The organism is Planotetraspora phitsanulokensis, assembly GCF_016863295.1.
Classification (GTDB): Bacteria; Actinomycetota; Actinomycetes; order Streptosporangiales; family Streptosporangiaceae; genus Planotetraspora; species Planotetraspora phitsanulokensis.
Window position 1 is genome coordinate 1 of record NZ_BOOP01000026.1, and the last position, 57,430, is coordinate 57,430.

Genomic DNA, 57,430 nt, shown 5'->3' on the forward strand with positions numbered 1-57,430 from the left:
AGTGGTCAACGTTCATCGCTCACTCCCCCGTGTACGCGATCGCCTCAGACGTGAGAGCCGTGGCGGGCAGGCGCGAGACGAGGGTCGCGGCCACCTCGCGGGCCGAGCGGATGAGAAGCGTGCGGTCGAGCCGTCCGCCCCACTCCCCACGCAGGAGGTCGGCGCCCTTGACGTCGAAGGCCAGGCCGCCCAGGACCACGTCGGGCAGCCCCGCCGCCTGCATGACGCGGCGCACCTCGGCGATCGACTTGCCGTACTCCCGCTGCTCGGCGATGACCACGACACCGATCTGGGGCAGCCTGTGGCTGCGCTCGCGGAGCACACGCTGGAGCGCGACCACGCGCTCCCGCAGGTGGGCGACCTGCTCCAGGGTCGGCCGGGCGAACAGCACGACGAGGTCCGCCTGCGCGGCGAGGCCCAGCGTCTCGGAGTTCGATCCGATGCGGCCGCAGTCGGCCAGGACGTCGGCGGGCATCGCGCCCAGAGCCTGGCCGAGGGGTTCCCACAACCAGGCGAGACCGCTGCCCTGCTCGCTCGTCTGAACGCCGACCAACACTTCGAGGCCGCCGACGAGGTACTGCGTGTGCTCCTGGATCTGCCGCGGCTGAAGGCCGCGACGAGCGGTGGCACCCAGGCTGAGCAGGCCGCGGGCCGGGTCGAGCGCGGACCCGTCCTGCGCGGGCAGCCGGTAGACGAGGTCGCCGCCCGCCGCGTCGCACTCCGCCACGAGGACGGGACGCGGCCACACGGCGCCGAGGGCGGTGACGGCGGTCGTGACGCCCGGCGAGCCCTTGTCCGCGGCCAGTGCGATGAGCGCCATGGTCAGCCCTGTCCGTTCGCCGGCGCCGTGCTGCGCGGCGTCTGCGACTGCTGGTTGTTCTGCGTGCCCTGCTGGGTGCCTTGCTGTGTGCCCTGCTGGGTGCCCTGGCCTGACTGCCCGGTCCCGGTCCCGGTCCCCGTTCCGCTGGTCTTTGCGGTCGGCGTGGCCCGGGGGGTGGTGGACTGCGGAGGCGTCGCCGGGTCGGGCTGCGACGAGGCCTTGGCCCCGGGCAGGTAGGCGAGCGCGATCCGCCCGCTCGCGGCGTAGCCCACGATCTGCGGGGAGAGGCTGTCGCTCACCACGATGGCGACCGTGACGTTGCTCGCCCCCGCCCCGGCGTCCCCGCCGCGCACCGAGTTGACCAGCGCGCTGCGCGCGAGAAGCCTGGCCGCCCCTTCTCCGTTCTCGCCGGGCACGTAGACGACCTGGACCCGCTGGCCGGCCTGGAGGTTGGGCGGCATCTGGCTCGCCTTGAGCGAAAGGCCGACGACGGCCTTGCCGGGGACCAGCTCCGCCGAGTCCTCACTGAGCATGTTCTGGTTCAGGAGGGTGCCCGGCATGAGGTCGACCGCGGCGTAGTACCGGGTCATCTGCTCCGCGGCCTCCCAGTAGACGAAGGCCGGGCCGTCCTGCGCGATCTGCACCTCTTTCATGGCGCTGATCGGGATCGGCTGCCCCGCGCCCACCCGCTGGCTGATCTCGATCGCGGCCACCCGGTCCCCGCTGCGCAGGACCAGTGTCACGGTCAGCAGCGCACCGCCCACAATCAGCAGGACGGCCAGGGCGGCGAGGCCGGGCTTTCGATCCCGTGGCGCCACGGGAAGCCCCCGTCCGGACCTGGCGGGCTTGGACGGCGCCTGGTCGGCCAGACGTTGTGCCTCAGGACTGCGCGACGGCGCTTGTTCCGTGACCCTCATCAGCAAGACTCCACAGCCGGGGACGCTGGTGCCGAAAACAGACAATAGCGAGACAAGAGCGTGTGCGTATCTCTAGCCCCGTCAGACGATATTTCCACATGACGCATAAAAGTACTTGCCCCCACAATCCCGCCGTCGGCAGCACTTAAATTGACAAATCGGACAAACAGCTCAACTCGCCTCCTCTACCCCAGTGGAGGTGGCTATGCTGCGGCTGTGGCGGAAGTAACGAATCCCCTGTATAGCCATTTGACGCAACTTCTAACCCGAGTCCACAAAGTACAGGATGAACTCCGGACGAAGCTGGATAATCCCACTAAGAACATGGCCGGGGGCGGGGTGTGGACGAGTCCCACAGCTCAACAGTGGGGCGGCCGACTTTCTGACCAGCGCAATAAGTACAACAGCGCTGTCGACCGCCTGGATGACGAGCTGGTCGCGATGATCGCGACGACGCCGGAGAAGTGCTCGCCCGAGGAGGCGAAACTCTGGCGCATGGAGCTGGGAGGTTGAGCACGTGACCGAGTTCGTCGGCCTGCGCCCCGACGGAGCCCGCGAGCTGTGCACCACCATGGGCGACGTCCTCCAGCAGATCTCCCCCCTCAAGTCGGCACTGTCCAGCGGGATCAGCGAGGCCGGGGACGACTGTCCGTCCACGGCCAGGGGCACCGCCGTACTCGACCGTTACGGCACGTTCCTGACCGATGCGCGGCGCGACCTCGCCTGGCGCGTCACGGACGCCGATGTCGCGGGGGTCGCCGCGTACCTGATGGACGAAGGAGAGCGGAAGCCCGGCGAGCCCTAGAACCTCCCGAACCCGCGAGCGACCCCCGACTATCAGAGATTTCAGGAAAACGACGTTGCGTATCTCTCTTACGGCGCTCACCCCCGACGGCCCGCGGGACGTCGTGGCCAGCGCCGACGACCAGGCCACGGTGAGCGGGCTCGCCGAGGCGCTCGCGCGGACGCTCGACGTGCGCGGGGAGCGCCTCGCCGAGGTGGTCAGGCATCCCCGTTGGGGCGGCGACGAGCACATCCCCGCCCGGGTGGACCTGTGGGCCAACGGGCTGCGGCTCGACCCTCAGGCGCTCGCGGGCCAGGCTCTTCGCGATGGCGACATGGTCACGCTCGACTCCCGCGCGGCCGCGGCGACCCGGCTGGACGAGCCGCGGGGCGTCGTCGAGATCAGGATCTCCGGGGGGCCTTCAGCCGGACGGGTCCACCGGCTCGGATTCGGCACGTCCGCCCTGGGCGGCGCGGGCGCGATCGCCGTCGACGATCCGCTGATCCCGCACACGGTGGCCCACCTGCACGTGTCCGCCGGTGAGACGGTGGTCGAGCCTGTGGCGGGAGCCGTACTCACCCTGGACGCCCGGCCGCTGACGGAGGCCGCCCCCTGGCCCGACGGCGGGGTGCTCCGCGCGGGCGCGTCGACCTTTACTCTCCGCACCCCCGAGAACCCCGACGCCCATCTGACGCCGCTCCCCGACGGAGGGCTGGCCTACAACCGGCCGCCCCGGCTGGTCGGACCGGCGCGGACGCGGAGCATCGAGGTGCCCGTTGAGCCCCGGCGTGCCGACCACCACCGGCTGCAACTGCTCTCCACCATGATCTTCGCCGTCGGCGGCATCGTCATGGCGACCGTGTTCCACAACGCACTGTTCCTGCTCATGGCCCTGCTGACCCCGCTGGGCATGGTGGGGCAATGGTGGAGCGACCGCCGATACGGCAGGAAGCGGCACCGGCTGGCGCTCAAGGAGTACCGCGAGAAGAGGGCCGCCTTCGCCGCCGAACTCGACCGCCTCACCGGCGTCGACCAGGCCGAGCGCAGGGCGGAGTGCCCCGACCCCGCCGAGGTGCTGCTCACGGCGACCGGCCCGCGCAGGAGGTTGTGGGAGCGGCGGATCCACGACGTCGACGCGCTGAGCCTGCGCGTCGGGTTGGCGGACCAGCCCGCCAACATCGAGCTCGTCCCCGAGCGCGGCTTCGGCGACGACAAGGACCTGCCCGAGGTGCCCGTCTCGCACGCCGTGCCGGTCACCGTCCCCCTGTCCAGGCTCGGCGTGATGGGCGTCACCGGAGCGCGGCCGGCCTCCAGGGCCCTGGCACGCTGGCTCGTCGCCCAGGCGGCGGCGCTGCACAGCCCCCGCGACCTCGCCATCGTCGTGTTGTCCGCCGACCCCGAGGCGGAGCGCAGCTGGAGCTGGGTCCGGTGGCTGCCGCACTGCGCTCCGCACGACGGGGAGGACTGCGTCGCGCTGGTCGGGACCGACCAGGAGTCGGCGGCGCGCCGGATCACCGAACTCGTCAACAAGATCAACGAGCGCCGGGCGGCCGCCACCTCGGCCACCGGGTTCTCGGACGCGCCCCAGGGATACGCGAGCGCCCGGCCGTACAACATCCTGGTGGTGCTCGACGGCGCCCGCGTGCTCCGGGGCCTCCCGGGCATGCCCCAGGTGCTCCAGCTCGGCCCGACCGTCGGCGTCCACGCGATCTGCGTGGACGACGACCAACGGTTGCTGCCGGAGGAGTGCGCCGTCGTCGCGGCCTGCGACATCGAGCGTCCCTGGCTCGTACGGCTGCGCGGCGGCGGGCTCGACCTGCCGCAGGAGATCCTCGGCGACCAGGTCACCCTCGGCTGGTGCGACCGCACGGCCCGCGCGATGGCCGCCGTGCGCGACGTCAGCCGGGAGGACGCCGACTCGGCCATCCCGAGCTCCGCCCGGCTCCTCGACCTGCTCGGCATGCCCGACCCCCGCCCCGAGCAGATCGAGTCGTTCTGGCGGCACGGGCGCACGACGAGCGTGCCCATCGGGCTGGGCGCCGACGGGCCCTTCTTCGTCGACCTCCGCCTGGACGGACCGCACGGCCTGGTCGCCGGCACCACCGGCGCCGGAAAGTCCGAGCTCCTTCAGTCGATCATCGCCTCGCTCGCCGTGGCCAACCGGCCGGACGACATGACGTTCGTCCTGATCGACTACAAGGGCGGCAGCGCGTTCAAGGACTGCGCCAAGCTGCCCCACACGGTCGGCATGGTCAGCGACCTCGACGGCCACCTGACGATCCGTGCGCTCGAATCGCTGGCCGCCGAACTCAAACGGCGCGAGCACCTCCTGCTCGACGCCGACGCCAAGGACATCGAGGACTACAACGACCTGCGCGACCGCGCCCTGTCCGACCCCAGGTACAGCCAAGCTGCCGGGCTGGAGCCGATGCCGAGACTCCTGCTGATCATCGACGAGTTCGCCGCGATGGTTCAGGAGCTGCCCGACTTCGTGGTGGGCCTGGTCGACATCGCCCGCCGGGGACGCTCGCTGGGCGTGCACCTCATCCTGGCCACGCAGCGGCCCGCGGGCGTCGTCACCCCGGACATCGCGGCCAACACGAACCTGCGCATCGCGCTGCGCGTGACCAGCGGCGCCGAGTCGAGCGATGTGATCAACTCGCCGAACGCGGCGGCGATCTCCAAGTCGACGCCCGGCCGCTGCTACGTGAGGTCGGGGGCGTCGTCGCTGCACGCCGTGCAGTCCGCGCGGATCGGTGGCAGGCGCCCGGGGAGCGGGCCGGCCAAGGCCGAGCCGATCGACGTGGTCGCGCTCGGCTGGCCCCGCCTCGGTCTCCCCCTCCCCATGAGAAAGGACGACGACGGCGACGAGTCGATGGTGACCGACCTCGCCGTCCTCGTGGAGACGATCGGCCAGGCCGCGAGGGCGGCGGGCGTGCCCGTCCAGCGCAGCCCCTGGCTTCCGCCGCTGCCCGACGCGCTCACGCTCGGCTCGCTGCCGCTGGAGCACTGGAGCCGGCTGCCGTTCGGCCTCGCCGACATCCCCTCTAAGCAGAACCGCGCGCCGGAGTGCTATGACCTGGCGGCCTCGGGCCACCTGCTCGTCAGCGGCGCGAGCCGCAGCGGCCGTTCGACGGTCCTCAGGGCGCTCGCCGGTGCGGTCGGCGTGCACACCGACCCGCGTGACGTGCACCTCTACGCGGTCGACTGCGGGAACAACGCCCTGCTGCCCCTCGTCGGCCTGCCCCACACCGGGGCGGTGGTCGGCCGCGACTCCCCCGAGCGGCTCAGCCGCCTCACCGACCGGTTGCTCGCCGAGATCTCCCAGCGCCAGCAACTCCTCGCCGCACAGGGATTCGCCGACGTGTCCGAGCAGCGCGCCGCCTCCGACGTGCCGCTGCCGTACGTGCTGGTGCTGTTCGACCGGTGGGAGGGCTTCATGGCGGCCTTCGAGTCCTACGACAACGGCACCCTGGTCGACAAGTGGCTGCAGATCCTGCAGGAGGGCGCGGGGGCGGGCATCAAGATCATCATGTCGGGCGACCGCTCGACGCTGGTGGGCCGGATCTCCACGCAGTTCGACGACCGGCTGGTGCTCAAGCTGACTGATCCCATCGACTACTCCTACGTCGGCATCAAGGCGAAGGACGTGCCCGAGCACCTTCCCCCGGGGCGTGGCTTCCGGGCCGCGACCGGCATCAGGGAGGTGCAGGTCGCGTTGCTCGCCGAAGATCCCGCGGGCACCGCGCAGGTCGCCGCCCTGCACGAGATCGCCCGTACGGCACGGGCGCGCGCGGACCACCTGCCCCGCGCCGCGCGGCCGTTCCGGGTCGACGCGCTGCCTGCCGTCATCGACCTGCCGGAGGCGCTCACGCTCGCGGAGGGCCCGGTGCCGCAGGACGCGGTCGTGTTCGGTGTGGGAGGCGACACGCTCGGTCTGCGCTACTTCCGCGCGGAGGAGCACGGCCCCGGCGTCGTGGTCGCCGGACCGCCCAAGACGGGCCGCAGCACGGCTCTGTGCACCATGTTGTGCGGGCTGCTCGACCAGTCGTACGAGGCCGTGCTCATCACACCCCGGCGCAGTCCGCTGCGCGACTACGCGGACCGTCCGGGTGTGCGGGGCTCATTCACGGCCGAGGCGTCCGTGGACGAGGTCCGGCAGGCGCTCGGATCAGGCCGGCACGTGCTGATGATCGACGATCTGGAGCTCCTGGGCAGCGACAGCGAGTTGGCCGAGTGGATCACCGAGTACGTCGGGGAGCTGCGCGACACGGGTTCGCTGGTGATCGGCGCGGGCAGCGCCGACGACCTCGACTCGATGTACCGGGGGCCCGTCGTCGCGATGAAGAAGTCCCGCACCGGGCTGCTCCTGCGCCCCAGCTCGACCGGCCAGGGCGACCTCCTCGGCGTGCGGCTGCCGCGCAGTCTGGCGAGCGGCGCCGGCCCGGCGGGTCGCGGGCTTCTCGTGATCGGCGGCGCCTGGGAGCAGATCCAGGTGGCCGCGCCGCCGGCGACGTGAGCGGGCCCTCCCGGGGACGGCCCGCCGGGTGAACCGTCCGCCGCCCTCCGGGAGGGCGCCTCGCAGCTCTCCCGGAAGGCCTTCCCCAGCGCCCGGGGCGGGGTCGCCTGGCGCCGGAAAATGAGAAAGGGGCCGCGGCCTGATCGGCCGGGCCCCCCTTCCGTCCCGAGATTCAGGAACCGGTCGCGGCGGCGATCGCCTCGCGGTTCTTCTTGATTCCGTCCTGCGCCTCGATCAGGGTCTGCTGAACGTTCTCGAAAGTCTTCTTGTAGCTCTCCCACGCGTCGAGGAACTTCTGCGCGTTCGGGCCGGCCCAGGAGACCGGAATCTTCTTGGCCTCGGCGTCGAGCGCCTTCTGCACCGAGATCACGGCGTCGCTCTGCGTGCGGAAAACCTGAGCCATCTTGTCCATGTCCGGCAGGACGCCGCCGACCTTGTCGCCCATCAGATTTACCCCCTTTTATCCCATTTGTCTCATGGTCAATCTGGACCCACAATAACGAGTTAGATCGACTTGGGAGGCTTTTCCGGAAATCTGAGCAGACGCGCTATATCGGGGCCGGGGATCTCGGGCCGGGGGCAGCCGCTTACACTCCATGGAGGCTCGCCAGGCCGAGAAGGAAGGTAAGACACCGGTGCAGAAGGTCCTGATCGCCAACCGTGGCGAGATCGCCGTACGGATCGCCCGTGCCTGCAAGGACGCGGGGTTCGCCAGCGTCGCGGTGTACGCCGACCAGGACCTCGACGCCCTGCACGCGCGGGTCGCCGACGAGGCGCACGCGCTCGGCGGCCAGACCCCCGCGGAGACCTACCTCAACGTCGGCAAGCTCCTCGCCGTCGCGAAGCAGACGGGCGCGGACGCCGTCCACCCCGGCTACGGCTTCCTGGCCGAGAACGCCGACTTCGCCCAGGCCGTCCTCGACGCGGGCCTGATCTGGATCGGCCCGCCGCCTGCCGCGATCACCGCGCTCGGCGACAAGGTGCAGGCCCGCCACATCGCGCAACGTGTGGGCGCGCCGCTCGTCGCCGGGACGCCCGACCCCGTCTCCGGGGTCGAGGAGGTCGTCGCCTTCGCCGAGCAGCACGGCCTGCCCGTCGCCATCAAGGCGGCGTTCGGCGGCGGAGGCCGCGGGCTGAAGGTCGCGCGGACGATGGAGGAGATCCCCGACCTCTACGAATCGGCGGTCCGGGAGGCCGTGACCGCCTTCGGCCGCGGAGAGTGCTTCGTCGAGCGTTACCTCGACCGCCCGCGGCACGTCGAAACCCAGTGCCTCGCCGACACGCACGGCGGCGTGGTCGTGGTGAGCACCCGCGACTGCTCGCTGCAGCGCCGCCACCAGAAGCTCGTCGAGGAGGCGCCTGCCCCCTTCCTCACGGACGAGCAACGCGAACTCCTCTACTCGTCGTCGAAGGCGATCCTCCGCGAGGCCGGGTACGTCGGGGCCGGCACCTGCGAGTTCCTCGTCGGCCAGGACGGCACGGTCTCCTTCCTCGAGGTCAACACCCGCCTGCAGGTCGAACACCCGGTCACCGAGGAGGTGTCGGGGATCGACCTGGTCAGGGAGATGTTCCGCATCGCCGACGGCGAGGCCCTCGGCTACGGCGACCCCGTGCTGCGCGGCCACTCCATCGAGTTCCGGATCAACGCGGAGGACCCCGGCCGCGGATTCCTCCCCGCTCCCGGCACACTGACGGCGATGCGCACCCCGTCGGGCCCGGGCGTGCGGCTCGACTCCGGCTACGAGACCGGGATGACGGTTCCGCAGTCGTTCGACTCCCTCGTGGCCAAGCTCGTCGTCACCGGCTCCTCCCGCCGCCAGGCCCTGGAGCGGTCGCGGCGGGCGCTGGCCGAGTTCGAGATCGAGGGCATGCCCACCGTCCTGCCGTTCCACCGCGCCGTGGTCGACGACCCCGCCTTCACCTCCGAGCCCTTCTCAGTCCACACCCGCTGGATCGAGACGGAGTTCGCCAACGACATCCCGCCCTTCGACGGGCCTGTGCTGGACGGCGAGCCCGCGGCACGCGAGCGCATCACGGTCGAGGTCGGCGGAAAGCGCCTGGAGGTCGTGCTCCCCGCCGGCCTCGGTTCCGCCCGCCGTACCGAGACGAAGGCGTCACCGCGGCGAAGCGCCCACAGCGGCGGCACCCAGTCCGCGGCGGGCGGCGACGCGCTGGTGAGCCCGATGCAGGGCACGATCGTCAAGGTCGTCGTGTCCGACGGGGACACCGTGGCCGCCGGCGACACGATCGTCGTGCTCGAGGCCATGAAGATGGAGCAGCCGCTGAAGGCGCACAAGCCCGGCACGGTCACCGGCCTGGCCGCCTCGGTCGGGCAGGCCGTCTCCGCCGGCGCCGTGATCTGCGAGATCAAGGACGTGTGAGTCCCCCGTCCGCCCAGGCCGTACGGCACAGCCCACGGACAACGGTAGGAAAAAGTCAGCTATGCCGCTTTAATGTGCATTTTTCATTAATCGCCGTTCATGGGCGCCTGTGGGTTGAACGCGTTGCCTGCGATACGCATGATGCCGACGCGCGCCACCGCCGCCATCGGAACATCGAGGCGCCCCCGCCACGAGAGCCGATAGCGTTTTCCCGAGGAACTATCGCGCCCTGTCGTTCGTCCAGTAGGGCGAAGGAGGCTTGAAGCCGTGACGATCAATCATCCGCTGAGCCGCGTGGGGGCCACGCTAGCGGCGCTAGCCGTCGGTCTCTTGGCGTTGTTCGCGTTCTCCCCGGCCGCCCTGGCCGCGGCCCCACCCGATCCCGCCACCGTGCTCGCGGGATGGCGAGGCGGAGACCCGCTCTTCGTGCAGAGCGGCGCGCCTTTGTCGTCTGGCCAGCAGGGCGACATCCGCAAGGCGCTGGAGGAATCCAAGTCCAAGATCTACGCGGTCGCGCTGCCCGACGGCACGGTGACCACGGCCCAGGCCGGGCAGTTCATCACCACATTGGGCACGGAGCTCGACAAGGCCGGCCGGTCGAGCGCCACGGTGATCGTTCTGGACGGCACCAGCCTCTTCGCCGGCTCGAGCGCCCTGCGCGGCGTCTCGGCGGGCCAGCTGGCCAGGCTCTCCACGGGCAACAACGACGACCTGGTCACCGGCATCCAGGACTTCGTCAACCGGGTGAACAAGGCCGTTGAGGGCGACGTCAGAGGCGCCTCCGAAAGCGGCAGCGCGGCCGGCGGCGGCGGTGGCGGCACCGGCATCCTGGTGGGCATTCTCGGAATCGCCGTCGTCGGAGGTGCCGGTTTGTGGGTCGTGTCCCGTCGCATGAAGCGCAAGCGCGAGGAGCGGGAGGCCGCCGAGCTCGCCGCCGTGAAGCAGACCGTCGAGGAGGACGTCACCAAGTTCGGTGAGGAGATCACCGCCCTCGACGTCGACGTCAAGATGTTGCCGCAGGCCGAGACCTCGGCCGACTGGCAGCGGGCACTCGACTCCTACGAGCGCTCGAAGGTCGAGCTGGACGCGGTCAAGCGCTCGGAGGACCTGCGGACGGTGACCTCCACCCTGGAGGACGGCCGCTACGCCCTCGCGTGCGTCAAGGCCCGCGTGAACAACCAGCCGCTGCCCGAGCGGCTCCCGCCGTGCTTCTTCAATCCCCAGCACGGCCCGTCGGTCCGCAACGTGCGCTGGGCGCCGCCCGGCGGCGCCGTCCGCGAGGTCCCGGCCTGCGCCGCGGACGCCGAGGCGGTCGAGCGCGGCTTCGACCCGCAGATGCGCGAGGTCGTCGTCAACGGTCAGCGGCGGCCGTACTGGGACGCGGGCCCGGCCTACCAGCCCTACGCCTACGGCTACTACGGCGGCTTCGGCGGCGACCTCCTGACCGGAATGCTGGTCGGCACCATGCTGGGCGGCGCCTTCGGCGGATGGGGCGGCGGATACGGCTACGGCGGCGGATACGAGGCCGGCTACCAGGACGGCGTCGACGCGGGCGGAGGCGACTTCGGAGGCGGCGGCGACTGGGGCGGCGGCGGAGGCGACTGGGGTGGCGGCGACTTCGGCGGAGGCGACTTCGGCGGCGGCGGCGACTGGTAACCCCAAAAACCCTCACGCGTGATCATGCACGGATTCGAGTTCATGGGCCGCCACCAGCGGATTCACGACTTGTGATCATGCGGAAGCTCCTAATCGGCGGGCGATGACCCACCGCACCAACCGTGTGGCCTTGCACTCCGTTCGAGAGTGCAAGGCCACACGCATGATCCCCGAACCTGTGCATGATCACGGCGAGAGGTGGTGGGGGTTACGATCAGGGTGAGACACTCGGGGGGTTGGCTCAGGAGGCCCCCTTGCGTCGCGTCACCCCCCTTGTTCTCGCCGCATTCCTCGCAATCGCCCCGGCGACGGCCGTACTCGCGGCTTCCCAGGCTGCCGAAGCCTCCGCGGCGCCGTGCAAGAAGGGCAGCGGACCCCACCTGCGCGGCAAGGACTTCACCGACGGCACACCCCTCCCCTCCGACCTGCGGTGCGCGGACCTCACCAAGGCCAAGCTCGACGAGGTGGACCTGGGGCAGAAGGACCTCACCGGGGCCATCCTGCGCGACGCCTCCCTCAAGGAGGCGGACCTGACGCAGGCCCACGTCGAGTTCGCCGATCTGCGCGGCGCCGATCTCAGCGAGGCGGACCTCGGCCAGTTGCGGGCCAAGCAGGCCGACCTCCGCGGGGCCGTCCTCATCGACGCGGAGGCCGGCCAGGCCGAGTTCCCGCACGCGGACCTGACCGAGGCCGTCCTCACCAGGACCGTGCTGACCCAGGCCGATCTCACCGACACCTCACTCAAGGCGGCCGACCTCCGGGGCGCCGAGCTCGGCCAGGTCAAGGCGCGTACGGCGGACTTCACGGGTGCCCGTCTTCGGGACGCCACCTTCGACCAGGCGGAGCTGCAGTACGCCGTGTTCAAGGACGCCGACCTCACGAAGGCCTCGTTCACCCAGGCCAACCTCCAGGGGGCCGACCTGCGGGGGGCCGACGTCGAGGACGCGAGCTTCGTCCAAGCCGACGACCTCAACCTCACGGGGGCACGGGGCTCGGCCGAGGACGTCCCCGACGACGCGATCGTGCCCGCCGGCGCCGGCAACCCGATCACCGGCGTTCTCAGCGGGTCAAGCCAGGGCCCGTCCACCGCCGTGGTGCTGATCGTCCTCAGCACGCTCGGGCTGGGCGCGACGCTCATGATCTGGGGAGCGGCCCACCGGCACCGGCGGCGCTCCGCGGCGGCCTACGCATCCGCCCGTAAGGCGGCGGAGGAGGACGTCACCCGGTTCGGCGAGGAGATCGACGCACTGGACTTCGACATGAAGATCAACCAGCTCAGCGGCCCCAGCGCCGAATGGCAGGCGGCTCTGGACGCCTACGAGGCCGCCAAGCGGTCGCTGCTCATCGCTCAGACGCAGCTGGAGCTCGACGGCGCCGCCGCGGCCGTACGGCACGGGCGGCACGCGCTGGAGGCGGTCAGAAGGCGCCTGTCAGATGTCCACCGCCAGGGGTGACGTGAGACGCCGGGCCGCCTCGGGGATCGAGCCGGACAGCGAGGGATACACCGCGAAGGTGTGAGCGAGTTGGTCGACGGTCAGCCGGTGCTGAACGGCGACGGAGACGGCGAAGATCAGTTCGGACGCCCTGGGCGCGACGACGACGCCGCCGAGGACGATGCCCGTGTTGGGCCGGCAGAACAGCTTGACGAAGCCGTCGTTGAAGCCCTGCATCTTGGCCCTGGCATTGGTGGCGAGCGGCATTTTGACGACGTTGGCCTCGATGTCGCCGCACTCGATCTGGTTCTGCGACACGCCGACGGCGGCGATCTCGGGGTCGGTGAAGATGTTGGAGGCGACCGTGGCGAGCCTGATGGGCTGGACGGCCTCGCCGAGGGCGTGCCAGACGGCGATCCTGCCCTGCATGGCCGCCACGGAGGCGAGCATCTGCACGCCGGTGCAGTCGCCGGCCGCGTAGACGCCCGGCGCCGAGGTCCGGGAGACCTTGTCGACCTCGATGAAGCCGTTCCTGTCCAGCCGGACGCCGTTGTCCTCGAGGCCCAGCCCCGCGGTGTTGGGGATCATGCCGACGGTCATCAGGCAGTGGGTGCCCTCGGCGGTCCTGCCGTCCTCGAGGGTGACGACCACGCCGTGCTCGGTCCGCTTGACCGAGGCGGCCCGGGAGCGGCCCATGACGTTCATGCCGCGGCGGCGGTAGACCTCTTCGAGGACCTCGGCCGCGTCGGCGTCCTCGTTCGGCATCATGCGGTCGCGGGAGGAGACCAGGGTCACCTCGGAGCCGAGGGACCGGTAGGCGCCGGCGAACTCGGCGCCGGTCACGCCCGAACCGACGACGATGAGGTGCTCGGGAAGCTCCTTCAGGTCGTACAGCTGCCGCCAGCTCAGGATGCGCTCTCCGTCGGGCTCGGCGCCCGGCAGCACGCGGGGGTGCGCCCCGGTGGCCACGATGACGACGTCCGCCCGGATCGTCCGGTCGCCCGCGCGGACCCGCTGCGGGTCGACCAGCCGACCCTCGGCCTTGATCACCTCGACGCCTTCGGCGGCCAGCCGGGCCGCGACGTCGCCGGACTGCGCCTGGGCGAGCTCCTTGACGCGCCTGTTCACCAGTGGCATGTCCGCGGTGACCCCGCCGGCGTCGCCGTCCTCGCCACCGCTGTAACGAACGCCGAGGGACGGCGCGTCGAGCAATGCCTGTTTGCGGACCGATGTGGCGATCAGGGTCTTCGACGGCACACAGTCGGTCAGCACACAGGCCCCTCCGGGCCCCTCTCTCTCGACCACTGTGACCTGTGCTCCCAGTTGCGCGGCGACGAGCGCCGCCTCATAGCCTCCGGGTCCGCCGCCGATGATCACGATTTTCGTCACGCCGTCCATTCTTCCGCATCCCGCCGGGGTCCTCCCGAAGAGGGCCGCGTAACCACCCGACTACGCCGATTTCCCTCCGACACCGGGTGTCCGGGAGCTCTCTTCGTTCAACTTTCGGGATCTTGGATTAATCTTGTGTGCCGTGCCTGTTTACGCCGCCTATGGCAGCAACATGGACCCGAAGCAGATGGCGGAGCGCGCTCCGCACTCACCCGTGCGCGGCACCGGCTGGCTGTCCGGCTGGCGGCTGACGTTCGGCGGGGAGGACGTCAGCTGGGAGGGCGCACTCGCCACGATCGTCGAGGACGCCGACGACCAGGTCTTCGTCGTGCTCTACGACGTCCCCGAGTGGGACGAGACATCCCTCGACAAGTGGACGGGCACCGAGCTGGGCTATTACCGCAAGGTACGGCTCCGCGTCGCCACCCTGGACGGCGACGTGCTGGCCTGGTCCTACGTGCTCGACTCCTATGAGGGCGGCCTGCCCTCGGCGCGCTATCTCGGCATCCTGGCCGACGCGGCGGAGAAGGCAGGCGCCCCGGACGACTATGTGAGCGCGCTACGGACCCGCCCCTGCAAGTCCCTCGGCGACTGATGCCGTCACGGCCATGGGCGAACGCCGGGAGCATCGTCAGGTGTCCTGGTCGGGCCGCTTCGTACCTTCTGTACGCTCACTAAAGTGACCAACGACGCTTACGGCTTGGCGGCAGAGGCCGCGACCACGCTGAGGAATCTGACCGGCACCGGATCCTTCGACGTCGCCATCGTCCTGGGGTCGGGCTGGGTGCCTGCCGCGGACGCCATCGGCGAGACCGTCGCCGAGTTCCCCGTGACCAAGCTGCCCGGTTTCACGCCCCCCTCCGTCGCGGGGCACGCGGGCACCGTACGGGCCGTACGCACCGCCGCCGGCCTCAACGCGCTGATCTTCCTCGGCCGCACGCACCTCTATGAGGGCAGGGGCGTCGAGCCCGTGGTCCACGGAGTCCGTACGGCCGTCGCGGCCGGAGTCCGCACGGTGGTGCTGACCAACGCGGCGGGCGGGTTGCGCCCCGAGACGCAGCGCGTCGGGGAGCCGGTCCTGATCAGCGACCACATCAACCTGACGGGGAGCAACCCGATCACCGGCGCGACGTTCGTCGACCTCACCGACGTCTACACGCCGCGCCTGCGTGAGCTCGCCAGGGAGGTCGACCCGTCACTGGCCGAAGGCGTCTACGTGGCGTTCCGCGGCCCGACCTATGAGACCCCGGCCGAGATCCGCATGCTTCGGACGCTGGGCGGCGACCTGATCGGCATGTCGACCGTCCTCGAGGCGATCGCCGCGCGCGAGGCCGGCGCCGACGTGCTGGGCGTCTCGCTGGTCACCAACCCGGGCGCCGGCCTCGTCGGCGAGCCGCTCAACCACGAGGAGGTCCTCGAGGTGGGGCGTGCCACCGCCGCCCGCATGGGCGGGCTCCTCGCCAAGGTCGTCGACAAGCTGTAGCCCCGCTTCCGCGCACTGGAGAACGACGTTGACCTCCACCGACTTCGTACGGCAGGCCCTCGACTGGCTCGCCCAGGACCCCGACCCCGGCACCCGGGCGGAACTCGAGGACATCCTCGGCCGTGAGGACCACGCCGAGCTCGCGGAGCGGTTCGGGGCCAAGCTGGAGTTCGGCACCGCGGGCCTCCGCGGCGAGCTGGGCGCAGGGCCCAACCGGATGAACCGGGTCACGGTCATGCGGGCCGCCGCCGGGCTCGCCCGCGTGCTGGGGCCGGGCAGGCACGTGGTCATCGGGTACGACGCCCGCTACAACTCGGACGTCTTCGCCGCCGACACCGCCGCGGTCCTGACCGGAGCGGGCCTGCGGGCGTCGGTCATGGAGAGCCACTGGCCGACGCCGGTGCTGGCCTTCGCGGTGCGGCACCTCGGCGCGGACGCGGGCGTCATGGTCACCGCCTCGCACAATCCGCCGCGCGACAACGGCTACAAGGTCTACTGGGGCGACGGGGCGCAGATCGTGCCGCCGATCGACGGTGAGATCTCCCGCGCCATCGACGGGGTCGGCCGCGTGGACGAGCTCCCTCGGGGCGAGGACTGGACGACGCTCGGCTACCAGGACATCGTCGAGCCGTACCTCGACGCGGTGACGTCCCTGCCGATCGGCGAGGCCCGCGAGCTGACGATCGCCTACACCCCGCTTCACGGCGTTGGCGGGCAGGTCCTGTCCGACGCCATGGTCAGAGCCGGTTTCAAGGCGCCGGTGATGGCGGAGCGGCAGGCGGCGCCCGACCCGGACTTCCCCACGGTGTCGTTCCCCAATCCGGAGGAACCGGGCGCGATGGACCTCGCGCTCGAGCTGGCCGGGACGTCCGGCGCGGACCTCGTGCTGGCGAACGACCCGGACGCCGACCGGTGCGCCGTCGGCACTCCCCTGCCCGGCGGCGGCTACCGGATGCTCACCGGTGACGAGGTGGGCGGCCTGCTCGCCGAGCACGTGCTGACGAACACGTCGGGCGACGGGCGTCTCGTGGCCACGACGATCGTCTCCTCGTCGCTGCTCGGGAAGATCGCCGCGGAACAGGGCGTGGCGTACGCCGAGACCCTCACCGGCTTCAAGTGGATCATGAAGGCGGGGCCGGGGCTCGTCTTCGGATACGAGGAGGCCCTCGGGTACAGCGTCGGGTCGGACAAGGGTCTGCCCGTCCACGACAAGGACGGCATCGGGGCCGCGCTCGCCGTGGCCGGTCTGGCCGCGCAGGCCAAGCGGGACGGCAGGACTCTCATCGATCTGCTCGACGACCAGGCACGCCGCCACGGCCTGCACGCGACCGCCCAGCTCTCCGTCCGCGTCGGCGACCTCACCCTGATCACCGACGCGATGGCGCGCCTGCGGGCCGTGCCGCCCGCCGAACTGGCGGGCCGCGCCGTGCTCTCGGCCGAGGACCTGTCCGAGGGTTCGGCGAGCCTGCCGCCGACCGACGGGCTCCGCTACCACCTGTCCGGCGACGCCCGCGTCGTCGTACGGCCGAGCGGCACCGAGCCCAAGCTCAAGTGTTATCTGGAGATCGTGATCCCGGTCGGGGACGACTCCGAAGGCGGCGTGGCCGCCGCGCGGGCGCGAGCCGTACGGGACCTCGACGCCCTCAAGAGCGACCTGGCCGCTGTCCTGGGGCTGTAGCCGGGCCTCAGATCGAGGCGACGATCGTCACCACGACGAGCACGGCGGCCGCGGCCAGAGCGGCGATCGAGTAAGGCGACCAGGTCACCTTCGTCTCGCCCGTCGAGTCCGCGGCCCGGGAGACGCTCAGCTCCGTCAACTGCAGCGCGACCCAGTCGGCGTGGGTACGGCCGGCCAGCAACTCGGCGGCCGCCTGCTCGCCCTTGGAGACGTTCGCCTCCATGACCGGCTTCCTGCCGCGCTCGGCCCGCCGGGCGGCCTTGGCCCGCTCGCGGGCCGTGGCCTGCGGGGTCCAGCACCGGATGGCCGCGTGTCCCGTCTCGATGATGATCGCGTGGGTGACGATCACGTCGCCGACGTTTTTCCAGGGGACGTAGGCGTTCCTGAGCGGGTTGCGGACGCGGACGCCCCCCGCCTCGGCCACGATCGCGGGGCGCAGCGCCAGCAGGAACACCAGCGCTGTGAGGACGCCCAGCACCGCGCCCGCGATCAGCGCCGAGGGCATCGAGCCGTGGGCGACGAGGTCGTAGACGTTCCAGACGACGAACACCAGCCAGACCCAGCCGAACAGCCAGGCCACCTTCGACCTGAAGATCTGCTTGTTCACCCGCGCCGCGCCATCTGGGCGAAGCCCGGCTTGATCACGTCGTTGATCAGGGCGAGCCGATCGTCGAAGGGGATGAAGGCCGACTTCATCGCGTTGACCGTGAACCACTGCAGGTCGTCCCAGCCGTACCCGAACGCGTCGACCAGCGAGGCGAACTCCCGCGACACGCTGGTGTCGCTCATCAGCCGGTTGTCGGTGTTCACGGTGACGCGGAAGTGCAGTCGCCGCAGCAGCCCGATCGGATGCTCGGCGATCGACGGAGCGGCCCCCGTCTGCACGTTGGACGCGGGACACATCTCGAGGGGGATGCGCTTGTCACGCACGTAGGCGGCCAGCCTGCCGAGCTTGGCCTCGCCGTCCCCCGACACCGCGACGTCGTCGATGATGCGGACGCCGTGGCCGAGCCGGTCGGCGCCGCACCACTGGATGGCCTGCCAGATCGAGGGCAGCCCGAAGGCCTCACCCGCGTGGATGGTGAAGTGCGCGTTCTCGCGCTGCAGGTACTCGAACGCGTCGAGGTGACGAGTGGGCGGGTAGCCCGCCTCGGCGCCCGCGATGTCGAAGCCGACCACGCCGACGTCGCGGTAGCGCACCGCGAGCTCGGCGATCTCCATCGACCTCGCCTGGTGCCGCATCGCGGTGAGCAGCGTGCCGACCCGGATCCTCGGCCGGCCGTCCGGGCCGGCCGATCCGACCCGGAAGCCCTCGAGGACGGCCTGCACGACCTCGTCGAGGCTGAGGCCGCCGGAGGTGTGCAGCTCCGGGGCGTACCTGACCTCGGCGTAGACGACGCCGTCGTCGGCCAGATCTTGGGCGCACTCCGCGGCGACCCGTTCGAGCGCCTCGCGTGACTGCATGACCCCGACGGTGTGCGTGAAGGTCTCCAGGTAACGCTCGAGCGAGCCCGAGTCCGAGACCTCACGGAACCAGGACGCGAGCCCGTCGGCGTCGGTCGTGGGCAGCGTGTGACCGCAGTCGCGAGCCAGATCGATGATCGTCGCAGGACGGAGGCCGCCGTCCAGATGGTCGTGCAGCAGCACCTTGGGGACCGCGCGGATCTCCTCAAGAGTCGGCAGCCGGCTCATGCGCCCTCCTCGCTCCCGTCACTCATCCCCCAACCCTACCTTCGCCGACATGGGCGATCTCGCAGGGTATGACGGGAGATCAGTCGTCCCGGTTGGCCGTCTCCGGCGAGAAGGCCGGAAGGCAGATGGCGACATATTCGGCGCCGGAGGGACCCGAGCTGTACCGGATCTTCTCCCCCGCGTCGCTCGCGAACGCCTGGCCGGCCTCCACGACCGTGGTGCCCCCGGCGTGCTCGACGATCACCGATCCCTTGAGGACCACGGTGTACTCGGCGAACCCCGGTGTCTGCGCCGGCTCCTCCCATCCGGGAGGCGCCACCATGTGGGCGATGGACACCTGGTCGTCGCCGCTGTTCACGCGGCCGAAGTACTCGTCTATCAGCTTGCCGCCGGGCACGGGAACGCGTGCGGGCGCGTCGATCTTCCTGACCATGCCGTCCAGTGTGTCAGTGCGCCACGTCGATCACGAGGCGGGTCGGCGACGACTGCTCGGTCACGCGGAAACCGGCCTTGTGCTTGAGCACGAGCCCGACGCCCACCACGCCTTCGAAGTCACCGGTCTTGACGACGTGGGTGACGTTCGGCAACTTGGCGGCGACCTCGCGCGGGCCCTTCCACGTCGGCTCGCCAGCCTCGTTGTGCGCGTAGGCGGGGAACAGCGTCACCTGGAGATACGCGCCTCCCTTGATCTTCACGACGGCCCCTGAGCCGTCCTGGACGAGCCTGGGCACCCACTTGACCGCGTAGCCGGTCCTCGCTCCCGCGAGGTCGACGACGACGCGGTCGAAGGACGCGTGGCGCGCGTACCTGACACCGGTGACCGTGGGCGGGGGCACGGGGGACCGTTCCACACTGATCGGCTTCGTCGAGGTCGGCGGCGGAAGCTCGGCGGGCTTGGGCGGCGTGACCGGCTTCACCGACGGGGTCGGCTCAGCTGACTCGACGGGCTCGGGTGTGCCCCCGCCGCCGGTGTCCGGAGGTGCGGGGGCGGACGCGGCCGGGGTCCCTCCCGGGGACGGCATGGCCGGCGACTCCGCTGCGGTGCCGCCGCAGGCCACCAGGCCGGCGAGGGGCAGCGTTGCGAGTGCGAGACGGGTCTTCATGGCGACGGCTCTCTTTCTCCTGATCCTGCTCATTAGACGTGATGATCAAGGACTCGGTTCGTGACTCCGCCGGAAAACATGGCCTGAGCAGCAAAGATCAGCTATATGCTTTTCCGGCTAGAAAGCGAGGAAAGCCGTGAACGTCCCACCCGGTGCCCGGCCCTTCCCGAACTCTCCGACGGGGGCGGCCGCCAGGGACCTCCCCGGCTTCGGCGCCCTCGTCGCGGACCACGCCCCCGCCCTCGCCCGTACGGCGTTCCTGCTGACCGGTGACGCCATTGCCGCACGCCTGCTGGTCGTCGCGGCGGTCACCTCGGTCGCCAAGCGGTGGAGCACTCTGCGGTGGTCCTCACCCGCCCGGGCCGCCACGAGGGAGCTGTTCGGGGCCTTCCTGACCCGTCCCCCGAAACCCGCGCCGATCGTGGACCGGCCTCTGAGGGGTGAGACGGGGACCTCGGACGATGCGCGGCCAGGCGACCAGAGCCTCGCCCTTCAGGTGGCGGAGGCGATGGGCGCGCTGACCCCGCGCCGCCGTGCGCTGATCGTGGCGCGCTTCCACGAGGGTCTGCCGGTGGAGCTGGCGGCCGCTCTGTGCCGCGTGGACGTCCGCACGGCCTGGGCCGAGACCGACGCCGCCCTGTCCGAGCTGACCGGCCGCCTCCCCGTCCTCCGGACCGTCTCGGGCCCGGCCCCGGCCTCCGATCCGCGGCCTTCCGCCCCGGACGAGAACAGGGCCCCCGACCCACGGGACCCGGCCCCGGAGAGCCCCGAGACATCAGAGAGCCCCGAGGCCCCGGCGACCCCTGAGGCTCTGGCGGGCTCTGAGGGTCTGGAGCGTCCCGAGACGCCGCCGACCCCTCCCGCCACGCCATGGGCGCCTCCGGCGCCTCGGGGCGCGTCCTGGGCCGCCCCCGAGTCCGCGAGCACCTCCTGGGCGGCCCCCGAGCCCCAGAGCCCCCAGAGCGCGCGCTGGGCCGCCCCTGAGCCGCAGACCGGTCCGGCTGCCTCATGGGCGCCCCCCGCGCCCCACAGCGGCCCGCCCGCCACCCCCGTCGGCCCGCCACCGGCGGCCGCCACCCCGCCACCGGCGGCCGCCACCCCGCCACCGGTAGCCCCCGCACCGCAGGCGAGGCCGCACCCGGCCCCGTACCAGGCCCCGATCCCGGGGCCTCGGCCCGCCGAGGACCCGGCGCACGAGGCGCTGCGCCGCCACCTGGCCCTGCTCGCCGCGCAGGCCCCTGCCGTCGACATCCCCGGCGTCATCGGCCAGATCCTCCGTACGGCACGGCGGCGGCGGGTACGGCGGCGCGTCGTGGGCGCGACCGCCGGCATCACGGTGGCGGCGCTCATCGGCACCGCCGTCATCATGGGGATGTCCGCCCTGGTCGACGGGGCCCGCGACAGCGTCCGCCGCGCCGATCCCGGGCTGCAGGCCATCGACGACGGCGGCGACGGCGACCATCAGGATCAGTACGCCGCGGACGCGCCTCTACTGCTGCACAGCTACGTCACCAGACCGTTCCGGTACGCCTACCGCTTCTACTGCGACCCCGGCGATTCGGAATCGCCCGACGAATACGGCCACTGCGGTGGCTGGCGCGTGGTGAGCACCGGGTTCGACGAGTGGCAGATCCCCGAAGCCGACACGCGTCTGTTCGCGATCAGCCCGGACGGGGGCCGCCTGGCCTACTACGACACCTCGGCGGCCGCGCTGGTCATGGTGGACCAGGATGATACGAGGCCGGAGATCACCGACCTCGTCACGGAAGCCGACCAGGTGGACTACGACACCGAGCTGACTTTCTCGCCCGCCGGGCGGTGGCTGGCCGTCGGCTACGGAGAGGACGAGGGCGCGCCCCGGCCCCGGTTGCACGACTTCTCCACGAACCGGTCCTGGACCCTGCCGCGGTACCTGCAACTCCTCGCCGTCTCAGAGGACGGCACGGTCACCGCCACGCTGGACGCCGACGTGCGCGACGAGCCCGGCCGCGTCCACACCACCACCCTCGTCCGGATGCGGCCGGACGGCCACGTGCTGAGCCGCGTCCGCGTGGAGCCTGAGCTGTTCGACAGCAGCGCGGGGCTGTCCGCCGACGGCAAGGTCCTCGCCCTCGCCGTGGAGCCGGCTCATCCGAGAGACGACGGGCAGAACCGGCTGGTCATGCTCGACGCGCGCACCGGAAAGGTCCGCTCCCTGATCGAGGCGGCCCTTCCGACGTACACCTACATCGATGAGGTCCGAGGCTGGGTGAACGATCGTGAGGTGCTCGTCGACGTCTCGGACGATGACGACGAGTACTACACCTACATCATCGACGTGACCTCGGGCGCCGTCCGGGAGGTCACCGACGCGGGCTCGCACGACACCGCGGAGGTCTGGGCCCCCGGAACACTCGGTTAGGCATACGAGAAGGGGCGCCCCGGAACCGGGACGCCCCATGGTCAGGCGATCAGACCATCTCGTACACCTTCTCCTCGGCGGTCTCCGTACGGGACCGGAACCGCAGCCCCGTCAGGGCGACGACGAGCCCGACGAGGGCGAACGCGACCGACACCGTGATCGCCGCCTTGAAGCCCCCGATCGGATCGGACTGCGTGCCCGACGTCAGCACCGCGGTCACGACCGCCAGGACGACGGCTCCCCCGACCTGCCCCGACGTGTTGAGCAGCCCCGAGGCGAGGCCCTGCTCCTCGTCGCGGACCCCGTTCGTCGCCTGGATGTTGAGCGACGGGAAGGTCAGCGCGAACGCGATGCCGAGCAGGACCATGCCGGGCAGCACCATCGTGGCCAGGCTGGGGTGCTCGTCGATCCTGAGGAACTGGACGTAACCGGCGATCAGGGAGAGCGTCCCCAGGGCGATCAGCCGGGCCGTGCCGAACCGGTCGGCCAGTTTGCCCATCTTCGTCGAGGTGATCGCGACCAGCAGTCCGGCAGGCAGGAAGGCCAGGGCGGTGTGCAGGGCGCTCCACCCGAGCAGGTTCTGGAAGTACTGCATGGCGACGAACTGGAAGCCGACGTACGAGCCGAACAAGATCACCAGTCCGATGTTCGCCCGGACGAGCGGTGCCGAACGCAGGATGCCGAGGCGGACCAGAGGATGCCTGACCCTGCGCTCCACCACCACGAACAGGGCGAACAGGACGACCACTCCGACGACGGACAGCACCGTGCGGAGAACACCGACCTGCGGCGCCTCCACGACGGTGAAGACCAGGAGCAGCATGGCCGCCGTGATGGTGGCGGCGCCCAGGAGGTCGTGACCGCCTTCGCCGCGCTCCTCGCCACGGCTGAGCAGGCGCAGGCCCGCGATGAGGGCGATGATGGCGATGGGCACGGGCATGAGGAAGGTCCAGCGCCAGCCGATCTCCGTCAGCAGGCCCGACAACACGAGGCCCAGAGAGAAGCCGCTCGCGCCACACGCGGAGAAGATGCTCAGCGCCCGGTTGCGCGCGGGCCCCTCGGCGAAGGTCGTGGTGATGATGGAAAGAGCGGCAGGAGCCGTGAAGGCCGCACTGATGCCCTTCACGAAGCGGGCGGCGATCAGCAGGGTTCCGTCGTTCATCAGCCCGCCGAGCAGCGACGCGACGGCGAAGACGGCAAGAGCGGCGAGGAACACCCTGCGGCGGCCGAGCAGGTCGGCGGTCCGGCCCCCGAGAAGCAACAGGCCGCCGTATCCCAGCACGTAGCCGCTGACCACCCACTGCAGCGACGAGGTGGTCATGCCGAGGTCGGACTGGATGGAGGGCAGGGCGACGCCCACCATGGAGACATCGAGAGCATCGAGGAACAGGACTACACACAGAACCGAGAGGGCACCCCACAGGCGCGCCCCCCAGCGCTCATCCTTAACAGGAGGGGTCATGGGGAAGAAGGTACATGCACATGCATTCAATGCACAAACATTTAATGCGTTTGCATATATTGCACAATCATGGTATGTTCCCGCGCAGAGAGGCGGTCTGGAAGACGCATGGACGACACCGACTTCGTGGTTATGGCATGGCGTGAGCTGCTCGCCCGGCACGCGCAGGTGTCGTGCGCGCTGGATCGCGAGCTCGGCGACAAGCACGGGCTCGGTGTGAGCGAGTTCGAGGTGCTCGACCGAATGGCCGAAGCCAGGAGCTGCGGCGACGACACGGCCAAGTTCAAGTTCCGGGTGCAGGAGCTGGCCGACCAGGTTCATCTCAGCCAGAGCGCGATGTCGCGGCTGATCGCCCGCCTGGAACGCGAAGGCCTGGTCGCCCGGGCGATGTGCGCCGACGACCGGCGGGGCGTGTTCGTGCAGATCACCGAGGCCGGCCTCCGGCGGCAGGCCGAGGCCGCCCCGACACACCGGGCCGTCCTCAGCTCAGAGCTCTCCCCGCACCTCGCGAACGCGCGATGCCTGGAGGACGAGCGCAGCGACTCCGCGCCCGTCCTCTCCGCCTGACGGTGACGGCTACGCGGTGATCCGGTCGATGACCAGGGGAAGCAGGTCCGCTTCGCCGTCCTGGCCGATCGTGTAGGCGCCCTCCAGCGCCTCCAGCGCCCGCTCGAACCTCGCGGTCTCGTCCGCGTGCAACGTCATGAGGGGCCTGCCCTCGGTGACGACGTCGCCCGGCTTGGCGTGCAGCATGATGCCGGCTCCCGCCGACACCGGGTCCTCCTTACGGGCCCTTCCCGCCCCCAGCCGCCACGCGGCGACTCCGACGGCCAGCGCGTCCAGCTTCGACAACACCCCCGACGCGGGCGCGGCGATCTCGACGAACTCGGCCGACCTGGGCAGGACCGCGTCGGGGTCGCCTCCCTGGGCGCTGATCATGCGCCGCCAGGCGTCCATCGCCGAACCGTCCTTCAGCGCCTCCTCGGGGTCCTTCGCACCCCGGACGCCCGCGGCCTCCAACATCTCCCGTGCCAGCCGTACGGTCAGCTCCACCACGTCGGCGGGACCGCCCCCGGCGAGGACCTCGACCGCCTCCTCGACCTCCAGGGCGTTGCCCACGGCGTATCCCAGAGGCCGGTCCATGGCGGTCAGCAGGGCGACTGTCCGCACGCCGGCGTCCGTGCCGAGCTCGACCATCGTCCGGGCCAGTTCCCTGGCGTCGTCCACGTTCTTCATGAACGCGCCGGATCCGGCCTTCACGTCGAGCACCAGGGAGCCGGTGCCCTCGGCGATCTTCTTCGACATGATCGACGAGGCGATCAGCGGGATCGACTCGACGGTGCCGGTGACGTCCCGCAGCGCGTACAGCTTCTTGTCCGCGGGCGCCAGCCCGCTGCCCGCCGCGCAGACGACCGCCCCGGCCGCGCGGATGACGTCCAGCATCTCGGCGTTGGACAGGGACGCGCGCCATCCCGGGATGGACTCCAGCTTGTCCAGCGTCCCCCCGGTGTGGCCCAGCCCGCGGCCGGAGAGCTGCGGGATGTAGGCGCCGCACGCCGCCACGAGCGGGGCCAGCGGCAAAGTGATCTTGTCGCCGACTCCGCCGGTGGAGTGCTTGTCCGCGGTCGGCCGGTCGAGGACGGACCAGTCCATCCGCTCCCCCGACCGGATCATGGCCTGGGTCCAGTCCGCGATCTCCCTGCGGTCCATCCCGTTGAGCAGGATCGCCATCAGCAACGACGACATCTGCTCGTCGGCCACCGCGCCACGCGTGTACGCGTCGATCACCCAGTCGATCTGGGCGGTGGACAGCGCGCCACGCTCCCGCTTGGTGATGATGACGTCGATCGCGTCGAAACCCATGCTTCCCCCTATCGCGACAGGTCGTCGGGCCCGAAGGCGAACGGCACGAGGTCCGCGAGCCGCCAGGGCCCCTCCGGCGTCTCCACCAGCAACTCCGGCCCGCCGTGCTCGAAGAGCAACTGGCGGCAGCGGCCGCACGGCATCAGCAGCTCACCGTGGCCGTCCACGCAGGTGAACGCCACGAGACGGCCGCCTCCGCTCGCGTGGAGCGCCGAGACCAGCCCGCATTCGGCGCACAGCCCGAGGCCGTACGACGCGTTCTCGACGTTGCACCCGGTGACGACACGTCCGTCGTCGACGAACGCGGCGGCACCCACCGGGAACTTGGAGTACGGCGCGTACGCCTTCGCCATGGCCTCCCTGGCCTCGGCGTGGAGCGTCTCCCAGTCGATGGTCATGTCGTCTGCCCCCTCCGGTACGGAATGCCGTCGGCGGCCGGCGGACGCAGCCGTTGCGAGGCCAGCGACAACACCAGCAGCGTGGTCAGGTAAGGGGTGAACGAGGTGAACTGCTCGGGCACCGTGTCCGTCACCGCGAACACCACGAAGACCACGACCGCGCCGATCCCCGTGATCAGCGCCGCCTTGTTGCGCCCCTGCCGTACGAGCTGGTAGATCGCCACAGCGGCGAGCAGCAGCGCGACGACGAGCAGCAGCGCGTGGACCGAGGTCCCGCCCTGCCGGAGTTGCAGCGCGTCGGTGTATCCGAACAGCGCCGCGCCCCCGGCGAGGCCTCCGGGCCGCCAATTGCCGAAGATCATGGCCGCGAGGCCGATGTATCCGCGGCCGCCGGTCTGCCCATCACGGTAGATACCCGCGGCCACGATGGACAGGAACGCGCCGCCCAGCCCGGCGAGGCCGCCGGAGAAGAGCACCGCGATCCACTTGTACAGGTAGACGTTGACGCCGAGGGACTCCGCGGCGACGGGCCGCTCGCCCACCGACCGCACCCGCAGGCCGAACGCGGTGCGCCACAGCACGTAGTACGACAGCGGCACGAGCAGGATCGCCAGGATCGTGAAGGCGGACACGTTCTGTGTGAGTCCGCGCAGCACCCCGGCGAAGTCGGAGAGCACGAACCAGTGCTTCGCCTCGAGCGTCCGCAGCGGATCGCCGATCCACGGGACGCTCAGCGTGCTCATCGAGGGGACCGGCGGGGACTGCTTGGCGCCGCCGCCCGGCATCCCGTCGAAGACGAGCTTGGACAGGTACTGCGTGAACCCGACGCCCACGATGTTGATCGCCACGCCGGAGATGATGTGGTCGACTCCGAAGGTGACGGTCGCGACGGCGTGGATCGCGCCGCCCAGCGCACCGCCGATCGCGCCCGCGACGACCCCGGCCCAGGGGTTGTCGAACTGGAGCGCACCCCAGGCGCCGAACCACGTGCCGAGGATCATCATGCCTTCGAGGCCGATGTTGACCACGCCGGCCCGCTCGGACCACAGGCCGCCGAGGGCCGCCAGCCCGATCGGAACGGCCAGGCCCAGCGCCGCACTGACGGTGCCGCCCGAGGTGATGTCGTTCGCCCCCGTGACCATCCGCGCGATGGACAGCAGCACGATGAGAGCCACGAGGCCGAGCAGCAACATCGGGAAGGTCAGCCTGAACCGCCTGTTCGGCGCCGCCTCCACGGGACGGTCCGCGGTGAGGCCCGTCGCGCTCATGCCTGCTCCTCGGTGAGCGTTCCGGCGGCGCTCACCGGCCGCCGGCAGTCTTGTGTGGGTCGCTGGCTCATGCCGCGGCACCTTCCGCCTGCTGGGGGGTGGCCAGCTCGCGACTGACCCGCCGTTGCTCCGCCACGATGCGGTACCGATGGACCAGCTCGTACGCGATGATCACGGAGAGCACGATGACTCCCTGCATGATCGCCACGATCTCCTTGGAGATGTCGAGCAGCTGGAGCGTGTCGGACGAGTTGTCCAGGAAGCTCCACAGCAGCGCGCCGATCGCCATGCCCACCGCGTTGTTGCGGCCGAGCAGGGCGATCGCGATGCCGGTGAATCCGAGGCCCGTGGGGAAGTTGGTGCTGTACTTGTACGACGCGCCGAGTAGCTCGGGCATGCCGATCAGGCCCGCGACCACGCCGGAGACGACCATCGTGACGACGATCATCTTCTTGACGCTGATCCCGCTGGCCACCGCCGCCGACTCCGACTGTCCTGTGGCCCTCAGCTCGAATCCGAACCTGGTCCGGTTCAGCAGGACGTAGTAGGCGATGCCGAGGACGAGCGCCAGCACGATGAAGCCCGTGACCTGCAGCTGGGTACCGGGGATGAGCGCCATGCCCGGTACCCGGGAGTCCGCGGGGAGCTCCTTGGTGGCGAGCTCGTTGCCCCGGAGGACTCCGAAGTGGTTGGTCACCAGCCACGAGCCGATGCCGGTGGCGATGGAGTTCAGCATGATCGTCGAGATGACCTCGCTCACGCCGCGCGTCACTCTCAGCAGGCCCGCGATCGCGGCCCAGAGGGCGCCCACGACCACCGCGACCACGACGATCAGGATGATGTTGAGCACGCCGGGGAGCAGAGCCGCGCCTCCGACGCCCGCCGCCACCACGGCGGCGAGCCGGTACTGGCCGTCCACGCCGATGTTGAACAGGTTCATCCGGAAGCCGATGGCGACGGCCAGGGCCGAGATGTAGTACTCGGTGCCCGTGTTGACGATGACGGCCATCGTCCGCGGCTGGGAGCCGTACTGCGCGAGGGCGTTGAACGTCTCAAGCGGAGCCTTGCCCGTCGCGAGAAGCACGACAGAGGTGATCACCGCGGCGAACAGGACGGCGAGCAGCGGGGCGACCAGGGCCAGCCAGCCGCTCAGCTTCACCCGTCCGAGCAGGCGGTCGAGAAAGGTGCTCATGCGCCCTCCCCGGCGCCCGTCATGGCCGAGCCGAGCCGCTCGGGAGTCACGGAGGTCGGGTCGATGTCCGCGACGATCCTTCCGCGAAGGATCACCTTGAGTGAGTCGGAAAGGCCGATGAGCTCGTCGAGGTCCGCCGAGATCAGCAGCACGGCGAGACCGGCGGCTCGTGCCGTCCTGAGGTGGTCCCAGATCGCCGCCTGCGCGCCCACGTCGACGCCGCGCGTCGGGTGGCTGGCGATCAGCAGGACGGGATCGCCGCTCATCTCCCGGCCCACGATCAGTTTCTGCTGGTTGCCGCCGGACAGCGCGGCCGCGTCCACCTCGATGCCGGGGGTTCGGACGTCGTAGGCATCGACGATCCGGCGTGTGTCCTCCCGCGATCCCGCGCGGTCGACCCAGACGCCCTTGACGTTGGGCCGGCGGGTCTGGTGGCCGAGGATCCGGTTCTCCCAGAGCGGCGACTCGAGCAGCAGCCCGTGCCGGTGCCGGTCCTCCGGGATGTACCCGATGCCCGCCTCCCGCCGCTTCAGCGTGGACCACTGGCTGATGTCCGCGCCCGCGAGGGTGATGGTGCCGGTCGAGCCGGCGCGCATGCCCATGATCGCTTCGACGAGCTCCGCCTGCCCGTTGCCCTCGACACCCGCGATGCCCAGGACCTCGCCCTTGCGGATCTCCAGGGTCACGCCGTCGACGATCGGCCGGCCCGTGTCGCTGCTGACCGTGAGGTTCCGTACGGCGAGCGCCACGACGTCGGTGACGGTCGACTCGCGGGTCTCGGGGCTGGGCAGCTCGCTGCCGACCATGAGCTCGGCGAGCCGGCGGGCGGTCACGTCCTTGGGGTCGAGCGTCGCGACGGTCGTGCCGCGGCGGATCACCGTGATCGCGTCCGCGACCCGGAGCACCTCGTCGAGCTTGTGGGAGATGAACAGGATCGTGAGGCCCTCGCGGACCAGTCCTCGCAGGTTGTCGAAGAGCTCGTCGACCTCCTGGGGAACGAGGACGGCGGTCGGCTCGTCGAGGATGAGGATGCGGGCGCCGCGGTAGAGGACCTTGAGGATCTCCACGCGCTGGCGGGCGCCGACCCCGAGTTCCTCGACGGGGACGTCGGGATCGATCGCGAGGCCGTACGCGTCGGAGATCTCCTTGATCTTCTTGCGCGCCGCGCGGAAGTCGACCGCGAGGCCGCCGCGGCGGGGCTCGCTGCCGAGGATGACGTTCTCGAGAACGGTGAGGTTGTCGGCCAGCATGAAGTGCTGGTGGACCATGCCGATCCCATGGGAGATGGCGTCACCGGGCGTGTGGAAGACGACGGGGGAACCGTCGACCTTGATCTCGCCCTCGTCCGGACGCTGCATGCCGTAGAGGATCTTCATGAGGGTGGATTTGCCTGCGCCGTTCTCCCCGACGATGGCGTGGATCCGGCCCTTCGCGACCTGCAGATCGATGTCTCGGTTCGCGACGACTCCGGGGAATCTCTTGGTGATTCCGGCGAGCTCTACAGCAGGTTCTGTGGCGGTCGCGGTGGAAATGGCGGCCTCCTCCTTGCGGAGTGCCTGGTGACGGACATTGTTTTGGGTGACAGTAGACCAAGGGGCCCGGGGCTATGCCCGCGGGCCCCACGTCAGGGCAGATCAGGAGGACGGAACCGTGATCTCGCCGCTGATGATCTTCTGCTTGTAGTCGTCGAGCTGCGACTTGATGTCGTCGAGCTGGCCACCGGTCACGGAGTAGTCGACGCCGCCGGCCTTGAGGTCGTAGATGGTGGGGCCCTCCTTGACCGTACCGGCCACGTAGTGCTGGAGGAAGTCGAAGACCGCGACGTCGACCTTCTTGATCATGGAGGTCATGATGACGTCCTTGACGCCGCTGTAGGCCGGGAGGGCGGCCTGGTCGGAGTCGACACCGATCGCGAGACCCTTCGCGGCCTTGGCCGCGTCGAAGACGCCGCCGCCCGAGCCGCCCGCGGCCTGGTAGACGATGTCGGCGCCCGCGTCGAACATGCCCTCGGCCGCGGTCTTGCCCTTGGCCGGGTCACCGAATCCACCGAAGTCCGGGGGCTGGGTGAGGTACTTCGACTGGATCTTGATGTCCGGCTTGACCGCCTTGGCGCCGGCCTCGTAGCCCGCCTCGAACTTGTGGATCAGTGGGACGTCGACGCCGCCGACGAAGCCGATGTTGCCCGACTTCGACTTGATCGCGGCCGCCGCGCCGACCAGGAACGAGCCCTGCTCCTCGGCGAACAGCAGGTTGGTGATGTTCGGGGCCGCGACCGGGTCGTCGACGATGGCGAACTTCGTGTCGGGGAACTCCTTCGCCACCTTGCCGAGCGGCGCGGAGTAGGCGAAGCCCACCGCGATGACCGGGTTGTACCCGCCGGAGGCGAGCAGACGGAGGCGCTCCTCCTTCTGGGCGTCGGTCTCGCCCTGGGTCGCCTCCAGTTCCTTCTTGTCGACCTTGAGCTCGGTCACGGCCTTGTCCAGGCCCGCCGCGGCGGCGTCGTTGAAGGACCCGTCCCCGCGGCCGCCGATGTCGTATGCGAGACCCACCTTGACCGCGGAGGCGGCAGGCGCCGAGGCACCGGTGGTGGATTCCGATGTGCTGCTGTCACTACCTCCACACGCGGCGGCGGCCATGAGCATGGCCCCCGCGGCAGTGGCGGCGGCCATCTTGCTAACTCGATTGCGGAGCAAGGTTTGACTCCCCTTCCGTGTCCGCGCCGTCGAACTTCCGGTGCACGCACGCAGAACGCACGGCAACCCTGCACGGAAGATAGTTGTTTGACCTGCATAGACCAAACCCGCACACAAGTCCGCAATAGGTCCGTTATGCAGCTCACGCCGCCCCGTGACCAGGAGGTCAGGCCGCGCGCACCTTGATCTTGCCGACGATGATCTCCTGCTTGAGCTCCTCGAGCCGTGGCTGGATGTCCCGGATGTGGCCCCCGGTGGTCGAGTAGTCCACCCCGCCCAGCCTCAGATCGTAGACAGTCGGGCCCGACTTCACCGTGCCGTCCAGGATGCTCGCGATGTAGTCGTAGACGGCCACGTCGACCTTCTTCAGCATCGAGGTCAGGATGTTGCCGCGCACCTCGGGCGCGGCCGTCTTCGCCTGGTCGGAATCGACGCCGATGGCCCACGCGTGCTGCTGGTACGCGGCCTCGAACACGCCGGCGCCCGATCCTCCGGCGGCCTGGTAGACCACGTCCGCCCCGGCGTCGTACATGCCCTGGGCGGCCAGCCGGCCCTTGGCCGGGTCGTCGAACCCGGTGAGGTCGGGCGGCTGGGCCACGTACTTCACGTCGACGGTGTCCTCGGGCTTGATGTACTTCACCCCCTGGGTGAAGCCGATCTCGAACTTCTTCACCAGAGGCGACTGGACGCCGCCCACGAAGCCGACGTGTCCCGTGCGCGACTTCAGCGCCGCGGCCGCGCCGACGAGGAACGAGCCCTGCTCCTCGGCGAACAGCAGATTCGAGATGTTCGGCCCCCTGGCCATCGTGTCGTCCACGATGGCGAAGCGGGTGGCCGGAAAGTCGGGGGCGACCCTTTTCATCGGCTCCGAATAGGCGTAGCCCACCGCGATGATCGGGCTGTATCCCGCCTCGGCCAGAACGCGCAGCCGCTCGGACTTCTGCGCGTCGGTCTCCCCGGGCGTCGCCTCCAGCTCTTTCACCGTCCGGAGGCCGAGGTTCCTCTTGGCGTCGTCGAGCCCGGACGCGGCGGCGTCGTTGAACGACTGGTCCCCGCGACCGCCGATGTCGTACGCCAGCCCCACCTTCATCGAGGAGGCGTCCGATCCGGAGAATTCGGGCGGTTTGCCGCCGCACGCGGCGGCGCCCGCGACCAGAGCTCCGACCACGAGCACGGCGATCGACCGCAAGAGACCTCCTTCACTGGCATTGACCCACTAATGTGGCTTATGTCGGGTAAGAGATAACTAGCGACCAATACAATATTTGTCCAAATTTGTGGACTTTATTCCGAATTGTGGATGACCGTGGGCCTGGCGGCACCACCGGCGACCCACTCTTCACCTGAGGACGCCTTTCCCACGCCGTACGGCGAAGCCGGGCCGTGATGTGCCCGTTATCGGCGATTCCCGCGTTTCTCATCGGTCACCGCCGCGAATTCCGGTTCGGGCCGACCGCCCGTCCTCCGGGTCGAACGACCGCCCCGGGGGTAGGCGAGGCGTCGACGAGAGGAAGTGCCGCCATGGCGGACGAGCACGCCACCGGCAAGGGAGCGGATCCGGCCGGTAGCAGCACCGCGAAGGAGAGCGGCCCCGGACAGCCCATGGAGGAGACCGCCTCCACGCCGGCGCAGGTGACCCCGGAAGGGACCACCTCGAAGCCGGCGCAGGTGAGCGCGAACGCCCGCACCGACGACGACCGGCCGTTCGGCAGGCTCGGCCGTCCCTTCAACCACAGGTCGCCGTTCTTCATCGGGATGGCCGGCGCCGCCGGGATCGCGGTCACGTACGCGCTGATCCAACTGGTGATCAGCGTGCGCGACGTCCTGGTGCTGATCGGGCTCGCGATGTTCCTGGCGATCGGCCTCAACCCGGCGGTCGAGTGGCTGGTGCGCAAACGTCTGCCCCGCTGGGCGGCGGTGACCGCCATCGTGCTGGCGACACTGGGGCTGGCCGGCGGCTTCCTCGCCCTGGCCATCCCCGCGCTGGTCGACCAGGGCGGGGAGTTCGCCAAGCAACTCCCCGGCTACGTGCACAGTCTGCAGGACCGTCACTCGGTGCTGGGCAGCCTCAACCAGCGCCTCCAAATCGAGAAGCGCATCACGGAGCTGACGACGTCCGGGACCGGGCTCTCGCTGGCGGGCGGCCTGCTGGGCGCGGGCCGCATCGTCCTGAGCACGGCCGCGTCCATCCTCATCGTCTGCGTGCTGATGATCTACTTCCTGGCCGACCTGCCGCGCATCACCGGCACCCTCTACCGGTGCATCCCCCGCTCCCGCCGGGCGAGGGCCGTCCTCATCACCGACCAGGTCCTGATGAAGGTCGGCGCGTACGTGCTGGGGAACCTGATCACCTCGGTGATCGCCGGAGTGGCCACCTTCCTGTGGCTGGTGATCCTCGGGGTGCCGTACCCGGCGCTGCTGGGCCTGTTCGTCGCCCTCATCGACCTCGTGCCGGTGGTGGGGTCCACGATCGGCGGAGTGGTCGTCTGCCTCGTGGCGCTCCTCGTCTCCTTCCCGGTCGCGCTGGCCACGCTGGGCTTCTACATCGCCTACCGGTTCGTGGAGGACTACCTGATCGTCCCCAAGATCATGGGGAAGGCGGTCGACGTGCCCGGAGTCGTCACGGTTCTGGCCGTCCTGATCGGCGGAGCCCTGCTCGGCATCGTCGGTGCCCTGGTCGCGATCCCCGTCGCGGCCGCCATCCGGCTGCTCCTCAACGAGATCGCCTTCCCGCGCCTGGACCGCTCATGACCGCCCCGCGTCAGCGGGGCAGTCCGGACCATGCGCCGCCCCGCGTCAGCGGGGCAGTCCGGGCCTTGCGTCGGTGATCAGATCGCCGCGGCCTGCGCGAGCAGGTCGGCGGCGGTCTCGATCCCGCTCATCGCCGTCCGGCCGGTGACCTGGAGCGGGTCGATCCGCGGGACCGTCGCCGCCTGCGACTCAGCGGCTCTCGGCGCCCCAAAGAGCGGTCAGCGCCGTCGCGGCCATGACCTTCAGGCCGTAGCCGATCGCCCGCTCGTCGACGTCGAACTGCGGCCGGTGGATGTCGACCTCGTCGATCGCGCCGGGCGACCTGGTGCCGAGCCGCGCCAGGGCGCCGGGCACCGACTCGACGTACCACGAGAAGTCCTCGCCGCCGAGGCTCTGCGGCGTGGGGACGGCCGCTCCCTCCCCGAGGATCTGGTCGATGGCGTCGTGCAGCATCTGGATGCTCGTCCCCTCGTTGACCGTGGGGGGCGTGCCGCGCTTGTAGTTCAGCTCCGCGTCCACGCCGTACGCCCCGGCGACCGAGTCGAGCAGCGCCTTGACGAGGTCGGGCGCCTGGTGCCAGGCGTTCTCGTCCAGGGATCGGATGGTCCCCTGCGCCGTGCCGACGTCCGGGATCGTGTTGAAGGCCGAGCCGGCGGTGATCTGACCCCACACCAGGCTGAGGCTCGACCGCGGGTCGACCCGGCGGGACAGCGCGGCGGGGAGCTCCGTGATGATCTTGCTGAGCGCGTAGACCAGGTCGACCGTCAGGTGCGGGCGGGCGGTGTGCCCGCCGGGACCGGACACCTGGATCTGGATGTGGTCGCAGGAACCCGTGATGGGGCCGGTGCGCAGGCCGATCTGCCCGACGTCGATCCTCGGGTCGCAGTGGAGGGCGAAGATCCGGTCGACCTCGTTGAGGCCGCCGTCACGCATGACCTCGAGGGCGCCGCCCGCGACCTCCTCGGCGGGCTGGAAGATCAGGCGCACGCGGCCGGGGAGGGCGCCGGCGTCCGCCTGCGAGGCCAGGAACAGCCCTGCGCCGAGGACCACCGCGGTGTGCACGTCGTGCCCGCACGCGTGGCAGGCCTCCGGGTTCGTCGACCGGTACGGGACGTCCTTCTCGTCCTCCATGGGCAGGGCGTCGATGTCGGCGCGCAGGGCCACCGTCGGCCCGCTGGCCTCGCCGAGGTCGACCCACAGTCCCGTGCCGCGCGACAGCAGCCGGGGGGTCAGGCCCGCGTCCGTCAGACGCTCAGCGATCTTCTCGGTGGTGCGGTGCTCGCTGAAGGCGATCTCCGGGTGGGCATGGATGTCGCGCCGGAACTCGATCAGCTCATCGTTGTGCTCGCGAAGGAAGCCCGCCAGCTGCCCAGCCAGGTCGTTACCCCCGGGCGGAGCCATGTCAGGCGGGGCGAGCTTCGATGAGGTGGTCACAGGTCTTCCCTTCTCCGGCGAGCCGTCCAGCCACGGATCGCGGGATCGTCGAAAGCAATCGAGCCGAGGAGATCACGCTGAAAGCTCGAAAGGGTCGTGCGGGCGTCACGCCACCACCGACCCTTCCTTCACAATCTTTCCATGCATCGACCGTCCTAGGCGGTGGATTGCCCAGTATTTACACCGGCAACTGCTTGATGCCAGAAGTCGGTTTCCTTTGACGTACAAATCAGACATACGTATCAGGCACTCGAATGTCCGGACCCTCGGTTGGGGTTCGAGGTCACGAACCGGTCCTCGGCGAGCTCGATCAACGTCGCGTCGACGATGTCCTCGAGGGTTCCGCCGTCAGCGAGGATCGCCCGCTGGCGCTCACAGGAACTCCCCTGCTCCAGCACGTCCGTCATGACGGCGAGCTCCTCGGCACAGCCGAGTCTTTCTGCCACCGGTTCCAGTTCGCGCTGGAGTTCATACAATACGTCGCGCATGGGCGCCGTGCTGCCATGGTCGTCGGTGATGACGTCCGCGTCGAGGCCGTAGCGAGTCGCGCGCCACTTGTTGTCGCGCACGACCCAGGCCGCGGGATGCGGCAGTTTGTACCCCCGGTCGATCTGCTGGTCGAGCTGGTGCACCAGGCACTGGCTCAGGGCGACCACCATGCCGACCTCGCGAGGCGTGGGGATGCCGTCGAACATCCGCACCTCGATCGTGCCGAAGTCGGGATGCGGCCGGATGTCCCACCACACCTCCTTGATGCTCCTGATCGTCCCCGCGCGGAGCAACGTGCTCATGTACTCCTCGAACTCGGCCCAGTCGGCCAGCAGGTGCGGCGGGCCGGCGGTCGGCAGGGCGCCGAAGACGATGGCGCGGCTCGAGGAGAGCCCCGTGTCCTGCCCTCCCCAGTAGGGGCTGGACGACGTCAGGGCGAGGAAGTGCGGCAGGTGGGCCGCCAGGGCGTTGACGATCGGGATGACCTTCTCCCGGTCCGTGACGCCGACGTGGACGTGGACCCCGAACGTCTGGATGCGCCACGCGAGCCACTGCATCTCCTCGACCAGTTCGGCGTACCGCTGCACCGGCGCGTAGACCGCGTCACGCCAGTCGCTGATGGCGTGCGTCCCCGTGCAGGCCAGGCCCGTGCCGCGTGGTTCCACCACCTCCTGAAGGCGCTGGAGGCTCCTCTTGAGGTCATGTACGGCCTCGCCCGCCGTGTTGCAGACGTCCGTGACGATCTCGATCTGCGACTGCATCAGCTCGTGCATCGCCTTCGGGCGCCGGCCCTCGCTCAGCTCGGGAACGGCGGCGAGCACCTCCTTGGCGTCCTGCCGGAGCTGACGGGTGTGCCTGTCGACGAGCTGAAGCTCCCACTCCACACCCAGCGTCGCACCGCGCGAGGGGTTGAATTCGATCGCCACCGCATGCCTCCATGACTCGGAATCCCGTCTATGGCCTACCCCTCTTCCACGCTCGCACGCCGATCGTCCCGAGCACGAGGGCGAAGATGATGTTGACCGCGATCAGCACGCCGTGGACGACATAGAAGGCGGTCGGATGCCCATCCGCCAGGTTGAACCCCAGGTTGATCCATTCAAAGATCATGAAAGCGGCGAGGGCCAACAGAAAGCCCGATACACGTCTCGTCATCCTCACAGTATCGGCGGAGGCATCCGGGGACTGTGTCTTCGATCTTTGGGGGACATGTCCCTACATGCGAAAAGACGCGAAGCTAGGCTGATCCCCCTATGGGGACGAACCACCGGGCCCTCGTGGCCGCGCTCATGACGACGACGCTTATCGGGCTGACCGCTGCACCTGCCGCCGGCTCGACAATCGTCCGCGGCGATCTGGCCGACGGATCCGGCCTCGAGACCGGGAGCCCCGAAACGGAGGGCCTCGTCTCGTCCAGCCCCACGAGCACCGACACCGGAAGGCTGAACGGCGAGCAGACAGTGGCGAACCCGATCGGCGGGCGGCTGCTGGGCGGCCGCGGCCTGATCGCCCCCACGGGGATCGCCCCGCCGCCCAAGACCGAGGCCTCGGCCTTCCTGATCGCGGACGCCGACACCGGCCAGGTGCTCGCCGCGAAGGACCCGCACGGGCACTACCGGCCGGCGAGCACGCTGAAGACCCTCACCGCCGTGACGCTCATCCCCAAGCTCGACAAGGACCGCTGGGTCAAGCCGAGCCAGTGGGCCTGCGACGAGGAGGGCAGCGCCGTCGGCATCGTCCCCGAGCCGATCTATCAAATCGACGACCTGATGCGCGCCATGCTGATCGTCTCCGGCAACGACGCGGCCGACGCCCTCGCCGAGGCCAACGGCAGCCTGGCCAAGACGCTGGCCGACATGAACAAGGAGGCCAGGAAGCTCCAGGCGTACGACACGGTCGCCAAGACGCCGAACGGCCTCGACAAGCCGGGGCAGCGCAGCTCGGCCTACGACCTCGCGCTGATCGCCCGGGCCGGGCTGGCCATGCCCGACTTCCGCAAATACGTCAGCACCAAGGTGTCCAAGTTCCCCGCGCCGAAGGACGACGGCAAGAAGAAGGATCGCAACACGCAGGGCGACGATGACCCTGGCACACCCACCCCGACGAAAACCCCCCCTGCCTACTACGAGATCGCCAACCACAACAAGCTGCTCGGCAAATACAAGGGCATGATCGGGATCAAGAACGGCTACACCACGAAGGCGCTCGGCAGCTTCGTGGGGGCGGCCTCCCGCAACGGCCACACGATCATCGTCGTGATCATGCATCACCCCGGCGGCTTCTGGGAGGAGGTCGCGAAGCTGCTCGACTGGGGCTTCGCCGCCGACGGCAAGGTCACCCCGGTGGGCGAGCTGGTCAAGCCCACTCCCCCGCCCACGCCCACGCCCAAGGCCTCCTCCCTGGCCGTACGGCACTCGCCCGTGGCGCAGGCGCCCGTCTCCGGCGGCGGGTGGACCGACCGCGCCCCGCTGGTGGCGACCGCGGTCCTCGGCGTGGGGGTCGTCGGAGCGATCGCCCTCGGGTACGGCCTGCGCCGCCGCAGGCGGGCACCCGATCAGCCCTGATCTCCGAGGGCGTTCGACGGCACAGGCGTCGGCTCGGGAGGCGGGCCCATTCCGGCCGTCGCCGTCCAGGCCGCGGAGTAGAGGATCACCCTGGCCGCCAGGTTGATCCACAGCAGCAGGCCCACGATCACGGCGAACGCGCCGTAGACCGGATTGCGCAGCGTGCCCGCGAGGATGACCGCCGCGAGCTGCTTGAGCAGCCCGAACATCACGGCTCCCAGCAGCGCGCCCTTGAAGATCACCCAGAAGGGCTGCGAGGGCTTGGCCAGCCAGCCGAGGATGATGAGGAAGAGCAGGACGTCGGCCGCCAGGCTCACGAGAAGGCCGGTGATCCACACGGACGGCCCCGCGAGGACCGTGTCGCCCAGCCCGAGCCAGCCGGCGACCGTGCTGGTCGCGCTGGTCGCGAACCCGCCCACAGCCACGGAGACGAGCATGGTGACGCCGACGAGCACGAGCGCGACCAGGTCCCTGAGCTTGCCCAGGAAGTAGTTGAGCGGCGGCTCTGCCACCATCCAGATCTCCCGCAGGGCGGAGCGCAGCGCCTCCATCGCGCCCAGGCCCGCGTAGAAGATGCCGACCAGGCCGAAGACGCCCGCGCTCGTCTGGACGTCCTTGAGCTTGTCGATCTGCAGCCTCGACGCCAGCCCGGGGAGCTGCTCGTTGATCGCCTTGATGAGCGTCTCCACCACGTCGGGCGTGAGGAACTGGATCACGGCGAAGGCGAGCGCGATCAGCGGGAAGAACGACAGGAACGCGAAGTAGGTGAACGCACCGGCCAGCCGGTCACCCGACTGCACCTGGTACCGCTGGACCGTCCGGATCAGATGGTCGACCCAGCGGTGCCGGATGCGCCGGGTCTCGATGACGTCGCGACCCCGTGCCCTCAGCTCGTCGACGCGTCGCGTGACCCGCTGGACGATTCCTGTTCCCACGGCCGGTCAACTACCCCACAAGGCGGTCACGACGCAAGGCCGCAGGTCGGCGCGGCCGGGTTCTCGCCGCTCAGGAGCCCGTCAGGGCGTGGGAAGCAGCCCGAGCCGGTCGCGGACCTTCTCCATGGTCTCCTGGGCGACCGCGCGCGCCCGGGCCGCGCCCGCGGCGAGCAGCCGGTCGAGCGCGGGCTCGTCGGCCAGCAACTTCTCCGTGCGCTCCCGGATCGGCCCGAACGTCTCCACGACGATCTCGGCGATCTCCTTCTTGAGCGCGCCGTAGCCCTGCCCGGCGAACCGCCCCTCCAGATCGGCGATCGCGACGCCCGAGATCGCCGAGTGGATCCGGAGCAGGTTGGTGACGCCCGGCTTGTTCTCCTCGTCGGCGACGATCTCGCTGCCGGTGTCGGTCACGGCCCGCATGACCTTCTTGCGCAGCGCCGACGGCTCCTCGAGGACGTCGAGGATGCCCTGCGGGCTCGACGAGGACTTCGACATCTTGGCCGTCGGGTCCTGGAGGTCGCCGATCTTCTCGACCTCCTTGAGGATGTACGGGTTCGGCACCTTGAAGGTGGGGCCGTACCGGCTGTTGAACCGCTGCGCGAGGTCGCGGCTGAGCTCGAGGTGCTGCTTCTGGTCGACGCCCACCGGCACCTGGTCGGCCTGGTAGATCAGGATGTCGGCCGCCTGGAGGATCGGGTAGGTGAACAGGCCGACGCTGGCCGCGTTCTCGCCGTACCTGGCGGACTTGTCCTTGAACTGGGTCATCCGGCCGGCCTCGCCCATCCCCGTCTGGCAGATGAGGTACCACGCCAGCTCGGAGTGCTCCCGGACGTGGCTCTGCGCGAAGACGGCGGCCCGCTCCGGGTCCAGCCCCGCCCCGAACAGCTGGGCCGCGGCGACCCGCGTCCGGCGGCGCAGCTCGTCCGGCTTGGGAGCGACGGTCAGCGCGTGGAGATCGGCGATGAAGTAGAACGCCTCATGCGTCTCCTGGAGCGCGACGTACTGCCGCACCGCGCCGAGGTAGTTGCCCATGTGGAAGGAGTCGGCGGTGGGCTGGATGCCGGACAGAACGCGAGGTCGAGCCATGACATCCCATTCTGGCAGGGTTCGACGGGTATCCGCGACAGGGTCACTCCCCGGCCTCCGGCGCGTCGCCCTCGGCGGGCGTGGCCGGTCCGGTCGGGGTGACGCGGACCCGGGACACCCGGCGGCCGTCCATCTCGGTCACGGTGAGCTTGACGCCGGGCGCCTCGGCGGCGTCGCCGTTCTGCGGCAGATGCCCGAGGGCGGCCATCATGTACCCGCCGAGCGTCTCGTAGGGCCCGTCCGGGAGCCTGACCCCGGTCTGGTCGGCGAACTCGTCGAGGTTGACCAACCCCTCGATCTCCATCTCGCCGGCGATGACGCGGACGGCCTGGCCGAGGTCGTCGTACTCGTCCCTGATGTCGCCGATGAGCTCCTCGACCAGGTCCTCCAGGGTGACGATGCCGTCGGTCCCGCCGTATTCGTCGACGACGATCGCCAGGTGGTGGCCCTCGTCGCGCATCTCGGCCAGCGTCACGAGCACCCGCTTGCTCGCCGGGACGAGCTTGACCGGCCGGATCGGGATCAGCTCGCTGATCGGCTCGATCCGGCCGGTCAGGACCGGATCCAGGAGGTCCCGGACGTGGACGAAGCCGATGATGTCGTCGTAGGAGTCCCGGTAGACCGGGAAGCGGGAGTGCGGAAGGCCGGCCGCGAGTATCGCGGCCTCGGCGAGCGGGGTGTCCGCCGCCATGAACTCGACCTCGGTGCGAGGCAGCAGCACCTCCCTGAGCTGCCGTTTGCCCGCGGCGAAGACCTCGGCGATCACGTCGCGCTCGTCCTGGGTGAGCTCCTTGTGGCCCACCACCATGTCCTTGAGCTCCTCCGTGGTCATCGCGGCGCGGTCGGCCAGCGGGTTGCCGCCGAGCATCCGGACGATCCCGTTGGTCGACTTGGACAACACCCAGATCACCGGCCGCGACAAGGTCGCGATGCGATCGAGCAGCGGGGCGACGATAAGCGAGACCGACTCGGCCCGCTGCCGCCCGAGCCGCTTGGGCGCGAGCTCGCCCAGCACGAGCGACACATAGGAGATGGCGAGAGTCACGATCACGAACGCCACCGGGGCGGCCACGGCCTCCCTGAGGCCCCAACCGGTCAGCACCGGCCGCAACCTGTCGGCCAGCGCGTCGGCGCCGAGCGCGGCGGACAACACGGTGGCGACGGTCACGCCGACCTGGACGGCGGACAGGAACCTGTTCGGGTCGCGGGAGAGCTTCTGCACCCGGGCGCCGCGACGGCCGGCCCCGCTCAGCCGCCGGATCTGGCTCTCCCGCAGCGAGACCAGGGCCATCTCCGCGGCGGCGAAGAACCCGCCGATCAGGATGAATATCAGGACCAGTGTGATGGTCAACGCGACGTTGTCCACGTCATCAGTCCGTTCACATGTCTGGTGATCGCGCCTGCTGGCCATTCGCGATCTCGTGCCGGCGTCTTAGATCACGGTACTGCCTGGGGTCCCCACCCTCTCCTACGCAACCGCGTAAGCTAGGGCCAGCCGTACATAATCAAACAAAACCCAACAGGAGTACACAGTGAAGCTGCTGGTTACTGGTGGAGCAGGGTACATCGGCAGCGTCGTGGCGGCCCAGCTCGCCGAGGAGGGGCACGACGTCACGGTGCTCGACGACCTGTCGACCGGGCACAGGGACGCGGTGCCCGCCGAGGCCCGGTTCGTGGAGGGCTCGATCACCGAGGCCCACGAGCTGTTGGCCGAGGGCTTCGACGCGGTGTTCCACTTCGCGGCCAGGTCCCTCGTGGGCGAGTCGGTCGAAAAGCCCGGGCTGTACTGGTCGCACAACCTGGGCGGCACGCTCACCCTGCTCGACGCCATGCGCCAGGCGGGCGTCGGCCGGATCGTGTTCTCCTCCACCGCCGCGACGTACGGAGACCCGTCCGCCGACGGCACCGCCGCCCGGCCGATCGTGGAGACCGACCCCACCCGGCCGACCAACCCCTACGGCGCGTCGAAGCTGGCCGTCGACATCGCGCTGACCACGTTCGCCGGCATGTACGGCCTGGCCGCCGTGAGCCTGCGCTACTTCAACGTGGCCGGGGCGTACGGCCGGTTCCGCGAGCGCCACACGGTCGAGACCCACCTGATCCCCAACGTCCTCAAGGTCGCCCTGGGCGAACGGGAGTCGGTGAGCGTGTTCGGCGACGACTACCCGACGCCCGACGGCACCTGCATCCGCGACTACGTGCACGTCTCCGACCTCGCCCGCGCCCACCTGCTCGCCCTCGGCGCGTGTACGGCCGGCACCCACCGGATCTTCAACCTCGGCAACGGCACGGGCTTCTCCGTCCGGGACGTCATCGACGTGTGCAGGGAGGTCACCCGGCACGACATCCCCGTGGTGACGGCGCCGCGGCGGCCCGGCGACCCCGCCTTCCTCGTGGCGTCGTCGGACAAGATCCAGCGGGAGCTCGGCTGGAAGCCCGACCACACCTCGCTGGAGGGCATCGTCGCCGACGCCTGGGCGGCACTCGGGCGCTGACCCCGCGAGCGCCGGCCACGCCGGGCCACGCCGTAACCGACCGCGCCTGAACCGACCGCGCCTGAACCGACCGTGCCCGCGCGGACCGTGCCCGCGCGGCCGGCACGGGTCTAGCCGCGGCGGAGGGCGACCCGCATCCGCGCCTTGTTGTTGTTCGGACGGCGGTCGCCGAGACGGCGGGAGTACACGGTGGCCATCGTGGCCACCGCGTGCGACGCCCGGTGCGGCACCCGGAACACCAGTTGCAGCAGGCCGCTGGATCCCGACCTGATCGGCGGGAGCGAACACCCGACGAAGGCGGGTCCGCGGCGGCACCTGCCTCCCGTCGCGGACTCGAGCCGGGCCTCCCGCGGCTGCAGGAAGACGTAGGCGTCGCGGACGACCCGGGGCCCGCGGTTGCGCACCTCGGCGCGCACCGCGAACCAGTGGCCGGGCCGGGTGAACCTGGTGGACTCGCCGAATCGCACGGCCAGGTCGGCGCCCCCGTCGACCTTGGTCACCGCCTCGGCGGTGTTGTCCGTCCCGTCGGAGTCCACGATCTCCGACGACAGCCTGGCCTCCGCGCGGAGCGGTCCCTCCGCCCCCGGCTTGATGAGCCCGGTGATCGTCATACTCCCCGAGCCTCCCGCCAGGACGTCCTGCGACGCCCTGCAGATCACCTCGTTCATCCCCCGGCCCGGTGTGCATTCGGCGACGTCGACGTTGATGATCTGGAAGTCACGGGGAGTGTGGACCCGCAGGACCGGCAGCACCGCGTCTCCGGGGCCGTCGTTGTGCACCTTGATGCGGTAGGTCAGCGGCTGGCCCGGTTGGGCGACCTTCGGCGAGGCGGTGATCCCGACCGAGAGGTCGGCCGTCCCCCATTGCTCCGCCGCGAGCGCCGGTTGCGGCGCCCCGGCGACCAGAACGCACACCAGACCCGTGACGACCCTGCGACCCATAACCGTTCCCCCGAACACTCGAGATCAATTCAATCGTGTGCGGGCACGCTCCCATCCATGCGACACGCTGGGGAAACCAGGGTTCTCAGCGGATTCTCACGCGAGTTCCGGCTGCGCCGCGGCGAGGGTGCGCTCCTGCCCCGCGGGGTCGCGCCGCAGTCCGCCGTCCGGCATGAACAACAGCGCGAGCACGGCGACGACCGCGCCCGCCACGCCGAGCCACGGGATCACGGTCGCGGTCGCCGCGGCGTGCGCGAACGGGAGGCCGTGCAGCGGCGCCTCCCTGACCACCACGGAGCTGTAGGCGGTGCCCGCGAGGGCCAGCGCGACCGAGCCTCCGATCTGCCGGAAGAAGGTCAGGTTGGCGCTGGCCGTCCCCGTGTGGCGGGGCGGGACGGACGACTGGATCGCCACCGTGAGCCCGGACAACATCGGGCCCATCCCGAGGCCGATGAGGACCATCCACACGATGAGCGCCGGCGTCGTCGTGTCGACGGCCAGGTTCGCGCACAGCAACGTGCCGGCGGCGAGGAAGACCGGCGCGGTCAGGAGCCAGGGCTTGTATCGGCCTGTCCTCGAGATGAGCGCGCCCGTCAGCGCGCTCCCGGCGACCATGGCGAGCATCAGCGGGTAGATGTGCAGGCCGGAGGACGTGGCGCTGAGCCCGTGCGCCTCCTGGAAGTAGCGGGGCAGGAAGACCACTCCCGCGAACAGGCTGAACGCCGTGGAGAACGAGGCCACGTTGACGAGCGTGTAGGTCCGGTTGGCGAACAGCTCCAGCGGGACGATGGGCTGTTCCACGCGCCGTTCGACGACGACGAAGACGGCGAGCAGGACGAAGGCCGCCGCGATCGGTCCCAGGACCGGTGCGCTCGCCCACGTGTGGTCGTCGAGGCCCTTCTCGGTGAGGCCGAGGAGCAACGCGCTGATCGCGGCCGCGAAGATCGCGATGCCGAGGTAGTCGGGCCTCGCTCCGCGTCCGGTCCCCGACCTGTGGGGCAACCTCAGCCAGATGATCGCGACCAGGGCGACGCCGATCGGCACGTTGACGTAGAACGCCCACCGCCAGCTCGCGTGGTCGGTGAACAGGCCGCCGAGGAAGGGACCCGCCACATAGCTGAGCGCCATCACGCCGCCGAGCGCGCCCTGCACGCGCCCGCTGCGCTCGGGCGGGAACAGGTCGACCACCAGTGCCAGCGACAGCGGAAGCAGCGCGCCCGCACCGAGCCCCTGCAGCCCTCGGAAGGCGATGAGCTGTCCCATGCTCTGCGCGGCCCCGCAGAGGATCGAGCCCACGAGGAAGACCGTCACGCCGATGAGGAGCAGCGGCTTGCGACCGTGGACGTCGGACAGCCGGCCGTACAGGGGGACGGTGACGGTGGAGGTCAGCAGGTAGGCCGTCACGACCCAGGTGTAGAGGTCCGTGCCGTTCAGTTCGGCGGTGATCCGGGGCAGCGCCGTACCCACGATCGTCTGGTCGAGCATCGCGAGGAACATCCCGCCGAGCACGGCGAGGAGGAGGATTCCGTTCTTGCCTGACATGTGTCGAAGATGACATGTAAGGATTGACATGTCAATTCCCATATATGCTGCGGGCATGTCCCTGCGAATCGCGCTGCTCGGGCTGCTGAAGGCCTCCGGCCCCTCCAGCGGCTACGACCTGGCCAAGAAGTTCGAGACGTCGGTCGCCCACGTATGGCAGGCCGGGCACAGCCAGATCTATCCGGAGCTCGCGAAGATGGCGGCCGACGGGCTCGTGGCCGTGGAGGCCGAGGGCGCGCGGGGGCGGAAAATCTACGGGGTCACTCCGGACGGCGACGCCGAGCTGCGGAGGTGGCTTCTCGGGCACGAGCCGTCCACGACGGTGCGCAGCGAGGCGGCCCTGCAGTCCTTCCTGGTGCCGCTGCTCGAGCCGGGCGAGGCCGTGACGGTGCTGCGGCGGATGAAGGAGGCAAGCGAGGCGCGGCTCGCCGAACTGGAGGCGCTGCGCGTCAGGAAGGACGCGGTGACGGACGCGGCGCACCAATGGGGCATGTTCGGCGCGTACGCCCTCGACCTCGGCATCCGCCAGGCGCGCGGCTTCGTGGAGTGGGCGGACGACTCGATCGCCGACATCGAACGGCGATCGGACGCGACATAGGTCGTGCCTGACGGATCAGGCCTGCCGCCCGCGGGCCGGACAGGCGGCGGGCGGCTTCCGTCAGACACTCCCTAGCGGCATGACAACGTCGGCGGCGCCTTCTGCCCCATGTCGAACCGGACGTGCGAGAAGTGTTTCTTGGCGAGGGTTCTGACGGTCCCGTCCGCGTACATCTCCACGATGGCGTCCCGGACGGCCTCGCAGGTGCGGGGGTCACCGGCCGGCAGCCCGACGGAGTAACGCTGGTCGGTCAGCCCGAGCCCGAGCACGGCCAGGTCCATGCCCTGGGCCCGGTCGGCGAACCCCGCGAGGATCAGGTCGTCACCGGGGACGCCGTCCACCCTGCCCTGTGCGAGCAGGTCCATGCAGACCGCATAGTTCGCCGCCGGCAAGCCGTCGACGTCGCCTCCCTCGACCGCCTGCTCGACGATGCGGAAGGCGTCGGTCCCCTGCGGCGCGCACAGGACCTGCCCCTCGAGGTCCTTCAGCCCGCGGATCCCGGAGTCCTCGCGCACGAGCACGTCGGAATGGGCGGTGTAGTACGGCCCGGCGAAGGTGACGCCGTCGCCGCGGCTCTCGTCGTAGGCGTAGGTGGCCAGCACCATGTCGGCCTCGCCGTTCTTGAGCACCCCGGCCCGTTCGCTCCTGGCGACCCGGCGGAAGGTGATCCCGCTCGCCGGAACCCCGAGCTTGCCCGCGATGTACGTGGCGACGTCCACCTCGAAGCCCGTGAAGGCCCCGCCGGTCTCAAGGCCGAGCCCGGGCAGGTCGCCCTTCACCGCGACGGTCAGCCGGTGTGTGCTCCGCGCCTTGTCGATCACGGGCACGATCACGGCGGCGCTCGTAGCGGCACCGGTGGGATCGCCCCCGCCCTTCCCGGACACGATCCTGTTGGACAGCACGATCGCGCCGGTCGCGGCCAGGGCCACCACCGCCGTGGCGACGGCGATCCACCGCGCCCGTCCTCCGGTCGAACGCGGCCGGGACCCGCCGCCTCGGCCTCCCGGAGGCGAGCCCACGCGGAACTCGGTGGCGGCCGGGACGCGGGGACCCGGCCGGTCGGCGATGTCCGGGCCGCCCCTGAAGATCGCGATCCAGTCCGGGCTCGTGGTCTCGGCCGGTTCCTCCTCGGCAACGGGCGCGGCGGTGGACGCGGCCGCGGATTCGGCGACGGGAGCGGCGGCGAGGCCGCTGACGACGGCTTCCGCCGTTCCCGAGACCCTGTCCTGGCCGGATGCGCCGCCCGAGTTCACGGCGGCGCCCGGGCCAGCGGCGACTGCCGTCATGCCGGCGTTCTCCGACGCCTCGGGCGCGGCGGCGGCCAGCACCGCCGTGGACGGCCCCTGCGGCTCAGCCTCGCCGAGCAGGCGCAGCAGCAGTTGCTCCGCGGTGGGCCTGTCCGCCGCCGACTTGATGAGACACGAGCTCACGACGCCGCGGATCGGCTCCGGGAGCGCGCTCACGTCGATGTCGTGGTTGAGGATGCGGTTCAGCACGGCCGCGATCGACGAGCCGCCGAACACCGCCGTGCCCGTCGCGGCGAACGCCATGGTCGAGCCCCAGGCGAAGATGTCGGCGGGTGGGCCGACCGGTTCGCCCGAGATCTGCTCGGGGGCCATGTAGGCGGGCGTCCCGACCGCACGGCTGGTGACCGTTCCGGTGGAGTCGATGATGCGCGCGATTCCGAAGTCGACCACCCGCGGCCCGTCCTCGGCGATGAGGACGTTGTCGGGCTTGAAATCCCTGTGCACGATCCCGGCGCGGTGGATCGCGATCAAGGCGGTCGCCGTGCCGACCGCCAGACGCTCCAGGGCCGCCTCGTTCAGTGGGCCGTACGACTCGACGGTCTCCCGCAGGGACCTCCCGTCGATGTACTCGCTCGCGATGTACGGCGTGTCGCCGTCCAGGTCCGCGGCGATGACACGCGCGGTGCAGAAGCCGGCGACCCGCTGAGCGGCCTTCAGTTCCCGGGCGAAGCGCGACCTCGCGGTCGTGTCCCCGCTGAACTTGATGTGCAGCAGCTTGACCGCCGCGCGATCCCCCGCGTCGTTCTGTCCGAGATAGACCACACCCTGGCCGCCCTCGCCGATGCGCCCCGACAACACGAACGGACCCAGCTGTGTCGGATCACCCCGACCGAGCGGTTCGACCTCCGGCATCCAGGATCCCCACGATTCGGCAAAACGATGACGAGAAAAACTTTACGTCCCACCGGGCTCATACTCAGCCCCCCGAGACCGCGCCGTAACCATCGGTTTCGTGGTGTTTTATGCGGCGGAAACCGTTGAGGCGGGCCGAAATCATTGTTCGGCGCCTCGAATAGTCGGGGTCCGAAACCCAAAAGGGCCGCCCGATGGCGGCCCCGGGGGAAAACGACGGCCAAGAGGTCCGTCTTCTTCAGGGAGTGATCTCCAGGTCACGGGACCTGCGACAGCTTCATGCTCATCGCGTTGACCTCGACTCCAAGCCATCAACGCTGGTCGTCGTCCGTCATCGTTGGTCGCTTCAGCACGGCCCATAGACGGCCCCACGTCTGGAGCTTCAACGCCCGGGCCGGGCGCGGAGTGTCTCTGACACCTGAGGCCGACCGCCGCCGCACGCGCGACCAGGTGTACTCGGCCGCCGGCTACCGCTCCTCGATGCCCGTCAGGTACCCCTCCAGCCGGTCGGCCAGCTCACCGGGCCGGGCCAGCATGGGCGCGTGCCCGCCGTCGATCTCGTCGGGCGTGATGCCCAGCCGGTCGCGCACGACTCCGCGCATGAAGCCCGGCGTGAAGAACAGGTCGTCGCGGCACAGCAGGAACCTGGTCGGCACCTCCGGCCAGGCGTCCAGCGGCCACGGCTCCGCGAAGGCCTTGTCCGCGTGGTCCCGGCTCTTCGACAGAAGCTCCTCCGCCAGGTCCCTGGGCACGTCGTGCAGGAACAGTGCGACGGGATCGCTCATGTCTTTGCCCTCGAAGCCCGTGTTGGCCCACCAGTCGGACGGCGGCTCCCCCGGCGCCGGAATCATGGCCGATACCAGCACCAGCAGCTCGGCCGGCACTCGGGCGCAGACGAGCGGGCCGACGAAGCCGCCCCACGAGTGCGCCACCACGACCAGGTCGCGGCGGTCGCCGACGGCCTCGGTCACGGCGTCGGCATAGTCGAGCAGCCCGGCGGACTCGTCCTCGATCGGCAGGTCCACGGCCACCACGTCATGCCCTCGGCCGCGCAACTCGGCCGCCAGCAGGTGCCAGTCCCAGGCGGAGCCGCCGCCACCGTGAATCAGGGCGAATGTCGCCATCGCGCGTACCCCCAGGCATCAGACTGCCCGCCACGTTAACCGCACGCTCCGACAATTGCGGGATGGGACAGCTGTCCTCGGTTGATGGTTGACATGATCAATCCGGGCTCGTGCCGGGGTGCGACTCGCGCCATGAGCTAGGCGCACTGGCTAGCCGTTAATGAGCTGCTCGCGCAGGATGTCCGCGTGTCCGCAGTGTTGAGCCAGCTCGCGCAGCATGTGGAGGTACACCCAACGCAGCGGGAGCGAGCCGCGCCGGTTGCCATGGACCATGTCGTCCGGCCCCAAGGAGAACGTCGCGCGGCGCGATGCCTCGCATGCTTCGCTGTGCGCGCGCTGAACGCTGGCGATGGTGTCGTGGTCATCGAGGATGAACGACTCATCCGGCGTCGCGGGAATGCCGATCTCGGCGCGCGATCGACACGAGATGGCTTCGTCGAACCAGACCTTCTCGACGAACGTCGCGTGCTTCACCAGCCCCAGCAGCGTAGTCCTGGAGGGCACCAACGATCGGCGCGCCTGCTCCTCGGTCATCCCGTCCAAGCAGCTGTTGAGCGCGGCGCGGTGCTCGTCGAGGAACGCCTCGAACTGCGCCCGGGGGGACTGAGCGATGACGTCGTCGGCGAACGTCGGCGGCAGCGAGGGCATGCGCGAAGCATTCCAAGCCCGTCGCCCAAGAGCAACTCGTGCGCATCGGCATGCTCCGCACACCGGCTACGAGCGGACGCGGAGCCACACCCGGCCATCACCCGAGCGCGACACGGGGTCGGCGGCAAATGAGTGCGGACGCCGCCGACCCCGGGTGATTCCGAACCGGTGCGGGTGCAGCTAGCAGCGGTTGATCTTCGCAAACAACTGGGGACGGTCAAACCAGTCAGCATCGAGTCCCAGGCCGGTCAACGACTCCACGGTGGCCATGGCGGTCTCCCAGTCGGGCCACGGACCCCGCTCACGATCCCGGAGCTCGCGCAACGCGTCGAGGTGGTCGGTCAAGGCGTCCGGGTCGGCACCCCATCGCTCCTGCGGGAGCAGCATGTCCAGCTCGGTGACCACCACACCGTCGACGGCGTAGTAGAGCCTGTTGAAGTTGTTGATCAGCCAGAACACCTCATGAACGGTGGCGTCCTGGCTGAGCCGGCGCAGGACGTCCTCCTCATCGCTGCTGACGCTGTACCCCACGATGATGACCGCGTCGTCGCGCTGTTCGAGGAAGACCATTTCGTCGTCGTATCCGACATCAAGCGGCCGGCACGTCGTCATGGTGTCCGGGTCACCGCCCAACCGGCGTAGCACGTCTTCCACTGTCAACCGCACCTGGTGAGGGCGGACCACCGTCCAACACATGGACTCCGCGAAATCCGCCGAACCTTCCCCGAGCCGCTCGAACATTCGCACGTAGTGCTCAATTCGCTCCGGTGTCGGACCCGCCACGACGCCCCCTCTGCAGTCAACGCGGCCGACCGTACCGCCGACAGCGGCCGGCGCACAACGCCGACGACCGAGCTCCCCCATCCGCAATCAATCGCTTGAAGGGCGTCCGCTTCTCGGCATGGGCCCGCCTTCCTAAGCCGCCCAGCCGCGAGCCTGGCTGCCGAGGCAGGGATCGCTGTTTCGGGATCGGTTCGAACCCCGCACCGACGTCGCCGACGCCGACGCGGCCGGCCCGCCCTGAGTGAAGATGACATCCGGAGCGGCCATAGTGTCGTGCCATGAGCGACTTCGAGGTAGGTGCCGACGGGCCCGGGGTGATCGTCGTCGGGGTCGACGGCTCGGATACCTCGCTCCGCGCTGTCGCCTACGCTTGGGGGCTCGCCCGCCGCCAGGGCTTTAGGTTGATCTTCGTGCTGGTCGTCGGCACAAGCACGATGACGCCGCTGCTGCCCGACGCGACCGTGTTGGCCATCCAGGCCGGCGAGGATGTGCTCGCCGACCTGCGCGAGCGGATAGAGAAGGCCGGGTCCGACTATCAACCGGTCACGTACAGCTTCAGGACCGAACGCGGCGACGCCGCATCCGCCCTGATCAGGGTGAGCAACGAGGTCAGGGCCGACGCAGTGGTCGTGGGCGCGTCAACTCAGGCCGCCCACCGCTTCATCGGCTCGGTGGCGATCCGCCTCGTCCGCAGCGGCCGGTGGCCCGTCACGGTCGTGCCCTGACGGGCCCGGGTTTCACTCTGCGTACTTACACCCACCTCATGCCGAGCAGCCAAGAGCGCACCCGGAAGGCCGTCGCGGCTGTCTTCGGGGCCGCCCCAGGGGCTTGACGGCCCAGGGACGGCCCAGAGAGGCGAAGTGGCCCCTACCTAACGGAGAATCCGCAGGTAGGGGCCAGATTCGATTAGAGAGCCATCTTCTTCTTCAGGTTCTCGTCCAGAGCGGCGAGGAAGTCCTGCGTGGTCAGCCACTCGGCGTCGCCGCCGACCAGGAGCGCGAGGTCCTTGGTCATCTGGCCACCCTCGACGGTCTCGATGCAGACCTGCTCGAGCTTCTCGGCGAAGTCGATCACCTCGGGCTGGTTGTCCAGCTTGCCGCGGTGCTGCAGGCCGCGGGTCCACGCGAAGATCGACGCGATCGGGTTCGTGGAGGTCGGCTTGCCCTGCTGGTGCTGGCGGAAGTGCCGGGTCACGGTGCCGTGGGCGGCCTCGGCCTCGACGGTCTGACCGTCCGGCGTCATGAGAACGCTGGTCATCAGGCCGAGCGAGCCGAAGCCCTGCGCGACGGTGTCGGACTGGACGTCGCCGTCGTAGTTCTTCGCCGCCCAGACGTATCCGCCCTCCCACTTCAGGGACGCGGCGACCATGTCGTCGATCAGACGGTGCTCGTAGGTGATGCCGGCGGCCTCGAAGTCGGCCTTGAACTCGGTCTCGAAGACCTCGGCGAAGATGTCCTTGAAGCGGCCGTCGTAGGCCTTCAGGATCGTGTTCTTCGTCGACAGGTAGACCGGGTAGTTGCGGGCCAGGCCGTACCGCATGGAGGCGCGGGCGAAGTCGCGGATGGACTCGTCCAGGTTGTACATGGCCAGCGCGACGCCGCCGCCGGGGAAGTCGAAGACGTTGAGCTCGATCGGCTCGCTGCCGTCCTTCGGCGTGAAGGTGAGCGTCAGCGTGCCCTCGCCGGGGACCTTCAGGTCGGTGGCGCGGTACTGGTCGCCGAAGGCGTGACGGCCGACGATGATCGGCTTCGTCCAGCCCGGCACGAGCCGCGGCACGTTCGACATGATGATCGGCTCACGGAAGATCACACCGCCGAGGATGTTGCGGATGGTCCCGTTCGGGGACTTCCACATCTTCTTCAAGCCGAATTCCTCGACCCGCGCCTCGTCCGGCGTGATCGTCGCGCACTTCACGCCGACGCCGTACTTCTTGATCGCGTGGGCGGCGTCGATCGTGACCTGGTCGTCGGTGGCGTCCCGGTGCTCGATGCCGAGGTCGTAGTACTTCAGGTCAACGTCCAGGTAGGGCAGGATCAACTGGTCCTTGATGAACTGCCAGATGATCCGGGTCATCTCGTCGCCGTCAAGCTCGACGACCGGACCCGCTACCTTGATCTTGGGCATGCGTGGGATTCCCCTTCTGAACTAACTCGGCCATACAGTCCTTTTGAGGCTCACTGGCCGTTGAGGCTATCGGACGGGCGTGTTGCACCCGTGACTAGGTGTTGTGCAGGCGGAGCAGCAGACTGAGCGATCCGCCCACGAGGGCGAGCCCGAGGACGGCGAACACGACCACGTCCGTCTTCTTGGTCCTGATCGCCAGTGCGCCCGCCCGGTGCTCGGACAGGATCAGTCTCACGGCCGAACCCACCAGTAGAGCGCCCCCGGTGATCACACCGCCGATCCATGGTGTCCCGCCGAAGGCGATCACACCGAGCCCGGCGGCCGCACCCACCACCACCAGCAGATACAACCCCCAGGCCGTGCTGTTGTCCCGTGTCTTCACGTCGTCGCAATCATCGCTCGTCGATCGGGGCCCACTTCTGATCACGCTCGCCGATGTACTCGCTGTCCGGCCGGATCAGGCGGTTGTCGGCGTGTTGCTCGATCACGTGGGCGGTCCATCCCGACATCCTGCTCACCGAGAACACCGGCGTGAACAGATCGGTCGGAATGCCAAGGTAGTGGTAGACGGTCGCGGCGTAGAAGTCCACGTTGGGATTCAGGCCCTTCTCCGCGAAGACGACCTCCTCCATCTCCTTGGACATCCGGTAGAACGTGTCGTCTCCGGACGCCTCGCCGAGTTCATGCGACATCCGCCGCAGATGCGTCGCGCGCGGGTCCTCGGTCTTGTACACGCGGTGCCCGAATCCCATGATCTTCTCGCCCGCGGCCAGCTTGTCCCGCACGGCCTGGGCCACCCCGGTGGGGTCCAGCCCCTCCAGCGTACGCATGACCTGCTCGTTGGCGCCGCCGTGGAGGGGGCCCTTCAGCGTGCCGATGGCCGCGACGATCGCCGAGTGCATGTCCGACAGGGTGGCCGCGCACACGCGGGCGGCGAAGGTGGAGGCGTTCATCGTGTGGTCGGCGTGCAGCACGAGGCACTCGTCGAAGACCGCCACCTCGCGCGCGGACGGCTCCCGCCCGGTGATCTGCCGCAGGAAGTTGGCGGCGATGCTCAGTTCCGGATCGGGATCGAGCACGGCTCCGCCCGTCCGTGCGGCGTGATACCTGGCCACCAGGATCGGTTGCTGCGCGGTCAGCCGCGCCGCCTTGCGGCGGTTGGCCTCCGGCGCGTTGGAGTCCTTCTCCGGATCCTCCGCGCCGCTCAGCGAGACCAGGGTGCGCAGCGCCTCCATCGGTCCCTGCTTGGCGGCGATCTCGGGGATGTTGCTCTCGACGAGCGCTCCCAGGCTCCGGCCTCTGACGAGCTCGGCGCCGTAGTCCGCCAGTTGTGCGCGGTTCGGCAGCGAGCCGTGCTGCAGCAGATGGGCGGTCTCTTCGAAGGTCGTGCGGCCGGCCAGGTCGTGGATGTCGTAGCCACGGTAGAAAAGGCGACCGGCCTTGCCGTCGATGTCGCTCAGCGCTGTGGACGCGGCGACGACATCGGCGAGGCCTTTGGTGGGCTTGTCCGCCATAACTGTTTCCTCCGCTTATCTTGGCCCGAAGTCTACCCGTGAGCAGGTAAACCGCTCCGCAGAGGTCCAGACCAATTTCACGAATGATTCTCCTTATGGCAAAGGCGATTCCCCATCGCCACGTCTGGGTAAGCCGGAGCTGTAGCGAAAGTAACGGCGGGCTACCTGGGGAGGAACTGCCGTGGAGGGGCCGTTCATTCGGATCGAGGACAGCGGTGAGGTCGTCCCGCTGCGTCCCGAGGTCACCACGATCGGCAGAGGCCGCGGCGTGGACATCCGGTTGACGGATCCGAGCGTGTCCCGGCTGCACGCCGAATTCGTCCGCCGAGGGCCCTACCTGTACGTCGTCGACCTGGGCCTTTCCCGCAACGGCACCCGTGTCAACGGCAGGCCGATCGCCAGGAGGGTGCTCGACGACGGCGACGTCGTGTCGTTCGGCGCGGCCCGCGCACGGGTCGGGGGCATCCCGCGGGAGGACTTCACGCCCGAGGTCGAGCTGCGCCGGGCCGCGGCGCCCGAGCTGACCCGCCGCGAGGTCGACGTGCTGACCTCGCTGTGCCGTCCCGCTCTGTCCGACGAGGCCTTCGTGGCCCCGGCGACGGCACGGGAGATCGCCGACGATCTCGTGGTGACGGAGGCCGCGGTCAAGCAGCACCTGCTCCGGCTCTACCAGAAGTTCCGCATCCCCGAGGGCACCAACCGGCGCACGCGCCTCGCCAACGAGGTCGTGGCCCTGGGTCTGGTCCGGCCCACTCCCGTGGTTCCGCCGCAGCGGGCGACGGGACCGGCCGAGCCGGAGCAGCAGCAACGTGCTCCCGTGGGGCGCCGGGCCTCATAGCGGCGGAACCCCGGCAGGCCCGTTCGCGTCGCGTCGAGATCGACATCGATCTGACGGAGATCGACGAGCTCTGAGGCTCCGCGCGTCAGCCCTGCGAAGCCGGCGGGATCACGCGTCCGAGCGCGGCGAGGAACGCCTCGGGATCGAGCGTCGCGACCAGGTAACGCTCCCCGCCGGGGCCGCCGAGGATGACTTCGCGCATGCCCATCGGCACTCCCGAGGCTCCGCCCACTAGGCGAGGCGGCCTGCCGGAGTCCGGCGGGTCGAGCGTGATGCCCTCCACGGGTAACGCGTCGCGGCCGACGCGGAGCGTCCGGGACGTCAGCGTGATCGTGTGATAGCGGCGCTTGCTGTACGACACCAGTCCGGGGATGGAGAAGACGGCGAAGAACAGCGGGCCGAGGACCAGGAACGCGCCGACGTCGACCTCTCCGGTCCGCGCCCAGTGATCCCAGAAGCTCCAGATCATGAGGACGGCCCACGCGGCCCAGGGGACGCCGAACCACAGTCTCAGCTTGCCGGGCCGTTCCCGGTACACCACATCCGTGTCAGACATCGGCCTTGCCGTTGTTGAGGAAAGAGAGGACTCCGGAGACGGCCGACTGGGTGAGCGTCAGCCCGGTCCGGTCGACACCCTGCAGGACGAGAGCCAGCGCGAGGTCGCTCGCGTCGGCGGCGGGCAGGACGGCGACTGTGACCTTCGACGACGCGAAGGGGCTGTTCAGCCGGACCAGCGGGCCGCGTTCCCGGTCGCGCAACTCCTCCTCGGCGACGGCGGCGCTGACGTAGGTGTAGTCCCGGTCCTCCAGCCTGATCCCGATGCCGCGCCCCTTCTTGCCGAGGGAACGCCGGTTCTGGCTGACGACCGCGGAGACTCCCCCGACGCTGAGCCGGGTGTGCTCGTCGACGGCGATGAGCCCCTGCCTCTGCGCGTCGGGATGGGAGACGGAGGCCTCCGGCAGTCCCGGCGCGTCGAGGGCCGCCACCCGGGGGACGGTGCCCACGGTGACGGTCACCTCCCCGTACGGCCCCGCCGTACCGGTCAGAACGAGGTGGGCGACCCGCATCTCGGCGGGACGGGTGGGCGTCCGCCGTACGAGCTCGAAGGTGAAACCGGACATGTCATCTCACCTCTCGACGGGGACGGGCAGGTCCCCGGCGTCGGGCAGGAGGTCGGTGATCAGTTCCCACACCTGACGGACATCGGTGTAGACCAGCCGGAGGTCGCTGTCGGGGGTGACCGTTCCAGGCCCGATCGGCTCGGCCGGGAGCTCGCGCACCCAGTAGCCGAGGGGACCGCAGTCGAGGACGGCGATGCCGCGGATGTCGGTGCCCTTGCCCTCGCGGTTGTTCCAGGCGACGGTCATCCGCCAGTTGCCGTTGAGCTGGAGCAGCAGATGCGTGAGGACGGTCAGCTCGGGATCGGCGAGCCCGGACTCGGAGAACAGCGCGCGCAGCCGGTCGGCGGCCTCCACCACGTCGTCGCTCTCCAGCTCGGACAGGGCGGTGAAGCCGGCGTCCATCACGCCGATCTTCGTGGTGACGACCGGCGCCGCGGGCGGCTTGGCCTCCTTGTCGCGCAGTCCGACGATCCGGGCCAGCGACCACACCAGCGTGCTGAGGTCGGTGCGGACGTACTCGGACTCGGTCTCGCCCGGCCACGTCTCGTACGTGTAGACGGCGTCGTTGCCGATGACCGCGCCGTGATTGGTCAGCCCATGGGCTCCGGTGATCTCTATGACGATGAGCACGATCGGCTCGGCGAGGGCGGCCGTGAGGCCGGCCAACTCGGGAAGGACGGCGTCGTCGTCGCTGACGAGACCGGCGGCACGCAGTTCGTCACGGGCGGCCACCAGGTCGGAGGTGACGCTTTTCCCCTCGTACAGGCAGCCCAGCACCCCCAGATGGGCCGGGCCGAGCCGGAAACGGTCACGTGCACTGTCGAAGGACGGCATTGGTTGATCTTCCTACCTGCGCTAGCCGAACGGATTGAGACTCTTGAACACCTTCTTGGCGCCGCCGCCGATCGCCTTGCCCACCTTCTTCGCGCCGTCCTTGACGTCGTCCCAGTGCTCGACGACCTTCGCGCCGACGTACACGGCTCCGAAGACGACGGTAGCGCCGATCGTGACGGGATTGGGGCAGACCATCGCGGCGGTGAGAGAGGCGTTGAAGCCGAGCTCGGCGACGTCGGCGACGTAGCCGGCGCCGTTGCGTTTGAAGGCGTCGACCGGATTGCCCTGCGAGATCACGTTGGCGCCGCTGTAGATCGT

Annotated in this window: 52 protein-coding genes (1 of these 52 cut by a window edge); 17 read left to right on the plus strand and 35 right to left on the minus strand. The window is 69.9% G+C overall.

Features of this window, described 5'->3' with window-relative positions:
- Positions 1–19: 19 nt before the first annotated feature.
- Both Pph01_RS27015 and Pph01_RS27020 read right to left on the minus strand, forming a co-directional pair.
- Entirely contained in the window at positions 20–820 is an 801-nt protein-coding gene (locus Pph01_RS27015) for a hypothetical protein (RefSeq protein ID WP_204075983.1), read from the minus strand.
- A 2-nt stretch (positions 821–822) separates the two neighbouring features.
- Positions 823–1,737, minus strand: a complete 915-nt coding sequence (locus Pph01_RS27020; protein WP_204075984.1) for a hypothetical protein — start codon at positions 1,735–1,737, stop codon at positions 823–825.
- A 216-nt stretch (positions 1,738–1,953) separates the two neighbouring features.
- Between Pph01_RS27020 and Pph01_RS27025 the strand changes: the two genes are divergently transcribed.
- The 3 genes from Pph01_RS27025 to Pph01_RS27035 are packed head-to-tail and all read left to right on the plus strand — an operon-like array spanning position 1,954 to position 7,040.
- A complete protein-coding gene (locus tag Pph01_RS27025; RefSeq protein WP_204075985.1) occupies positions 1,954–2,250 on the plus strand; it encodes a hypothetical protein in 297 nt (98 codons plus the stop codon).
- 4 nt (positions 2,251–2,254) lie between these two features.
- Positions 2,255–2,542, plus strand: coding sequence for a hypothetical protein (locus tag Pph01_RS27030; RefSeq protein WP_204075986.1), 288 nt, complete (start codon positions 2,255–2,257; stop codon positions 2,540–2,542).
- Between the two features lie 55 nt (positions 2,543–2,597).
- A complete protein-coding gene (locus Pph01_RS27035; protein ID WP_204075987.1) occupies positions 2,598–7,040 on the plus strand; it encodes an FtsK/SpoIIIE domain-containing protein in 4,443 nt (1,480 codons plus the stop codon).
- 172 nt (positions 7,041–7,212) lie between these two features.
- Here the strand turns inward: Pph01_RS27035 and Pph01_RS27040 are convergent, their stop codons facing one another.
- The gene (locus tag Pph01_RS27040) at positions 7,213–7,485 is read right to left on the minus strand and encodes a WXG100 family type VII secretion target (protein WP_204075988.1); all 273 of its coding nucleotides are present in this window, start codon (positions 7,483–7,485) and stop codon (positions 7,213–7,215) included.
- A 190-nt stretch (positions 7,486–7,675) separates the two neighbouring features.
- Here Pph01_RS27040 and Pph01_RS27045 point away from each other — a divergent pair, with 190 nt between their 5' ends.
- The 3 genes from Pph01_RS27045 (at position 7,676) to Pph01_RS27055 (ending at position 12,531) form a co-directional block, all read left to right on the plus strand.
- On the plus strand, positions 7,676–9,421 hold the full coding sequence (locus tag Pph01_RS27045) for an acetyl/propionyl/methylcrotonyl-CoA carboxylase subunit alpha (protein ID WP_204076107.1): 1,746 nt from the start codon (positions 7,676–7,678) through the stop codon (positions 9,419–9,421).
- Between the two features lie 267 nt (positions 9,422–9,688).
- On the plus strand, positions 9,689–11,077 hold the full coding sequence (locus Pph01_RS27050; protein ID WP_204075989.1) for a hypothetical protein: 1,389 nt from the start codon (positions 9,689–9,691) through the stop codon (positions 11,075–11,077).
- A 254-nt stretch (positions 11,078–11,331) separates the two neighbouring features.
- Positions 11,332–12,531, plus strand: coding sequence for a pentapeptide repeat-containing protein (locus Pph01_RS27055; RefSeq protein WP_204075990.1), 1,200 nt, complete (start codon positions 11,332–11,334; stop codon positions 12,529–12,531).
- On the opposite strand, the gene Pph01_RS27060 is transcribed toward Pph01_RS27055, so the two are convergent.
- A complete protein-coding gene (locus tag Pph01_RS27060) occupies positions 12,508–13,899 on the minus strand; it encodes an NAD(P)H-quinone dehydrogenase (protein WP_204075991.1) in 1,392 nt (463 codons plus the stop codon). The genes Pph01_RS27055 and Pph01_RS27060 overlap by 24 nt on opposite strands.
- Positions 13,900–14,041: 142 nt before the next feature.
- On the opposite strand from Pph01_RS27060, the gene Pph01_RS27065 reads away from it, so the two are divergent.
- The 3 genes from Pph01_RS27065 (at position 14,042) to Pph01_RS27075 (ending at position 17,060) form a co-directional block, all read left to right on the plus strand.
- Positions 14,042–14,494 (plus strand): gamma-glutamylcyclotransferase family protein, encoded by a 453-nt coding sequence (locus Pph01_RS27065; RefSeq protein WP_204075992.1) that lies wholly within the window; start codon positions 14,042–14,044, stop codon positions 14,492–14,494.
- Positions 14,495–14,578: 84 nt separating this feature from the next.
- Positions 14,579–15,382 carry a purine-nucleoside phosphorylase gene (locus Pph01_RS27070; protein ID WP_204075993.1) on the plus strand — a complete coding sequence of 268 codons (804 nt, stop codon included), beginning with the start codon at positions 14,579–14,581 and terminating at the stop codon, positions 15,380–15,382.
- A 28-nt stretch (positions 15,383–15,410) separates the two neighbouring features.
- Positions 15,411–17,060 carry a phospho-sugar mutase gene (locus Pph01_RS27075; RefSeq protein ID WP_204075994.1) on the plus strand — a complete coding sequence of 550 codons (1,650 nt, stop codon included), beginning with the start codon at positions 15,411–15,413 and terminating at the stop codon, positions 17,058–17,060.
- Positions 17,061–17,067: 7 nt separating this feature from the next.
- Here Pph01_RS27075 and Pph01_RS27080 read toward each other — a convergent pair whose 3' ends face one another.
- The 4 genes from Pph01_RS27080 to Pph01_RS27095 all read right to left on the minus strand — a co-directional run bounded on the left by Pph01_RS27080 (position 17,068) and on the right by Pph01_RS27095 (position 19,855).
- Positions 17,068–17,667, minus strand: a complete 600-nt coding sequence (locus Pph01_RS27080) for a PH domain-containing protein (RefSeq protein WP_204075995.1) — start codon at positions 17,665–17,667, stop codon at positions 17,068–17,070.
- Positions 17,664–18,752: an adenosine deaminase gene (locus tag Pph01_RS27085; RefSeq protein WP_204075996.1), complete on the minus strand. Its 1,089-nt coding sequence runs from the start codon at positions 18,750–18,752 to the stop codon at positions 17,664–17,666. The genes Pph01_RS27080 and Pph01_RS27085 overlap by 4 nt, the downstream gene beginning before the upstream one ends.
- Before the next feature lie 79 nt (positions 18,753–18,831).
- Positions 18,832–19,185 (minus strand): cupin domain-containing protein, encoded by a 354-nt coding sequence (locus Pph01_RS27090; RefSeq protein WP_204075997.1) that lies wholly within the window; start codon positions 19,183–19,185, stop codon positions 18,832–18,834.
- 13 nt (positions 19,186–19,198) lie between these two features.
- A complete protein-coding gene (locus Pph01_RS27095) occupies positions 19,199–19,855 on the minus strand; it encodes an AMIN-like domain-containing (lipo)protein (protein WP_204075998.1) in 657 nt (218 codons plus the stop codon).
- A 136-nt stretch (positions 19,856–19,991) separates the two neighbouring features.
- Here Pph01_RS27095 and Pph01_RS27100 point away from each other — a divergent pair, with 136 nt between their 5' ends.
- Positions 19,992–22,256 carry a hypothetical protein gene (locus Pph01_RS27100; protein ID WP_204075999.1) on the plus strand — a complete coding sequence of 755 codons (2,265 nt, stop codon included), beginning with the start codon at positions 19,992–19,994 and terminating at the stop codon, positions 22,254–22,256.
- A gap of 49 nt (positions 22,257–22,305) precedes the next feature.
- Here the strand turns inward: Pph01_RS27100 and Pph01_RS27105 are convergent, their stop codons facing one another.
- A complete protein-coding gene (locus Pph01_RS27105; protein WP_204076000.1) occupies positions 22,306–23,718 on the minus strand; it encodes an MFS transporter in 1,413 nt (470 codons plus the stop codon).
- Positions 23,719–23,826: 108 nt separating this feature from the next.
- Between Pph01_RS27105 and Pph01_RS27110 the strand changes: the two genes are divergently transcribed.
- On the plus strand, positions 23,827–24,285 hold the full coding sequence (locus tag Pph01_RS27110; RefSeq protein ID WP_204076001.1) for a MarR family winged helix-turn-helix transcriptional regulator: 459 nt from the start codon (positions 23,827–23,829) through the stop codon (positions 24,283–24,285).
- Positions 24,286–24,294: 9 nt separating this feature from the next.
- On the opposite strand, the gene Pph01_RS27115 is transcribed toward Pph01_RS27110, so the two are convergent.
- The 7 genes from Pph01_RS27115 to Pph01_RS27145 all read right to left on the minus strand — a co-directional run bounded on the left by Pph01_RS27115 (position 24,295) and on the right by Pph01_RS27145 (position 32,321).
- Positions 24,295–25,581, minus strand: coding sequence for a thymidine phosphorylase (locus Pph01_RS27115; protein ID WP_204076002.1), 1,287 nt, complete (start codon positions 25,579–25,581; stop codon positions 24,295–24,297).
- Between the two features lie 8 nt (positions 25,582–25,589).
- Complete coding sequence (locus Pph01_RS27120) at positions 25,590–25,979, minus strand: cytidine deaminase (protein WP_204076003.1); 390 nt, start codon at positions 25,977–25,979, stop codon at positions 25,590–25,592.
- A complete protein-coding gene (locus tag Pph01_RS27125) occupies positions 25,976–27,247 on the minus strand; it encodes an ABC transporter permease (protein WP_204076004.1) in 1,272 nt (423 codons plus the stop codon). Before Pph01_RS27125 ends, Pph01_RS27120 begins: the two co-directional genes overlap by 4 nt.
- 67 nt (positions 27,248–27,314) lie before the next feature.
- Positions 27,315–28,439 carry an ABC transporter permease gene (locus Pph01_RS27130; protein ID WP_204076005.1) on the minus strand — a complete coding sequence of 375 codons (1,125 nt, stop codon included), beginning with the start codon at positions 28,437–28,439 and terminating at the stop codon, positions 27,315–27,317.
- Complete coding sequence (locus tag Pph01_RS27135) at positions 28,436–29,971, minus strand: ABC transporter ATP-binding protein (RefSeq protein WP_204076108.1); 1,536 nt, start codon at positions 29,969–29,971, stop codon at positions 28,436–28,438. Before Pph01_RS27135 ends, Pph01_RS27130 begins: the two co-directional genes overlap by 4 nt.
- Positions 29,972–30,073: 102 nt before the next feature.
- Positions 30,074–31,108 carry a BMP family lipoprotein gene (locus Pph01_RS27140; protein WP_204076006.1) on the minus strand — a complete coding sequence of 345 codons (1,035 nt, stop codon included), beginning with the start codon at positions 31,106–31,108 and terminating at the stop codon, positions 30,074–30,076.
- Positions 31,109–31,298: 190 nt separating this feature from the next.
- Positions 31,299–32,321 (minus strand): BMP family lipoprotein, encoded by a 1,023-nt coding sequence (locus Pph01_RS27145; RefSeq protein WP_239117044.1) that lies wholly within the window; start codon positions 32,319–32,321, stop codon positions 31,299–31,301.
- A gap of 332 nt (positions 32,322–32,653) precedes the next feature.
- Between Pph01_RS27145 and Pph01_RS27150 the strand changes: the two genes are divergently transcribed.
- The gene (locus tag Pph01_RS27150; RefSeq protein WP_204076007.1) at positions 32,654–33,883 is read left to right on the plus strand and encodes an AI-2E family transporter; all 1,230 of its coding nucleotides are present in this window, start codon (positions 32,654–32,656) and stop codon (positions 33,881–33,883) included.
- A 189-nt stretch (positions 33,884–34,072) separates the two neighbouring features.
- Here Pph01_RS27150 and Pph01_RS27155 read toward each other — a convergent pair whose 3' ends face one another.
- The 3 genes from Pph01_RS27155 to Pph01_RS27165 all read right to left on the minus strand — a co-directional run bounded on the left by Pph01_RS27155 (position 34,073) and on the right by Pph01_RS27165 (position 36,961).
- On the minus strand, positions 34,073–35,284 hold the full coding sequence (locus tag Pph01_RS27155) for an amidohydrolase (RefSeq protein WP_204076110.1): 1,212 nt from the start codon (positions 35,282–35,284) through the stop codon (positions 34,073–34,075).
- 275 nt (positions 35,285–35,559) lie between these two features.
- The gene (locus Pph01_RS27160; RefSeq protein ID WP_204076008.1) at positions 35,560–36,732 is read right to left on the minus strand and encodes a glutamate--cysteine ligase; all 1,173 of its coding nucleotides are present in this window, start codon (positions 36,730–36,732) and stop codon (positions 35,560–35,562) included.
- A 28-nt stretch (positions 36,733–36,760) separates the two neighbouring features.
- Positions 36,761–36,961, minus strand: a complete 201-nt coding sequence (locus Pph01_RS27165) for an SCO4848 family membrane protein (protein WP_345483314.1) — start codon at positions 36,959–36,961, stop codon at positions 36,761–36,763.
- A gap of 98 nt (positions 36,962–37,059) precedes the next feature.
- Between Pph01_RS27165 and Pph01_RS27170 the strand changes: the two genes are divergently transcribed.
- Entirely contained in the window at positions 37,060–38,370 is a 1,311-nt protein-coding gene (locus Pph01_RS27170; protein WP_239117046.1) for a D-alanyl-D-alanine carboxypeptidase family protein, read from the plus strand.
- Here Pph01_RS27170 and Pph01_RS27175 read toward each other — a convergent pair.
- The 3 genes from Pph01_RS27175 to Pph01_RS27185 form a co-directional block, all read right to left on the minus strand.
- Positions 38,361–39,305, minus strand: coding sequence for a YihY/virulence factor BrkB family protein (locus Pph01_RS27175; RefSeq protein WP_239117047.1), 945 nt, complete (start codon positions 39,303–39,305; stop codon positions 38,361–38,363). The genes Pph01_RS27170 and Pph01_RS27175 overlap by 10 nt on opposite strands.
- Positions 39,306–39,386: 81 nt before the next feature.
- Positions 39,387–40,391: a tryptophan--tRNA ligase gene (trpS, locus tag Pph01_RS27180; RefSeq protein WP_204076010.1), complete on the minus strand. Its 1,005-nt coding sequence runs from the start codon at positions 40,389–40,391 to the stop codon at positions 39,387–39,389.
- A 43-nt stretch (positions 40,392–40,434) separates the two neighbouring features.
- Positions 40,435–41,757 carry a hemolysin family protein gene (locus Pph01_RS27185; protein ID WP_239117048.1) on the minus strand — a complete coding sequence of 441 codons (1,323 nt, stop codon included), beginning with the start codon at positions 41,755–41,757 and terminating at the stop codon, positions 40,435–40,437.
- A 166-nt stretch (positions 41,758–41,923) separates the two neighbouring features.
- Between Pph01_RS27185 and galE the strand changes: the two genes are divergently transcribed.
- Entirely contained in the window at positions 41,924–42,886 is a 963-nt protein-coding gene (galE, locus tag Pph01_RS27190; RefSeq protein ID WP_204076012.1) for a UDP-glucose 4-epimerase GalE, read from the plus strand.
- A 110-nt stretch (positions 42,887–42,996) separates the two neighbouring features.
- On the opposite strand, the gene Pph01_RS27195 is transcribed toward galE, so the two are convergent.
- Together Pph01_RS27195 and Pph01_RS27200 are read right to left on the minus strand one after the other, a co-directional pair.
- Complete coding sequence (locus Pph01_RS27195; RefSeq protein WP_204076013.1) at positions 42,997–43,827, minus strand: DUF11 domain-containing protein; 831 nt, start codon at positions 43,825–43,827, stop codon at positions 42,997–42,999.
- A gap of 96 nt (positions 43,828–43,923) precedes the next feature.
- Positions 43,924–45,369: an MDR family MFS transporter gene (locus Pph01_RS27200; RefSeq protein ID WP_239117049.1), complete on the minus strand. Its 1,446-nt coding sequence runs from the start codon at positions 45,367–45,369 to the stop codon at positions 43,924–43,926.
- 55 nt (positions 45,370–45,424) lie between these two features.
- Between Pph01_RS27200 and Pph01_RS27205 the strand changes: the two genes are divergently transcribed.
- Positions 45,425–45,967, plus strand: a complete 543-nt coding sequence (locus Pph01_RS27205; protein ID WP_204076015.1) for a PadR family transcriptional regulator — start codon at positions 45,425–45,427, stop codon at positions 45,965–45,967.
- 71 nt (positions 45,968–46,038) lie between these two features.
- On the opposite strand, the gene Pph01_RS27210 is transcribed toward Pph01_RS27205, so the two are convergent.
- The 4 genes from Pph01_RS27210 to Pph01_RS27225 form a co-directional block, all read right to left on the minus strand.
- Positions 46,039–48,126: a serine/threonine-protein kinase gene (locus tag Pph01_RS27210; protein WP_204076016.1), complete on the minus strand. Its 2,088-nt coding sequence runs from the start codon at positions 48,124–48,126 to the stop codon at positions 46,039–46,041.
- A 467-nt stretch (positions 48,127–48,593) separates the two neighbouring features.
- Entirely contained in the window at positions 48,594–49,250 is a 657-nt protein-coding gene (locus tag Pph01_RS27215; protein WP_204076017.1) for an alpha/beta fold hydrolase, read from the minus strand.
- Between the two features lie 150 nt (positions 49,251–49,400).
- A complete protein-coding gene (locus Pph01_RS27220; protein WP_204076018.1) occupies positions 49,401–49,898 on the minus strand; it encodes a DinB family protein in 498 nt (165 codons plus the stop codon).
- 180 nt (positions 49,899–50,078) lie between these two features.
- Positions 50,079–50,543: a DUF6461 domain-containing protein gene (locus Pph01_RS27225; protein ID WP_204076019.1), complete on the minus strand. Its 465-nt coding sequence runs from the start codon at positions 50,541–50,543 to the stop codon at positions 50,079–50,081.
- 416 nt (positions 50,544–50,959) lie between these two features.
- On the opposite strand from Pph01_RS27225, the gene Pph01_RS27230 reads away from it, so the two are divergent.
- Positions 50,960–51,406, plus strand: coding sequence for a universal stress protein (locus tag Pph01_RS27230; protein ID WP_204076020.1), 447 nt, complete (start codon positions 50,960–50,962; stop codon positions 51,404–51,406).
- 181 nt (positions 51,407–51,587) lie between these two features.
- On the opposite strand, the gene Pph01_RS27235 is transcribed toward Pph01_RS27230, so the two are convergent.
- From Pph01_RS27235 to Pph01_RS27245, 3 genes are all read right to left on the minus strand, one after another.
- Positions 51,588–52,805 (minus strand): NADP-dependent isocitrate dehydrogenase, encoded by a 1,218-nt coding sequence (locus Pph01_RS27235; RefSeq protein ID WP_204076021.1) that lies wholly within the window; start codon positions 52,803–52,805, stop codon positions 51,588–51,590.
- Positions 52,806–52,899: 94 nt separating this feature from the next.
- Complete coding sequence (locus Pph01_RS27240; protein WP_204076022.1) at positions 52,900–53,187, minus strand: DUF3017 domain-containing protein; 288 nt, start codon at positions 53,185–53,187, stop codon at positions 52,900–52,902.
- Between the two features lie 10 nt (positions 53,188–53,197).
- A complete protein-coding gene (locus tag Pph01_RS27245) occupies positions 53,198–54,319 on the minus strand; it encodes a citrate/2-methylcitrate synthase (RefSeq protein ID WP_204076023.1) in 1,122 nt (373 codons plus the stop codon).
- 181 nt (positions 54,320–54,500) lie between these two features.
- Here Pph01_RS27245 and Pph01_RS27250 point away from each other — a divergent pair, with 181 nt between their 5' ends.
- Positions 54,501–55,157: an FHA domain-containing protein gene (locus tag Pph01_RS27250; RefSeq protein WP_203885691.1), complete on the plus strand. Its 657-nt coding sequence runs from the start codon at positions 54,501–54,503 to the stop codon at positions 55,155–55,157.
- Between the two features lie 85 nt (positions 55,158–55,242).
- Here the strand turns inward: Pph01_RS27250 and Pph01_RS27255 are convergent, their stop codons facing one another.
- The 4 genes in view from Pph01_RS27255 to Pph01_RS27270 are tightly spaced (at most 21 nt apart) and all read right to left on the minus strand, a layout consistent with a single transcriptional unit that may run on beyond the window.
- Positions 55,243–55,713 (minus strand): hypothetical protein, encoded by a 471-nt coding sequence (locus tag Pph01_RS27255; RefSeq protein WP_204076024.1) that lies wholly within the window; start codon positions 55,711–55,713, stop codon positions 55,243–55,245.
- Positions 55,706–56,278, minus strand: a complete 573-nt coding sequence (locus Pph01_RS27260) for a hypothetical protein (protein WP_204076025.1) — start codon at positions 56,276–56,278, stop codon at positions 55,706–55,708. The genes Pph01_RS27255 and Pph01_RS27260 overlap by 8 nt, the downstream gene beginning before the upstream one ends.
- Positions 56,279–56,284: 6 nt before the next feature.
- Complete coding sequence (locus tag Pph01_RS27265; RefSeq protein ID WP_204076026.1) at positions 56,285–57,112, minus strand: hypothetical protein; 828 nt, start codon at positions 57,110–57,112, stop codon at positions 56,285–56,287.
- Between the two features lie 21 nt (positions 57,113–57,133).
- Positions 57,134–57,430, minus strand: the 3' portion of a protein-coding gene (locus Pph01_RS27270) for a hypothetical protein (RefSeq protein ID WP_204076027.1). Its footprint extends 1,059 nt past the window's final position; 297 of the gene's 1,356 nt are visible here — the last part of the coding sequence; its start codon lies off the right edge, out of view — the gene reads right to left on this strand; its stop codon occupies positions 57,134–57,136.

Coding starts and splice junctions, on each gene's coding strand:
- Pph01_RS27015 (WP_204075983.1), bottom strand. CDS start 820: ATGGCGCTCATCGCACTGGCCGCGGACAAGGGCTCGCCGGGCGTCACG.
- Pph01_RS27020 (WP_204075984.1), bottom strand. CDS start 1,737: ATGAGGGTCACGGAACAAGCGCCGTCGCGCAGTCCTGAGGCACAACGT.
- Pph01_RS27040 (WP_204075988.1), bottom strand. CDS start 7,485: ATGGGCGACAAGGTCGGCGGCGTCCTGCCGGACATGGACAAGATGGCT.
- Pph01_RS27085 (WP_204075996.1), bottom strand. CDS start 18,752: ATGAGCCGGCTGCCGACTCTTGAGGAGATCCGCGCGGTCCCCAAGGTG.
- Pph01_RS27090 (WP_204075997.1), bottom strand. CDS start 19,185: ATGGTCAGGAAGATCGACGCGCCCGCACGCGTTCCCGTGCCCGGCGGC.
- Pph01_RS27095 (WP_204075998.1), bottom strand. CDS start 19,855: ATGAAGACCCGTCTCGCACTCGCAACGCTGCCCCTCGCCGGCCTGGTG.
- Pph01_RS27105 (WP_204076000.1), bottom strand. CDS start 23,718: ATGACCCCTCCTGTTAAGGATGAGCGCTGGGGGGCGCGCCTGTGGGGT.
- Pph01_RS27110 (WP_204076001.1), top strand. CDS start 23,827: ATGGACGACACCGACTTCGTGGTTATGGCATGGCGTGAGCTGCTCGCC.
- Pph01_RS27115 (WP_204076002.1), bottom strand. CDS start 25,581: ATGGGTTTCGACGCGATCGACGTCATCATCACCAAGCGGGAGCGTGGC.
- Pph01_RS27120 (WP_204076003.1), bottom strand. CDS start 25,979: ATGACCATCGACTGGGAGACGCTCCACGCCGAGGCCAGGGAGGCCATG.
- Pph01_RS27125 (WP_204076004.1), bottom strand. CDS start 27,247: ATGAGCGCGACGGGCCTCACCGCGGACCGTCCCGTGGAGGCGGCGCCG.
- Pph01_RS27130 (WP_204076005.1), bottom strand. CDS start 28,439: ATGAGCACCTTTCTCGACCGCCTGCTCGGACGGGTGAAGCTGAGCGGC.
- Pph01_RS27140 (WP_204076006.1), bottom strand. CDS start 31,108: ATGGCCGCCGCCACTGCCGCGGGGGCCATGCTCATGGCCGCCGCCGCG.
- Pph01_RS27150 (WP_204076007.1), top strand. CDS start 32,654: ATGGCGGACGAGCACGCCACCGGCAAGGGAGCGGATCCGGCCGGTAGC.
- Pph01_RS27155 (WP_204076110.1), bottom strand. CDS start 35,284: ATGGCTCCGCCCGGGGGTAACGACCTGGCTGGGCAGCTGGCGGGCTTC.
- Pph01_RS27165 (WP_345483314.1), bottom strand. CDS start 36,961: ATGACGAGACGTGTATCGGGCTTTCTGTTGGCCCTCGCCGCTTTCATG.
- Pph01_RS27170 (WP_239117046.1), top strand. CDS start 37,060: ATGGGGACGAACCACCGGGCCCTCGTGGCCGCGCTCATGACGACGACG.
- trpS (WP_204076010.1), bottom strand. CDS start 40,391: ATGGCTCGACCTCGCGTTCTGTCCGGCATCCAGCCCACCGCCGACTCC.
- Pph01_RS27195 (WP_204076013.1), bottom strand. CDS start 43,827: ATGGGTCGCAGGGTCGTCACGGGTCTGGTGTGCGTTCTGGTCGCCGGG.
- Pph01_RS27200 (WP_239117049.1), bottom strand. CDS start 45,369: ATGTCAGGCAAGAACGGAATCCTCCTCCTCGCCGTGCTCGGCGGGATG.
- Pph01_RS27205 (WP_204076015.1), top strand. CDS start 45,425: ATGTCCCTGCGAATCGCGCTGCTCGGGCTGCTGAAGGCCTCCGGCCCC.
- Pph01_RS27210 (WP_204076016.1), bottom strand. CDS start 48,126: ATGCCGGAGGTCGAACCGCTCGGTCGGGGTGATCCGACACAGCTGGGT.
- Pph01_RS27215 (WP_204076017.1), bottom strand. CDS start 49,250: ATGGCGACATTCGCCCTGATTCACGGTGGCGGCGGCTCCGCCTGGGAC.
- Pph01_RS27220 (WP_204076018.1), bottom strand. CDS start 49,898: ATGCCCTCGCTGCCGCCGACGTTCGCCGACGACGTCATCGCTCAGTCC.
- Pph01_RS27230 (WP_204076020.1), top strand. CDS start 50,960: ATGAGCGACTTCGAGGTAGGTGCCGACGGGCCCGGGGTGATCGTCGTC.
- Pph01_RS27235 (WP_204076021.1), bottom strand. CDS start 52,805: ATGCCCAAGATCAAGGTAGCGGGTCCGGTCGTCGAGCTTGACGGCGAC.
- Pph01_RS27245 (WP_204076023.1), bottom strand. CDS start 54,319: ATGGCGGACAAGCCCACCAAAGGCCTCGCCGATGTCGTCGCCGCGTCC.
- Pph01_RS27255 (WP_204076024.1), bottom strand. CDS start 55,713: ATGTCTGACACGGATGTGGTGTACCGGGAACGGCCCGGCAAGCTGAGA.
- Pph01_RS27260 (WP_204076025.1), bottom strand. CDS start 56,278: ATGTCCGGTTTCACCTTCGAGCTCGTACGGCGGACGCCCACCCGTCCC.
- Pph01_RS27265 (WP_204076026.1), bottom strand. CDS start 57,112: ATGCCGTCCTTCGACAGTGCACGTGACCGTTTCCGGCTCGGCCCGGCC.